This window comes from Yersinia alsatica (assembly GCF_025133195.1).
Classification (GTDB): Bacteria; Pseudomonadota; Gammaproteobacteria; order Enterobacterales; family Enterobacteriaceae; genus Yersinia; species Yersinia alsatica.
In genome coordinates this window covers 1-57,671 of the sequence record NZ_CP104006.1, presented here as the reverse complement: position 1 = coordinate 57,671, position 57,671 = coordinate 1, and the positions used below count along the sequence as shown (strand labels likewise).

Below are 57,671 nucleotides of genomic sequence, written 5' to 3'. Positions count from 1 at the left end.
TCATGCAGCGGCCTGGATTACTCCACAAGGGGAATTATTGGGAGGGTGTGAAGATGTCGGCCGCCATGTAGCACTGGATAAGCTGCTAGGAATTCGGGCCAAACAGCCCTGGCAGCAAGGTGCGGTATTGGTTTCCAGCCGTGCCAGCTATGAGATGGTGCAGAAAACCGCCATGTGCGGTGCCGAAATTTTATTTGCTGTTTCTGCTGCAACAACCTTAGCGGTTGAAGTGGCAAACCGCTGTAATTTAACCCTAGTCGGCTTCAGTAAACCCGGCAGAGCCACGGTATATACCCATCCGCAGCGCATCAGTTAAAAGCGCACTTAAGCACTGTGCAAGAGTGCATTTTTCCCGTATGATTATTCAACTGCCTAACGGATGAGGCTGAGAATGGATAAGCATAAAAAGAGAAGTATCGGCAGTTTTCGCGATACGTGGCTTGAGGGTTTCTTCGAGCACGGCGGCAGGCACCGAAAAATACCCGCAAGTATAGAAAATGTGCTTGCCAGAAAGCTGGATATTATAAACGCCGCAATAAGTTATAAAGATTTACGCTCACCCCCCGCCAATCGTTATGAGGAGCTGAATCCGCCATTAGAAGGCTACTCTTCTATTCGTATTAATGATCAGTACCGACTTATTTTTGTGTGGGCGAATGGCAAGGCCAACGATTTATACCTTGATGCGCATGGTTACAAGAAGCACAGATAGTCATCTCAGTGCCATTTAGGGCTGAAGAAAATAGTTTGAGGAAAATAATATGGTCCAAGCACAGCGCAAGCCAACCTCTGTTGGTGACGTCTTGTTGTATGAATATATTGAGCCGACAGGCATAAAAATTAATGATCTGGCGGAAATGCTTCAGGTGCATAGGAATACCATCAGCGCCTTGGTTAACAATAACCGCAAACTGACCACAGATATGGCATTTAGATTAGCTAAAGCATTTGATACTTCTGAAGAGTTTTGGATAAATCTTCAGGCCAATGTTGATATTTGGGAAGTACAAAATGACAACCGAATTCAAGAAGAGCTGAGTCGGGTAATCACATTAGATGATTTCCTTAAACGGAAAGAAAAATCTAAAAAATTAGCGTGATATTAATGTTCTAAGATCCCACGCATAAACGCTTGCTCGTTGATTCAACCTCAAAAACCATACAAACTGTACGGCATTGATAATCATTTTCAATATCATTTAATTAACTATAATGATCCGAATGCTTACGCGGTGCTTACTTTTTTTGCGCCGCCCTACACCTACGGAGACGATGATTATGAGTTACTCACTGCCATCCCTGCCTTATGCTTATGATGCCCTGGAACCACACTTCGATAAGCAGACGATGGAAATCCATCACACCAAACACCACCAAACCTATGTTAACAATGCGAACACGGTGTTGGAGAGCTTCCCTGAGCTGGCTAAACTGAGTGTTGAAGATCTGATCAAAGATCTGGACAAAGTTCCTGCTGAAAAACGCACTTTCATGCGTAACAATGCCGGTGGCCATGCTAACCACAGCCTGTTCTGGAAAGGCCTGAAATTAGGCACGACCCTGACTGGTGACCTGAAAGCAGCTATCGAACGCGACTTCGGCAGCGTTGACAGCTTCAAAGAGAAATTTGAACAAGCTGCGGCCACTCGCTTCGGTTCAGGCTGGGCCTGGCTGGTGCTGAAAGACGACGGCAAACTGGCGGTTGTTTCTACTGCTAACCAAGACAGCCCGCTGATGGGTGAAGCTGTTTCTGGTGCATCTGGCTTCCCAATTGTGGGCCTGGATGTGTGGGAACATGCTTACTACCTGAAATTCCAAAACCGTCGCCCAGACTACATCAAAGCATTCTGGAACGTGGTTAACTGGGACGAAGCAGCAGCGCGTTTCGCTCAAGCCAAGTAATTAGCGAAAACTCGCAAACGTATCTTTAATCGTGCCAGCAAGGCCTCCTTGCTGGCATTTTTTATTGTTAAAGTTTAGCCAATTCCTGCCGATAGATTGTACAAGAAGGTTGCTGGCATTTATGGCATGAGTCTATGAATGTTGTCACAAAAACGTTTGGGAAAAGTACTCTTGCCAAGGCTGTTCCACGTTCATCCAGTCCCCTTCATTCCTCTAATAATTAGACTCCCCAAAACTCACCTACGCTGATTGATTTGCAGCACAAACACCGCATAACGGAGAAGAACATGGCAGCATTTAGCAAAGTTTTTGGTAACTTTGAAAACATGAAGGTTGGTAAAAAGCTGGGATTAAGCTTTTTTCTGATGTTGTTGTTAGTTGGGATCATCGCTGGTACCACCGCTTATCATTTCTCCGTCATTGAAGAACATGCTTATAAAGTCGATCTAAGTTACAAAATAAATGATGAAGCCAATCAGGCAAAATATAACCGTGCGCTCTATGAACGGACCTATGACCTGCAATACATCAAAGAAAATTCGCAACATATCAATAATATAAAAAATCTTTTAACCCAAAGCGAAGAGCTGAGTTGGTCGGCAGAGAATCGTAAAATTATTGGCGGTATTGCCGATGTGGTTGAGGAATATCTGCAACAACAAAGCAATTTCGTGAATGCCGTGACCCATAAAGATGATGTGCGAAAAAGTTGGAATATCTCTGAAACCCAGAAGAACCTCAACGAGTTACAACAAAGCTTGCTCAATGAAGGGGCGGATACCAACACCCAGATTTTACTGGCAGAGATGAATCAGAAATTAATGACCGTGCGCTATAACGCGCGCGGTTTATTGCTGGATCGCAACCAGGAGGCAGAATCATCGCTGATTACCTCAATCAATATTGCCAACAGTGCGGCGAATGCTTTTATGCCGGTATTATCAGCCGACCAACAAAAGCTATTGCTCCCTGTCATCTCTAGCCTCAGTGCCTATAAAGACAATGTGCTGGCCTATCTACCGGCTTATCAGCAAGAGCTGGAAGTGGGAAAAGTGATGGAAGCCAATGCCAATGAGCTGAATAAACTCGCGACTCATCTATTCACCCAAGAGTTGCAAGGCACTCACGACGAAATTAATAATGCACAATTGCAATTAGCCATCGCGGCCATTGCCGCCCTGCTGTTCGGCTTGTTGATCTCGTGGCGTATGACCCGCCAAATTACGGTGCCACTGCGCACCACTCTGGCAATGGCTGAACGTATCGCCACCGGGGATTTAACTGCGGCGACCACATCAAATCGTACTGATGAACTGGGCCTGCTGATGAATGCCGTTGCCCGAATGAATGAAAATCTGCGCGCCATGATTGATGAAATCCGCATTGGCGTCAGCCAAGTCTCTCATGCTTCCGGCGAGATTGCGGCCGGTAACACTGATTTATCATCCCGTACCGAGCAACAAGCCGCTGCTGTAGAGGAAACTGCCGCCAGCATGGAACAGTTGAATGCCACGGTTAAACAGAATGCCGACAATGCCCACCACGCCAATCAACTGGCAACCGAGGCATCACAAACCGCCCAACAAGGTGGCAAGCTGGTCAATGATGTGGTGCGCACCATGAACGATATCTCTGGCAGCTCTAAACGTATTTCTGAAATCACCTCGGTGATTAACAGCATTGCATTCCAGACCAATATTTTGGCACTGAACGCCGCGGTCGAAGCTGCTCGCGCCGGTGAGCAAGGCCGTGGTTTTGCTGTGGTCGCGAGCGAAGTTCGCAATCTGGCACAACGCAGTGCGCAGGCGGCAAAAGAAATTGAAGGGCTGATTGGCGAGTCGGTATCACAAGTGAATGCGGGTACATCATTGGTACAAAATGCGGGTCAAACCATGGAAGATATCGTCCGCTCCGTGACCCATGTGCGCGATATTATGGCCGAAATTGCCTCAGCGTCTGATGAGCAAAGCCGCGGCATCACGCAAGTGAGCCAAGCTATTTCTGAAATGGACAGCACCACACAACAGAATGCCGCGTTAGTGGAAGAGTCTGCCGCCGCCGCTGATTCACTGGCCGAGCAAGCTATCTTACTGGCACAAGCGGTCGCGGTGTTCCGGCTGTCTGAATCAGAGGCTGAAACCAGCCAAAGTCATAGCGCGCCATCTGCACCTAAAAATACCTCAACACCTCGCCCAGCCCCCGAGACGCGTAATAGTGCTGCGCAAGATAACTGGGAAACGTTCTGATTGTTGGCTAAACCTTGGAACCCTGCCGTCGGGCAGGGTATTCTGACACTCCCTTTCAGACGCAGACAAGGAGAGCAGATGAAATATCCACAGGTTTATATCGGTAAAATCGAACCTTATAGCGGCAGTTCCCCAAGTGCTATTGGCAAACGCCAGGTACAGGGCGGCATTATGCTCACCTCTCTAGGGTTAGAAGGGGATGAACAAGCTGAAACCCGCTTCCACGGCGGCCCGGATCGCGCTTTATGCCATTACCCACGTGAACATTACCAGCACTGGGTGCAGCAATTTCCGACACAGGCCGATATTTTCTCGCCTCCCGCTTACGGTGAGAATCTATCCACCCTCGGTATGACCGAAAAAAATGTGTATATGGGAGATATCTATCGCTGGGGCGGTGCCATTATTCAGGTAACCCAACCGCGCTCACCTTGCTACAAACTCAACTTCCATTTTGCTATCGAAGATATGTCGGTATTGATGCAACAAACCGGCTACTGCGGCTGGCTGTATCGCGTGATTTCGCCCGGTAAAGTCAGCGACAGCCATCCATTAACGTTACTCGCACGAACCAGCGATATTTCAGTGTCTGAGGCCATCGCCATCGCCTGGCATATGCCATTCGATGAAGAACAGTACCGCCGCCTATTGGGCGTCTCAGGGTTATCCGCCAGTTGGAGCAAAACCATGCTGACGCGCATTGCTGAAGGAAAAATCGAGGATTTTAATCGGCGCTTGCGGGGAAATAGCGAGATATCAAGAGGTGGTTAACAGTTAAACATCACCAAGTCCTTCGATAAATTTGACTGCATCTCAATTGAGATACAAAATAGATTTATTGATGAGGAGGCTAAAATGGCTACACACACCACAATGTTGCATGTCCGTATTGATGATGACATTAAGAAACAAGCAACCACGGCACTCAATGCGATGGGCCTTTCTGTTTCCGACGCTGTCCGTTTATTTTTAAATCGCGTCGTCGCTGATCAGGCATTTCCATTTGAATTGAAAGTACCTAACACACAAACACGTGCGGCTATGCAGGAAGCAGAAGAGATTGTTCGCACTCGCGACGCACGCTTTACCACTTCTGATGAGTTATTTATTGAACTTGAAAAAGGCAACAGTAAGTAAGCGAACGACAATGCCAAGGACGGCAGACTATACGAAAGACTTCCTTAAAGACTGGGAAAAGCTGTCCCGCAGTGGCCGTTATGATATGCACCGACTGAAACAGGCAATGTTGCTACTGATTTCAAATGATATGCCTCTAGGTGCTGAATGGTTAGATCACTCTCTTAAAGGAGATTGGCAAGACTTCCGAGAATGTCATGTTGGCGGGGATTTCTTACTCATCTACAAATTAAGCAATCACAGCAAGACCAGCCAGATTGTTTTTGTCCGAACAGGGACACACGCTGAACTCTTTGAGTGATGAGCCGACAAAAACAAACCGGGTGGCGGCTGATACCGCGCACCCAGGTTTATCAGAAGTGGTAATTAGAAGGCTTTTTTGGCGTAACCGGTCACTTCTTTCAGGCCCATTTCACGGCCTAATGCAGTCATTGGATGCACTACCACAATACCGCGTGCCGCTTTTTTCAAAGAGCCCATATCAGCCTGCTCTTTCTTAGTAATTGGGCGACTGAATGGCAGTTGAGCCAATTTCTGAGCTTCAGCACTGAGGTTTTTGACCCGCACTTCCTTCAAACGCTGAATTTCAGCTGCCAGCTTCTCTTTTTCTTTCATATGTTGCGCAATTAAATCCACATTCCCCTGCTGAATAACAGTAGGATCTTTATGGTTCAGCGCATCCAGCATATCGCTTAGACGTTTGATTTCTGCATGTTCTTTCATAGTATTTGCCCGTACATGCCGCTGATGGGCACGATATTTCGCTAAAGTTGGAGATAGGATAGCACTGATTGTGCATCAAGATGGATAGTGTATCAGGATGCACGCCTTTCGGCAGCAGCCTCCTGTAACGGCTGCCACTGCATTCCGGCCGGTTCACCACTCATTTCACATGCAGCCGCCCCCAACCGCTCTAATGCTTCGGTATAGCGGCTGTTGAATGGATAACAGCACGATAGACGGAAGGCATGACGATAACGACCACTGGGTGAATAAAGCGTGCCGGGGGTCAGGCAAATTTGTTCCTGCAATAATTGATGGAACAGCGCGACAGTATCGACACTGTCAGGGAACTCGACCCAGAACACAAAGCCACCCGCGGGTTGGGTTACTTTGGTGCCACGTGGAAAGCTGCGAGTAATCAATTGTTGGGCAAGCTGGACCTGTTGCGCATAGCGGCGGCGCAAACTGCGCAAGTGGTGGTCATAGCCACCCGACTCAAGAAACAGTGCCAGCGTTTCTGAGAGCAACATGGGTTCCGCCATCGAAGAAACCGCTTTTAGCTTATGGAGTGCTTCTGCAAAGCGCCCACCATCAATCCAACCGATACGGAAATCCGGCGCCAGTGTTTTGGTAAAACTGGAGCAAAACAGTACCCAACCATCACGATCAAATGCTTTGACCGCTGGCGATAACGTCGAACCAAATTGAATTTCGGCGTATAAACCATCTTCAATCAATGGCACCTGATGATCGTTCATCAACTGTGCCAGCCGTTTTTTCGCCGCCAGTGGCATGGTGTAACCCAATGGATTCTGTACCGTTGGCATAGCAATCAGTGCATTTAATCGCCCTTCTTCAAGCAGTAATTCCAACACATCCAATGATAAACCCTGCTGCGGATCCGTGGGAATCTCCACCGCTTTCAGGCCCAGGCTGGCCAGCAATGGCATCAGATAGAAATAGGTTGGCGACTCCAGCCCGACGCAATCCCCCGGTTTGGTCGTCACGCGCAGAGCCAATTGCAGCGCCTCCATACAACCGTGGGTAATGGTGATATCAGCAGGACTGGCCAGCATCCCCAGCGTCATGGCACGGCGAGCGATTTGTTGCCGCAACCGCTGGCTGCCAGGTGGCAAGGAATATTGGCTGATTAGCTGGGGCTCACGGCGCAGCAGTGATGCCATAATGCGCCCCAGTTTAGCACTGGGATAAAAATCCCCGGTTTGCGGGCAGGCGAGCGAAATATTGGTAAATCGCGGGTTTTGCTGCGCGGCAAATACGGTATCAATCAAATCCAGCACTTCATCCACTGGCTTGCCCACCGTGGCAGTTGGCACCACGGCTGTCGATGGGCTACAGACGTAAAAACCTGACTGTGGGCGAGCCTCAATCAAGCCGCGGTCTTCCAGTGTACGATAAGCCGCCACCACGGTATTGATACTCACTTGATGGCTTTGCGCACAGCTGCGTACCGATGGCAGGCGACTGCCCGCCAGCAAACTGCCATTTTTAATGGCCTGCGCCAAATTGTCAGCCACTTGCAAGTAGCGGATTTCATTCATAACCAGGGACATGGTGACAGTTCTCCGCAGGATCAATGGGTACAGTTTCGGCTGATGCAAACTGTACCCATAACAATAGATAACTTCTGCTTCTGACGCTATAGCCGATTGCTGTTTATGCTGAATCTCTTCGTAATATAATTATTTACCCAAAGTCATTGGAATTGCAGGTAGGCAGCAAACGAACAAATCCCGATGAGCTTATTCAAGTAAGTGATGCGGGTAAGTGAGTGTAGCTAACACCCCTGCGGTTTCAAGAACGAAGGGTACAGAGGAATTCCCCATGCTGGACAGTGCTTTTATCAGTTACGTCACCGTTATGTCGATCACTCCCGGCCCGAATAACCTGCTGTTAGCCGCCTCCGGCGTCAATTTTGGTTTGCGCCGAACCTTGCCGATGATGTTGGGGATTACCTTTGGTTGTGCATTACAGTGCGCACTAACCACCACACTGCTGGCATTGATTCTTAGTTGGGTGGGTATTATTCGCCTCCCTCTGGTGACGCTGGGGGGGGGCTATTTATTGTGGTTATCTTGGAAGATTTTTAATTCTGGCACCCCCAATGCGCGAGATAGCGAGCGACCAATGGGATTTATTCAGGGGGCATTATTTCAAGCGGTTAACCCAAAAGCCTGGCTGATGGCAATGAATGTCGCCATTTTATTCACACCACGTGAAGGGGCAACACTGAGCCATACCTTGCTGATTATGACTGGCTTTGCCTTATTGAATTTGCCTTGTGTCGCGGTTTGGGCGGTGATGGGCGACCAATTGCGTCATGCACTGCGCGTTAATTGGAAGTTGCGGTTATTCAATGGCGTGATGGGCGGCTTGATGGCAATCACCGCATTGTGGCTGCTAGTGGACGAATGGCTAAGTGTCTTACTTGCTTAAATCAGGCGTGACCAAGGGGTGAGAGCTTAGAAACTTGTTTTTGACTGATGCGGGAGAGCAATTCAGTAATCGAGAGCACCATAGTTGAGCGCACCATTTGCTGATAACGCTGGCGTTGCATGGCAATCAGCGAAGCATCGGCTTCATCTGGACGCAAGAATGTCGGCACTGGTGGCAGCTCAGCAACACAATGTAATTCGCCAAATGGCCCGAGGATTTCGTCATCAGTAAAGCGATACTCGGTGCCATCATGGTTCAGCTCTTCGCGCAGCGCCATCAGTAGCTCCGCATCTTCATATTCATGCCGGGTAATAACGCCGAGGGCATAAACCAGCTTCAACCTGACGGATAATTCCCCTAGCGGCCCATCCCCGACCAGCAATGGCTCCACAGCATATTTCACCGCGTAGTCATCTTTACGAAAAACCTGCACTACGAGAATATTGAGCGCTTCTGCCAATAATTCGACAGCAGCCATCAAGAAACTCCGAACGGTCTTACCCGCGTTCAGATGTTCTAGTACCCGATTCTCAAAGGCCTGTGTTTTTTCAATCATCGTTTGTCACTGGATATGAGGCTACTAAAGGATAAATACCGTGCAATGTGGCACGGTATTTATCACCTAACGCAACCGGCTTGGTTCTTAACGGAATCAGTGCGTCAGCTTGTCCTGCATGGCGTTATACACACTCACCGCCTGTTCGACAACCTCACTATCAGCAGGCAGACCTGAAATTTGCGCTAACGCAGCTTTCGGCCCTAACTTTGCCAACAATTCAACCAGTTCCTGTGCTTGTGGGTCCTGTTCACTACGATAACTCATCGCGGCGGCAATACCTGTGACCAAATTATCGTGTGGTAACTGATATTCCAGTGTCCCTAACAGCGGTTTGATCAAACGGTCACCGGCACTCAGTTTACGCAGTGGCTGACGGCCAACGCGCTCCACATCATCGTGTAGGTAAGGGTTTTCAAAGCGGGAGAGGATTTTATTGATATAAGCGGCATGTTTTTGTGGTTCAAAAGCATAACGTTTAATCAGCACCGCACCACTTTCTTCCATTGCGCCTTTCACAACCTGGCGTATAGCAGGATCCAGAATAGCGTCACGAATGGTCTGATGACCGGCAAGCTGACCCAAATAGGCTGTAATGGCATGGCCAGTGTTCAATGTGAAGAGTTTGCGCTCCACGAAGGCCATCAAGTTGTCCGTGAGTTCCATACCGGCGATTTCTGGTGGCAGCCCTTTAAACTGGGTGCCATCGACAATCCACTCGCTGAAGGTTTCTACCGTTACGGCCAGAATATCGGTGCTGCCTGCTTCTGACGGCGGCACAATGCGGTCTACTGCAGAATCAACAAAACCAACATGTTGCTCAACCCACGCCTGTTCGCTTTCGGGTAAAGCGGCAAAAACATGCTGTTTCAACTGGCTGGTGCCACGCACCATATTCTCACAAGCAATAATATTCAGTGGGCGGGTGTTGCCTTGTTGATGGCGGGCAATCAGACCTTGTGCCACAGTACCGGCGATGCGGGCCAGAATTTGTGGGCCAACGGCGGTGGTGACAATATCCGCTTGCGCAATCAGCTCGATCACTTCCGGGCTACCACTGTTGACGGCGCTAACATTCTTCACTTCTTCAACACGCGCTTGTTCGCCAACAATATTAACCGGATAACTCTTACGCTTGTTTAGCTCATCCAACAGGGGTTGGTTAACATCGGCGAAAGTCAGTTGCGCACCGGCATCAGCAAGAAGTTTACCAATGAATCCCCGGCCAATATTACCTGCGCCAAAATGCAATGCTTTCATATTCGTTACCTTTTGCTGTAAAAGGGCCGTTTACTCCCAACGGCCCTATTCAGGTTGCGGTGGTTATCCGGCAGCACCGGATAACACATTTCGCTATTCAGTTATGACTTTTTACCGCCCAGTAAATCCAGAACTTCTTGTACGCTGGTTGTTTTACTTAAACGTTCAATGACAGAGTCATCATCCAGCGCATTTGTCAGGCTAGTAATGACCTGAATGTGCTCATTATTACGGGCGGCAATACCAATAACCAAACGCGCCACTTCGTCTTCTTCTTCGCCAAAGCGCACGCCGTCTGGGTATTGGCAGAACACAACACCGGTTTTCAGCACGCGGTCTTTCGCTTCAATCGTACCATGGGGTACAGCAATAGATTCGCCCAAATAAGTGGAGGTCAGTTTTTCACGTTCTAACATCGCTTCAACATATTCTGGCTCGACATAGCCCCCTTTCACCAACTGCTCACCCGCAAAGCGAATAGCTTGCTCTTTGGCTGTAGCATGTTGATTGAGGAAGATATTCTCGGCGCCCAGTCGGAATAGATTGGCTTCTGAGGGTTCAAAGCTATCATCCAATTTTTCAATCACTTTCTGAGCTTTCGTCGCAGCATCGCTAGCTTCAACCAGACGTGCCGTCAGGTTGCTATACAGCTGACTGTCGAGGAAGTTAGTCAGTGAGATATGCTGTGCCTGCGGTGCATGGCGCATCGCTCGCTCAGTTAAATCACGGTGCGTGATAACTAAGTCGACATCTTCCGGCAAGTTGTTAATGGCACAGTTAGTGACCGAGATATACTTCAGACCCGCATCTTGTACTTTCTTGCGCAACACACCGGCACCCATTGCGCTGGAACCCATGCCCGCATCACAAGCAACGATAATTTTACGCACCGTGCTCAAGTCGCCAGCAGCAGCTGCGGCATTGGCGGCTTGTGCGCCTTTAGATTGCGCTTTCATATCCTGCATACGACGAGTTGCGTCTTCCAGGTTATCTTCATCTTCGTCTTTGACTTTAGAGGTTTTCAGCAAGATAGCTGACACCACGAAGGACACGGCAAAGGCTGCGGCAACAGCAGCAATGTTAGCGAAATAGGCACCTTTAGGTGTCATCGCCAATACTGCCAAGATAGAACCAGGAGAAGCTGGAGATACCAGACCGCCATTCAGCACAGTCAGTGTGAACACGCCAGTCATACCGCCCAGAATGACCGCCAGCAATAAGCGTGGGTTCATCAGAACGTATGGGAAATAGATTTCGTGGATACCACCGAAGAAGTGGATGATAGCCGCGCCGCCAGCAGACTGCTTGGCGTTGCCTCGGCCGAAGAACATATAAGCCATCAACACGCCCAAACCTGGACCTGGGTTAGCTTCGATCAGGAAGAAGATAGACTTACCGGTTTCTGTCGCCTGCTGGATACCCAGAGGTGAGAAGATACCGTGGTTAATGGCGTTATTCAGGAACAGGATTTTAGCCGGTTCAACAAAGATAGACGTCAATGGCAGCAGGTTATTCCGCACCATGACATGCACGCCAGCGGCCAACACTTTAGACAGCACTTCTACCAATGGGCCAATCGCCATAAAGGCCAAAATCGCCAACAGCATACCGATAATGCCGGCTGAGAAGTTGTTAACCAGCATCTCAAAGCCGCTTTTGATTTTACCGTCAACCCAACGGTCAAAGCGCTTGATTGCCCAGCCACCTAATGGGCCTGCAATCATCGCACCGAGGAACATTGGCATATCCGCACCAACGATAACCCCCATGGTGGTGATAGCACCCACCACACCACCACGATCGCCACCGACTAAACGACCACCGGTAAAACCGATCAGTAGTGGAAGCAGGTAAGTGATCATCGGGCCAACCAGCTTGGCTAGCGTTTCATTTGGCAGCCAACCCGTTGGAATAAACAGTGCGGTAATAATACCCCAGGCGATAAACGCGCCGATATTGGGCATAACCATGTTACTGAGGAATCGGCCAAAATTTTGAATTCTGACCTTTGCGTCTGGTGAAAACATAAAACACCCCTATTGGTACGCGCTAGCAATAAGAGCGCGATATAATTGTTTTGTTGAGGCAGTTCTGCAAAACCCGCCGGTGTTATCGAATACAAACACGCTGTATGCAAAACAAACTTTAGCATGCTCTTTTACTCACGCGTAGCTCACCCCTTCAATGTGATACATATCACATTAAAACCCCCACCATAGGGGTGGATTTGTTGACGAAGATCACACTATTGAAGTGTAAGAAAGCCACAGAGGATAATTTTTAAGCTAAAAACCGCATTTAACGTGATTGATATCACATTTTTAGGTGGTAAGTTTGTTTTTAAAATGTGACATAAGTCACAAGTTATTTTTGCTCGCAGAGGGGATATGAGACATTCATCGACCTAATGTCTACGACTGGGCAAGTCACTTGGCAAATGTGTAATAAAACAACAATGGTAAATGAAACACTCGATTTCTTGGTTTTAAGGCAGAGTTTTGCTAATAAAAGCACATTTAAGTAGCCGAGGGGCATCATATAAGTAGCCGAGGGGCATCATAGCGGTAGGTCATAGGGCGGGTAAGTGATACCAGCACAAACGCCAGATAGCAAAAGGGGCCCAATAGGCCCCCATCATCAAAACATCGTACTCAGAGTGTAAACAAATTACTGCATAACACTCATGACACTTTTCTGTGCTGCCATCATCGCCGGATACTTGGCGACTAGGTTTGCCATCATCGCGTTATATTGTGCAGCTTGCTGTGCGGTCTGGAATTGAACGCCACCATTATTGAAGGTGACCTGAGTGCCCTGCTGTTGCAGGAAATCTCCAACCTGCGCCAAGTCCTGCACAAAGGCAGAAACCACCGGAACTGCCGGGATCAATACATTGGTCGGCTGAGTCACCACATTATCGAAGACTTTATTAAACACGACTTTCAAGTCATCGGGTTGCTTCAACGCGGCCACTGCGGTATCGGCCTGTGTTTTAGCGGTACGAATCTGCTGCACTAATAGGTTCAATGCACCTGCTGACTGCTGTAAAGCATCGCGCTTATTAAGATAATCTTGCGCCACACGAATCTCATTGATTTGTGCAATTGCTGGCGTCAGGCTGGCATCCACAGATTTACCGAGTTGCTGTGAAAAAGTCACTAAAATCGCGTAATCGCTAACATAAGGGCCAAACTTCTGCTTTTGATCTTCACTCAGTGTTGGCAGTTTCATCCCACTGCGCATCACTGTGTTTTGCAGATAATCAATAAAAGCCTTACGTTGTTCTGGCTCTTTATCCCCGCAGGCGGTCAATTGGAACACCACCAGTAACGCCAGTAATGGCGCCAACCAACGTGAATATCGGGTCGTATTCAGTGCAAAAGTCATGTGAAGCTACTCCTGTAATAAGTACTTATTTTCACAAAATCCCATTCTTATCACTGGGTGTGAGTGATAAGAATAGCTAAGGGGAGCGATATACGCTCCCCTGTGACTAGCCGAATACAGGATTACTGCAACAGCGAAATATCAGCAACCTGCAAGAACAGCTCGCGTAACTTGCTCAACAATGTGAGGCGGTTTATCCGCACAGCATCGTCTTCAGCCATTACCATTACGCTTTCAAAGAACTCATCGATTGTTTCACGCAACGCCGCCAGTTCCACCAGAGCTTCCTGATATTGACCCGCAGCAAATACCGGTTCCAGCTTATCGCGCAGTACCACCAAATGTGTGGCCAATTTCAGTTCTGCCGGCTCTTTTAACACCGAAGCATGAACATGATCATTCAGCGTATCAGTGGATTTAGCCAGAATATTCGACACACGTTTGTTTGCCGCAGCCAATGCCGCGGCAGCATCCAGGGTGCGGAAATACGTCACCGCTTTCACCCGGGCATCAAAATCAGCCGGTTTAGTGGGACGACGAGCCAGTACCGCCTGAATAGTATCGACACTATGACCTTCATCCTGATACCAGGCGCGGAAGCGGCCGAGCATGAACTCAATCACTTCATCGACGACTTTGGCGTTAGTCAGCTTAGCCCCGTACAGGCGCACAGCTTCTTCGGTCAACGTTTGCAGATCAAGCGGCAAGTTCTTCTCGACGATAATACGCAGCACACCCAACGCCGCACGGCGCAGAGCAAATGGGTCTTTATCGCCTTTCGGATGTTGGCCGATACCAAAAATGCCTGCCAGCGTGTCCATTTTATCGGCAATCGCCAATGCACAGGCCACCGGATTAGATGGCAAGTCATCGCCAGCAAAACGTGGCTGATATTGCTCATTCAGCGCCACCGCAACGTCTTCAGCTTCACCATCGTGACGGGCATAGTGCATCCCCATCACACCTTGGGTGTCGGTGAATTCGAACACCATATTGGTCATCAGGTCGCACTTGGAGAGTAAACCTGCACGAGTGGCATGGTTAACATCAGCACCAATTTGTGCAGCAACCCAACCGGCCAGCGCTTGGATACGATCAGTTTTATCACGCAGGGTGCCCAGTTGCTGTTGGAACAGCACGGTTTCCAAACGCGGTAAATTATCTTCCAGACGTTTTTTGCGGTCAGTGTTAAAGAAGAACTCGGCATCCGCCAGACGTGGGCGCACAACCTTCTCATTGCCCGAAATAATCTGCTGAGGATCTTTCGACTCGATATTGGTAACGAAAATAAAGTTGGGCAGCAAATTACCCGCCGCGTCGTAAACCGGGAAATACTTCTGGTCACCCTTCATGGTGTACACCAGCGCTTCCGCAGGAACGGCCAGGAATTTCTCTTCAAACTTAGCCGTCAACACTACCGGCCACTCAACCAGTGAAGCCACTTCTTCCAGTAAGCTTTCACTCAGATCAGCAATACCGCCAATCTTCTGTGCCGCCAGTTCCGCATCACGTTTTATGATGGATTTACGCAATTCATAATCAGCGATAACTTTGCCGCGCTCCAGCAACACCTGCGGGTACTGATCGGCATTATCGAGAGTGAATTCGGCTTCGCCCATAAAGCGGTGACCACGAATAACGCGGTCTGAATCGATACCCAGCACCGTGCCAGGAATCAATTCGCTCCCCAGCAACAGGGTCACGGTATGAACCGGACGAACAAATTGGGTTTCTTTATCACCCCAACGCATCAGTTTTGGAATTGGCAGCTTGCTGAGTGCAGCATTGACCATCCCTGCCAGTAGAAGTTGTGCTGATTGCCCTTTTACATGGGCGCGATACAGCAGCCATTCACCTTTATCAGTGACCAGACGCTCGGCCTGCTCCACCGTAATACCACAACCCCGCGCCCAACCTTCGGCCGCTTTGCTTGGTTTGCCTTCAGCATCAAATGCTTGTGCAATCGCCGGGCCGCGTTTTTCAACTTCACGGTCAGCCTGAGCGGCGCTTAAATTCATCACTTTTAATGCTAAACGACGTGGTGCGGCATACCAAATCACCTCACCATGGGGCAGATTGGCGTTATCCAATTCAGCGGTGAAGTTGGCAGCAAAAGATTCGGCCAGAGAACGAAGAGCCTTCGGCGGCAACTCTTCTGTGCCGATTTCCACCAGGAAAGTCTGTTGAGTCATGACAGCCTCTTAGTTCTGATTCTTTTTGCACATAGGGAAGCCCAGCGCCTCGCGAGAGGCATAATAGGCCTCGGCGACAGCTTTGGTCAGCGTACGAATGCGCAGAATATAGCGCTGACGCTCGGTCACCGAGATGGCTTTACGGGCGTCCAGCAGGTTAAACGTATGGCCCGCTTTCAGAATGCGTTCATAAGCTGGCAGCGGCAGTGGGACTTCCAGTGCCAGTAGCGACTGAGCTTCTTTCTCATACTGCTCAAAGCAGGAGAACAGGAAGTCCACATCGGCATATTCGAAGTTATAGGTGGATTGCTCCACTTCATTCTGATGATAAATATCGCCGTAGGTGGTTTTACCCAGTGGGCCGTCGCACCAGATCAGGTCATAAACACTGTCTACGCCCTGAATGTACATCGCCAAACGTTCCAGACCATAAGTGATCTCGCCGGTGACCGGTTTACATTCCAAACCGCCCACTTGCTGGAAGTAAGTGAACTGAGTCACTTCCATCCCATTGAGCCACACTTCCCAACCCAGACCCCAGGCACCCAATGTTGGGTTTTCCCAGTTATCTTCGACAAAACGAATGTCGTGAATCGTTGGGTCCAGACCCAGCTCTTTCAATGAACCTAAATACAGTTCCTGAATGTTGTCTGGCGAAGGCTTGATGATCACTTGGAACTGATAATAGTGTTGCAAGCGGTTCGGATTCTCACCGTAGCGACCATCGGTCGGACGACGTGAAGGTTGTACATAAGCGGCAGCGATTGGCTCTGGGCCAAGTGCGCGCAGGCAGGTCATTGGGTGGGAGGTACCCGCGCCGACTTCCATGTCCAGTGGTTGAACAATGGTGCAGCCTTGGCGCGCCCAATAGTCCTGTAACGTCAGGATCAGGCCCTGAAAGGTCTTGGTATCAAACTTTTGCATGTTGGATTCGCACGCGATACAAGTGGATTAAAATGGAATGGGTCAGTATACCCGTTGACCGTAAGATATACAGCCAGAATCCGGCAAGATGTATGAATCAGAGTGAATTTGTTGATTAATCGGGTTGATAAAGGGCGAAAATGGGAGAACCAGAACCGCACTCATCAAAGGAGAATAAGCATATTTTCAGCAAAACCTGATGAAATGCGCCCTGATTCTGCTAACGACAATATGCCCTTTCACGGTTATTCCCCGATATTATTCAAGGACTCGGACAACCAATCCAACAGCCCCAGATGATGGGGGGAGCTGCCATGGCAATGTGAGCACAGCCAAGGTAGATGCCCAGACCGAATACACAGATTAAGGGATATCGCAGAATTTTTTGCTTAGTTTGCATAATATACACTCCCATATAAACAGATAACTCGATAAATTCAGATAACCGTGCTAATTCGATCAATTATTGACCAGTTATTATCTGCGTCAAGTTTCTGTCCAAATATAGAATGAGTCGGTTGCTTATCACCGTCCGAACAGCGATTATCCCATGCCATGCATCGCATAAAGGAATGAGTCAGATGGCTATAGAACGTTGTGGCTGGGTCACATCAGATCCACTCTATATTGCTTATCACGATAAAGAATGGGGCATCCCGCAGAGAGATAATCAGGCGCTGTTTGAGATGCTTTGCCTGGAGGGGCAACAAGCCGGGCTTTCATGGATAACCGTGTTGAAAAAACGCGAAAACTACCGCAAGTGTTTCCATAATTTTGATCCGGTACGTGTGGCAAAAATGGGACCTAAAGAGGTAGAAACTCTGGTGTTGGACAGCGGGATTATCCGGCATCGCGGTAAAATTCAGGCCATCATCACGAATGCCCAAGCCTATCTGGCTATGGAGGCTAATGGTGAAGATTTTTCCGAGTTTATCTGGAGCTTTGTTGAGGGCACGCCAAAGGTAAATCATTGGTGGAGTCTGGCCGAAGCCCCTGCGACAACACCGATATCAGACGCTATGTCTAAGGCATTGAAGAAAAAAGGGTTTAAATTTATCGGCTCCACTATTTGCTACGCCTTTATGCAAGCGACCGGGCTGGTGAATGACCATATGTGCAATTGCTTCTGTCATCCGGATAACGCCGATAAATGATTCGCCCAGCCCAGCCGGAAGATTTGGAAGCACTAATGCCATTATGGCTGGCTAGCACGATTGCGGCACATCCTTTTATTACTGAACAATACTGGCGCGAAAGCGCCCCATTGGTGCGGAATACCTATCTTCCGGCGGCGCGCACTTGGGTTTATTTACAACAGAATGAACCACCGGCAACCACCCCTGCGGATAATGCTATCGTTGGGTTTATCAGTATTCTTGAAGAACAACTGGTGGGAGCCTTGTTTGTTGAACCCTCTTTCCACGGCAAAGAAGTGGGCAAACTCTTGATGAATCATGCTCAACAGCATTATAAGGCGCTGACACTGGAGGTTTATCAACGAAACCTCCGTGCTTATCACTTCTATCGTAAGCAAGGTTTTGTCGTTGTCGAGCGAAGCTATAATGCAGAAACTAACAATTTTATTTTAACTATGCAGTGGCTACGTCCGATTTAATTCCTCCTCTGGTTTATTAGCTATGCTGTAAATATTTTAATATCCCTTTCATAAAATATATCTCATCAATCCTACAAAAGAATAAAAAACAAATAAAAGGCTGATTAAAGAACTTATCTCCTTTCTATTCTCTATAGTAGGAATCAAATGACTGATGCTCAAATTCACCTTAACTGAGGGTCGCCTATATAACGCGAGGTTATCATGCATAATAAACTCATTCTACTATTGTCTATTTTACATTTATTACCATCATCATTGGCCTTTTCTGAAACAGAAGGAAGTTTTAATTACATCACGCCACCAATAAATAATAATTATTCTCATTCATATAATTATTCAGAATTTTTTGATGAAGAATTTTTCCCATACCAAGTCAATAATATAGATCCTAATATTAATCACGACAAAATGGATGTTATCGCAAAAAATAATAATTCGCTTAATTGTGAAGGATCGTGCGTAATATTAAGTAAAATGGTTATTCCTTTAGATGACATTTTTCACACGTCGGATATTGATGTTGAGCGACAGAATAAAGTAGCCTTGTTTAGCTTTGAAATAGACAGTAACTCCACGTTTAATTTAAATTTAGAGAACAATGCAGATATTACTATTGATGATAATGAAATACATATTCTTAGTAGTGGCATCGATAGTCAACAAATTAGTCACCCGCTCCATCCAGATACCACATCTATTTCATTTATTTTTGAGATGTCAAATTCTGAATTAAAAATCAATTATATGGAAAGCAACCAACACCAAAAAGGCACACCATCAGCTACCATTACTCTCCACTCAGAACGAACCAGAAATCTAAATACACTTCCCAATCTGGTTATTTATAATAATATTCTCAATGGGCCTTTAATAATGAGCCATCATCTAATGGTCAGGATGAGCGCTGACCATAGAACAAAACGGGGTACTGCGGGTATCATCGGTTGCCTATTGTCCGGCCCTTTAGCTCTTTATAATGTTGTGGTACATGGGCGGTGTAATCAGGTGGAATCAGCCTGGGCCAGTATTAAGTCATTTTTCAGTGGTGAAGATAAAGCAAAAATGCAGTTGGTTGCAGGTTCAGCAACTGCCTTAAAACCCAAGCCGCTCACAGAAAAACCGGCTAATACATGGGTATTAACCCAGTTAGATTTGCCGTCCTTGCACCAACAAAGCTTAACCCTCCCCGCGGTTGCCAATACTTGTCATATCCCATTGGATAATTTAATTAGCAGCCGCTTTCCTCGTCAGGTAGATGGGCCGGCCTGCGGTTCTTGGCTATCACGTTTATTAGCTGACTTCACTTTATTGTTTGGCGGCAGTTTGCGTGACTGGTCCATGGAACACTTACGTCGAGTGCTGGATAGCGCTATTGATTCAGATAACACAGGGTATGCAGTTATTGATACGGCAACCGAGCGCCGTTTGCTTCAAGGTATTAGAAGAGGTGTGCGAGAACTTGGGCGAACAGAGGCCATCAATCAAATAACGGGTTCATTCCATTATGCAGAGAGTGCACTCGCCCACTATTATCTACGCACCCATGGCGAAAATACTCCCCCCTCGGCGGCTCAAAACTTGCCTTTAGGGCACTATGTGCTGTCCCTTGATAGCTATATTCCCAGCACCGAACCTGTGCGTATTCGTAGAAATGGCGAATGGGAAACATCTAACACATTAGCCTTTCAGGTTGAGATTATTTTCGGGGAAGATCAACAAAGGGAACTGCACGCAGCATCCCTTGACGTTATTAATGAATGGTACGAAAAATATTACTCTCTATCCTATGGTGCAATGTTAATTCAGGATGAACAAACTCATAAAGAAACCAGAATACCGATTACCGCCAGTGACAGAATAATTTATGCTGCGCGCATTGCTAGCGACTCACTGAAAACACATCTTGAAAATAAAACGCCTAGTTTTTTATTTGTCATTGTTAAAGTTGATGGCGAGATTATCCATATGTTAGAGGCGGTAAAATATACAGTTAATGATGAAGAGCAAGAAGGTCATTATTATCTGGCAAATTTTCTTACCAAACCTCAATTTATTATAGATACTGAGGCGGAAGGGAGTATTCGTGGTGCTGGCACTGCGGCAGTTCATGGGTTAGCCAGTTATCTTAAAAGTAAAGGAGTTAAATACATACATTCTGATGTCATCTCTCACCCTTCTGCCAGAGTGAAAGCAAAACTGGGCTTTGAACATGATGAGCTTTAAATAGTTATATTTAAATACATTATGGAGTTAATATGAATAAATTATTATTATCTTTATTCACTATAATATACTCAGCAAACATCAATGCTATTGTAGACTTATCTAATAGATCAATAGAGGAACTAATCCATTTATCAGGAAAAAAGCACCTTCCGGCATGTTTCTACTCTGAAGATAATTTTCAAGGTGAATATTTTTGTTTACTTGCGCCGGAAAAAATAGATCTCTACAATATAGAGGATAAACACTTTAATGATACAATCGCTTCAATCAGTATCCCCAATAGAGTACAAGTCACCATTTATAAAAACGACAACTTTAATTCACCTCATTATAATTTAACAGAATCAATCAATTTAGCAGGACTAGAAAAAATAAACATGCTCGGAAGTATTAGCTCAATCGAGGCTCTTGATTCCCCTAGTTTTTGTGAGCAACACTGTGTTGTCATGAAAGAAAACAAAATTGTGCTAACGGATTTTTTTAGTCAATACCCTGCTATATTTGGCAATGTAAATAACATTGTATTAATGAATTTTGATATCAATAATGAAAGTAATTTTAGTGTAGGGTTTATTACTTCACCACAGGTTGTTGTGATTGGGAAAGATCTATTTATTTATATCACAAAGAATGATAACCCTATTAACATGAGATTAAATGACAATACGGATAATTTATCTTTAGTATTTAAAGTAGATAATAATAAAGTACAACTTCAATATCTTGAAGCTAAGGGTACTAGACCACTCAATACCCCATTTTGGATTAATACTAAGTATTCATCTGAAGATTCCGCAGAGTTATATATTACCAATGGAATTTCCGATAATGAGCAAGGCCTACCACCAGAAGACATCTCCCCTTTAATATTGAATAAAACGATAATGGCTATCAATAAACACTCTCATCGCGACAAGCGAGGAGCATTGGGGATCGCTGGCTGCATCGGTATCCCTCTGCTGGCAATCTATAATTATGTGGTTCATGGACGCTGTAATCAGCTCGATAAACTGGTGGGAATAAACGAATTTTCCCACCACGATGGTGTAGGGAAAACACTGGTTATCGCAGGGACAGCAACCCCATTATCCATTCCTGAACACAATCCCAGACCCCCATTAGAGAGTCGCCCTCCACCGAGCTTGGTATTAACCCATCTTGATACAAACCTGCATAATCAGGCACTCACCTTACCGGCGGCGGCAAAAGCCTGTAAAACCTCAATAGAAAATATCCTTGCCGCTCGCTATCCACGCCAAACACAGCCATCAAAATTACATTGTGGCCGTTGGGTTTCCGAGGTTATGGCCGATTTTGTACTGTTATTTGGTTCACAACTCCGCGTCTGGACAACCGATTATTTCCGTCAGATGGTCACCGGTATTCTCAATAGCGGAAATATTGAACTTCCTGCATTTGATGCCCATTATCAGCAAATAGCCACTACCGCCATAGAGCAGTACCCTGATGTAGTCGAACGTTTAATAACCAATATTCAATCACAGAATATTACCCAAGAGGATACCTCCCATATTATCCGACCACTCATCCAAGCTTTTAATCGCACCCAAATGAATGCTGCCAATTATCTGTTGCAGAGCAGCAGCACTCGCCCGGTAGCCTCACCCACTCAAGCTCAATCATTACCACTGGGTCACTATGAATTGTTATTAACTCATTTTGTCTATCAAGAAGTTTTTCCTCGCGTATTACATAACGGGGAATGGATAACATCCGATAGCGAGTTTGAAATACAAATCATTGACGATATTAGTACTATAACAGCCGAGGCCCATGCTTATTTACACACAACATTAGAGGAGTGGAATCATATCTATAGAACACATCGTATAGAAAGCAATAGAGAGCGAGATAGCGCTTCTCAGGCGGGATGTAGTACTGCATCACTGTGCCTTACGCCGAGAGATGAAATTATCCATGCAGGGATTTCACTGAGTTATAGCATGCTGGCTGACCTTGAAAATCTGCCCATTGAGCCAAACAATCACTGGGTCATTGTGCGTTACAACCACCAGATTATTAGCTTATTAATGGCTGATAGTGATTATGACGAAAGTAGCGACTATGGCGCAGGCTCTGTTGAAATTGCAGCGTCATTAACCACACCCAATTATGTACTTAACCCGGAAAGAGAAGGAACAATAAGGGGAGCCAGCACCGCTGCTTTTATGGCTTTAGCACGACATTTGAAAGAAAAAGGAAAAACAAAGCTATTTTCTGAAGTTATCACTCAACCATCAGCCAGGGTAAAGCTCAAGCTTGGTTTTTTATATAAAGATGAACCTTAAACTCACAATCCAGCCATGTATCTAGATGAATTCTTATACATGGCTTTCTTTATTCTACTGACACCCGATATACACAACGCCGGGAGCCAGAAAGTATATGCTCAGTTCGCTCAACCGGTGCCTGTAATACCTGACGAAAGACATCCAATTCTGCTCGACAAAAACCTTGGCAGGTTGTGGCGGCGGCACAAATGGGGCAATGATTCTCTATCAGTAATATCGACCCATCGGTCTGAGTGTGGCTCTCTGCCATATAGCCCTCTTGCGACCGAATAGCCACCAGCCTCTTCACCCGTTCATCAATACTCTTAGCGCCTTCCATTGCTAAACAATATTGCTCGCGAGTTTCATGCTCACGGGTGTCGATCAGCATATTCAGTGCTGCTTCACCTAATTTGCTACGGACCATACGCAATAACTGAACCGTTAACTCGCCATGAGCATCAGGAAAACGGCTATATGCGCTATCGGTTAGCTGCCAAAGTTGGATCGGTCGCCCCACACCTTTCGCCTGTGCAACCGCAATAACTAACCCTTCTTTGGCTAATTTTACAAATTGTTGGCGTGCAGCCTCCCCTGTTGTCCCCAGAATCTTACCCGCATCTGTGGCCTGCAATGGGCCGCGAGTTTTCAGTAACAGAAGCAGCCGTTCAGCAACAGATTGCGGCTGACTGGTTGAATGATCGATATTCATACCTTCCCCAGTGTCGTTAGTGCGTTTTTATATTTCCGATGAATTATTGCTAGCATAACATTTAACAAGCATATACTTGACTTATTGTTGGTAACTGGCCTAACTTATTCCAAGAATTTACTTGTTTAACTTTACCGTAACAACAATCTCAACTCAATAACCAGATTTCTGGCAGGATGGAAACGTGATAATGAATGATGCAAGCCGATGGAGTGATTTGTTCTCCGGTAAAAATGCGGCTTTTGCTATAGCCCTATCGGGTGGTGTGGTGTTACATGCCATCAATATCTATATCGCCACCACCATTTTGCCCTCCGTGGTGCTAGAGATTAATGGCCTGAATCTGTACGCCTGGAATACCACCCTGTTCGTTACCGCTTCAATCCTTGGTTCAGCACTTTCAGCTCGATTACTCAGTGGTTACGGTGCTCGCAGCGCATATTTATTTGCCTCACTGACCTTTATGCTGGGCAGTGCTCTCTGCGCCATGGCACCGAATATGCCATTGATGTTAGTTGGCCGCACGGTGCAAGGTTTGGGGGGCGGTTTTCTGTTCGCCCTCTCTTATGCCATGATTAATCTGGTATTTCCGCAATCACTATGGCCCAGGGCGATGGCGCTTATTTCGGGGATGTGGGGTGTGGCAACCCTCATTGGCCCGGCAATTGGCGGTATCTTCGCTGAAATGAACGCCTGGCGTTTTGCTTTTTGGACATTACTGCCAGTCACCCTGATTTATGCCATTTTTACTTGGCGTATCCTGCCAGCAGGCAGATCCAGCACCGCCGTCACCTCAGCCTTGCCGGTGACCCAACTCGTGCTATTAACCGCGATTGTACTGACCATTTCCGCCAGCAGCATTGCCAGTAGCGGCCTGACGAATTTGGTAGGAATGGTGTTAGCCATCTTGCTGCTGGTGCTGTTATTACGCATTGAATCTCGGGCCACGTCGCGGTTACTGCCCAGAGGAGCATTACGGCTTAACTCGCCCTTGGCGGCACTCTATATCACCGTTTCTTTACTGGCGATCGGCATTACTTGCGAGATTTTCGTCCCCTATTTCCTGCAAACGCTGCATGGTCAGTCGCCACTGATTTCAGGGTATATTGCGGCCACTATGGCGGCAGGCTGGACGATTTCAGAAGTCATGAGTGCGGGTTGGAAAAAGTCAGGTATTCGCTGGGCGATTATCAGCGGCCCAATTATTGTGCTGGCGGGGATCGTGGCGCTGTCTATTCTGATGCCAATCAGCTCACTGGGTAGCTGGCAGCAGATGGCACCGATTGCCATTGCACTTACCATGGTTGGCTTTGGTATTGGTTTTGGCTGGCCACACCTGCTAACCCGTATTCTGCAAGTTGCCGCCGAAGAAGATAAAGATATTGCCGGGGCTTCCATTACCACAGTGCAGATGTTTGCTACCGCAGTGGGTGCGGCGATCGCCGGTATGGTGGCGAACCTCTCCGGCCTCAATGAACCCGGGGGTGTCGCCGGCGCAGAAAATACGGCGCACTGGCTCTTCACTCTGTATGCCATTGCACCAGCACTGGCGATTATCACGGCGCTACGTTGCGCGGCGATTCGGTCTCAGGCTCTGTCGGTTAATACTGCGAATTAGAGCAATAAAACTCAGTAAAACTAAAGCACCAACCTGTGAGAGCAAGTTGGTGCTTTCATTAGCTGTAACATTATGAGGGTGATTAGCGCTTGATCACACCGTGGTGATCACTGTTATGCTGGCTTCAGATCTCACCTATCTGGAGATGTAACTTGTGATGAAACCTTCCATTGTACTGTACAAAAGTATTCCCACCGATCTGCACCAACGTTTAGCGCAACATTTTACCGTAAACAGTTTTGATGGTTTAACGCCGGACAATCAGCCCGAACTCTTATCTGCTCTGCAACAGGCTGAGGGTCTTATCGGTTCTGGCGGCAAGATTGACTCGGATTTTTTGCAATTAGCGCCACACTTACGCGCGGCCTCAACCATTTCTGTTGGCTATGATAATTTTGATGTGGATGCCCTGAATCAACGAGGGATTGCATTGATGCACACCCCTACAGTGCTCACCGAAACCGTCGCTGACACCATGATGGCGTTGGTGTTGTCTAGCGCACGTCGCGTGGTTGAGCTGGCAGAGCGAGTGAAAGCCGGTGAGTGGCAAGACAGTGTGGGTGATGACTGGTATGGCGTTGATGTTCATCACAAAACGATTGGTATCCTTGGTATGGGCCGTATTGGCATGGCTCTGGCCCAGCGCGCACACTTTGGTTTTAGTATGCCGGTGTTGTACACCAGCCGCCGCCCACATGAAGAAGCTGAAAAGCGCTTTGGTGCTCGCCGCTGTTCGCTGGATGAGTTACTGGCGGAGGTTGATTTCCTCTGCATTACCTTGCCGATGACCGAGCAGACTTATCATATGATTAGCCGCGAGCAACTGGCTAAAATGAAGTCCAGCGCCATCCTGATCAATGCAGGCCGTGGGCCGGTAGTGGATGAGCAAGCGCTGATTGCCGCCCTGCAAGATGGCACCATTCATGCTGCTGGGCTCGATGTATTTGAGCAAGAACCACTGCCGGTGGATTCGCCATTACTCAAGTTACGCAATGTGGTTGCCGTGCCACATATTGGTTCCGCCACCACCGAAACTCGCTACAACATGGCCGCTTGCGCCGTGGATAACTTGATTGCGGCACTGACCGGCACGGTGACAGAAAACTGTGTCAATCCGCAGGTGTTAAAGAAACAATAAGTTAAAGAAGCAATAAGCTAAAGAAATCCGCCTACTGGCCTGCAAACAGGCCAAATTCTCCTCCTCCACCCACCTCCTCCCTGCAAAAATTGCTCAGGGAGGAGGCTATTTATTCGCCAATCGGCACACTGCTACTGATAAAACTTTATCTGTTCTCAGACCCAAGGAAGATGCGCCATGAAATATTTTGGGCTCCCTTTGCTACTCCTGATACCACCAGCAGCCATGGCGAGCTGGTCACTACAGCATTTCCCGGCATTTACCGAGCAAGACAGCGGGGTTTTTGTTAGCAGCAGCGCCCTCACTAAAGGTGAATATCCCCTCAAGTTTTATCAAGGTAAACAGTGCTGGCAGCCCACCGGCCCCGTGAAACTGAATCAGACATTTTCACTACAACCTTGTCAGAATCAGGCCGACATTCAATGGCGACTGTTTCGTGATGGGCAATATCAGGCGCGGATTGATACTCGCAGCGGCACCCCAACACTCACCTTAAATATCAAAGAGCCGGTCGCCGAAGCCGTCAGTGTCGTGACACACAGTTGTCAGCGCTGGGATGGCAAACCCGTGACGATTGATGTGAGCAAAACCTTCGCTGAAGGTGAAATGGTGCGGGATTTCTATTCCGGCCAAATAACCAAAGTTTCCCTCGGTAAAATCACGCTCCAACCCAACCCGGAGAGTGGTGGCTTACTGATGCTGGAATCAGCGCAAACCCAGCAAGCGGCCCCATTCAGTTGGCAGAATGCCACGGTCTATTTCGCACTGACTGATCGCTTCAAAAATGGTAACCCGGCGAATGACCACAGCTATGGCCGCCATGGTGATGGAATGCAAGAAATCGGCACTTTCCATGGTGGTGATCTCGCCGGTCTGACTGAAAAACTTGATTATCTGCAACAGCTTGGCGTCAATGCGCTGTGGATAAGCTCGCCGCTGGAGCAAATTCACGGCTGGGTGGGCGGCGGCACCAAAGGTGATTTCCCCCATTATGCTTACCACGGCTATTACGGGCTGGATTGGACGCGCCTGGATGCCAATATGGGCACCGAGCAAGATCTGCATAAGCTGGTTGAACAGGCCCATAAACGCGGTATCCGCATTCTATTTGATGTCGTAATGAATCATGTCGGATACGCCACTCTGGCTGATATGCAGAGTGATCAGTTTGGCGCACTTTATCTACAGGGCGATCAATTAGAAAAAACACTGGGTAAAAACTGGACCGACTGGACGCCGGGCAAAGGGCAGACTTGGCATAGTTTCAATGATTATATTAATTTTGGTGATAAAGCAGCATGGGACAACTGGTGGGGCAAGAAGTGGATCCGCACCGATATTGGCGATTATGACGCTCCCGGTTATGACGATCTGACCATGTCACTGGCTTTCCTGCCTGACATTAAAACAGAATCAACCCAACCCAGTGGATTGCCGGTGTTTTATCGCAATAAGCCGGATACTGCGGCACGGGAGATCCCCGGCGCGACACCGCGTGATTACCTCACACAGTGGTTAAGTCAATGGGTTCGCGATTATGGTATTGACGGTTTTCGGGTTGATACCGCCAAACATGTCGAGAAACCCGCCTGGCAACAACTTAAGCAGCAATCCACCGCCGCACTGGCCGCCTGGAAAGCCGCTCACCCTGATCAGGCACTGGATAACTTACCGTTCTGGATGACCGGAGAGGCTTGGGGCCATGGGGTAATGAAGAGTGATTACTACCAAAATGGCTTCGATGCCATGATTAACTTTGATTTTCAGGATCAAGCAAAACAGGCGCTAAAATGCTTCTCATCCATTGACGGCACTTATCAGCAAATGGCAGATAAACTGCAAGGTTTCAATGTGTTGAGCTACATTTCATCTCATGACACTCGGCTGTTTTTTAAAGATGATGCACAAGAGTCTTTAGTGAAGCAGCAGCGAGCGGGTGATCTGCTGCTATTGGCTCCGGGAGCCGTGCAAATCTTCTATGGTGATGAAAGTGGGCGAGAATTTGGCCCGACCGGCTCAGACCCATTGCAAGGTACGCGTTCAGATATGAACTGGAATGAGCTGTCAGGCGCCAAAGGCGAGTTATTGGCACATTGGCAAAAAGTCAGCCAGTTCCGAGCTCGTCATCCCGCCATTGGGGCTGGAGTGCAACAATCTCAACAAACTGCTGATTACTATGCCTTTAGTCGTCAACATCAGGGCGATAAAGTGTTGGTCGTTTGGGTCGGAGACAAAAAAGAGTAATCTAGTGTATTATTCCGTAATAACTCTTCCTGCCGATATTTTTACGCGGCGGGAAGAAATCTTTCCGCATTGCACCCGCTTTTATCTGCGAGTATGGTACTTGTTCACTTACGGATAACAATAAATTTTCATCTATGAAGTTTTCACTTTTCGGCGACAAATTTACCCGCTACGCGGGCATTACCAGACTGATGGACGACCTCAATGACGGCCTGAGAACCCCCGGTTCTATCATGCTCGGCGGCGGTAATCCGGCACATATCCCAGAGATGGATGCTTACTTCCAACAACTGTGTCAGGAGATGCTGGAGCGCGGGCAGTTGACCGAGGCGTTGTGCAATTATGACGGGCCGCAGGGCAAAGATTTGCTGCTAAAAGCGCTGGCAAAAATGCTGCGTGATGAGCTGGGTTGGCAAATTGAGCCACAGAACATTGCACTGACAAATGGCAGTCAAAGTGCATTTTTCTACTTATTTAATTTATTCGCTGGTCGCTATGCAGATGGTAGCCGCCGTCGGGTATTGTTCCCACTGGCTCCAGAGTATCTCGGTTACGCCGATGCAGGTCTGGATGAGGATTTATTTGTCTCTGCCAAACCTAATATTGAGTTGCTGCCGGAAGGCCAATTCAAATATCACGTCGATTTTGAGCACCTCAATATTACCGACGATATTGGTCTGATCTGCGTTTCCCGGCCGACCAACCCGACCGGTAATGTCATTACTGACGAAGAGTTAATCCGCCTTGATGCTATTGCTCAACAGCGAGATATTCCGCTATTGATTGATAACGCTTATGGTGTGCCTTTCCCCGGTATCATCTTCACCGATGCAACTCCGCTGTGGAACCCGAATATTATCCTGTGCATGAGTTTGTCGAAACTTGGCCTACCGGGCTCGCGCTGCGGGATTGTGATAGCCGATGAAAAAGTGATTTCAGCCATCACCAATATGAACGGTATTATTAGTTTGTCGCCGGGCAGTATGGGGCCAGCTATCGCCGCCGAAATGATTGAGCGTGGTGATTTATTACGTCTATCTAACGAGGTTATCCGGCCGTTCTATTTTGAACGAGTACAGCAGACTATCGCCATTTTACGCAAATATCTGCCGCCGGAGCGTTGCCTGATCCACAAGCCAGAGGGGGCCATCTTCCTGTGGTTATGGTTTAAAGATTTGCCCATTAGCACTGAACTGCTCTATCAGCGCCTGAAAAAACGCGGCGTGTTGATGGTGCCAGGCCACTACTTCTTCCCCGGTCTGGGATATGACTGGCCACATACCCATCAATGTATGCGGATGAACTATGTGCCGGAACCCGAGCAAATAGAAAAAGGCGTGGCGATTCTGGCTGAAGAGATTGAGCTGGCGTTTCAGGAAGCGAAGTAATTTCTGGGAAATGATCAGAACATACTCAAAGTAATTGGAGTTGCAGGTAGGCAGCCAGCTAACGCATCCCGATGAGCTTACTCAAGTAAGTGATTCGGGTAAGTGAGCGCAGCTAACCCCCTGCAACTTCAAGTACGAAGAGCATGAGTTACATAGTGGTCCAAAACAGCACCGCCAAAATCTGCGGCGACATTATGCGTAAGAACATCGCCAGCGGGTACACCGTGGCATAAGACAACGCTGCCGCACCGCTGGTCGGGTGCAGACCATTAGCAAAGGCCAGCGCCGGTGGATCAGTCATTGAACCGGCGAGCATGCCACACAAGGTCAGGTAGTTCATCTTGACCAACATGCGCGCCAGAATCCCCACCGTCAGCAACGGAATCCCGGTTATCATCGCACCGTAGCCAATCCATGCCAGCCCATCGCCATTAACCAGTGTATTGATAAAGTCACCGCCAGACTTCAGCCCGACCACCGACAAGAACAGCACAATCCCCAGTTCACGCAAAGCCAGGTTGGCGCTCGGTGGCATAAACCAATACAGCTTCCCGATGCTGCCGATACGGCCAAGGATGAGAGCCACCACTAGCGGGCCACCAGCCAAGCCTAAACGCAATGCCGCAGGGAACCCCGGAATAAACAGAGGTATTGACCCTAACAACACCCCCAATCCGACACCGATGAAAACCGGTAACATTTGCACTTGTTGCAGTTTCTGTTGTGCGTTACCCACAACCGCAGAGACCGCCTCGATAGCCTCTGGGCGTCCCACCAAATTAAGGATGTCACCGAATTGCAGACTGGCGCTGTTACTGGCAACCAGCTCAATACCGGCACGGTTTAAGCGGGTGATAGCCACGTCATATTTCTGTTTCAGATTAAGGTCACGGATTTTCTTACCCAACACCGCCTCGTTGGTCACGACCACGCGAGCTGTTTGCAATGCCGTGCCAGCGGTAGACAATGTGACATCCACCTCTTCCCCCACCACCAGCCGTACTTTTTCCAAGGCTTCGCGCTGGCCCACTAAATGCAGATAATCCCCCAGCTCAATCACCGTGGCGGACAGCGGCACCATCAGCAAATCACCTCGTTTCAAGCGAGAGCAGACGACTTCATCACTGTTAAGCAATGGCACATCCTGTACTGATAAGCCGTGTAGGTTGGGGTTACGCACTGCCACGTTCATGGTCTGGAGCAACTCACGATTTTGCCCGTGGCTGCTATCAAAATCTTTCGCTTCACGATCGACGTTGATTTTAAAGAATAAACGGATCAGCCACATCACCAGCAAAATACCGCAAATACCGAATGGGTAAGCCATGGCATAGCCCATACCCATTTGGCTGACCAGCTGTGGTGGCGAGCCTAAATCAGTGAGGATTTGCTGTGCCGCCCCGAGTGCCGGGGTGTTGGTGACCGCCCCTGAGAATACTCCCAGAATGATGGGCAGCGGTACGGCAAACAGTTTATGGATAATCGCTGTCACTAACCCGCCAACAATCACCATCAAAATAGCAAAGCAGTTAAGTCGCAGCCCCGATACCCGCAGTGAGGAGAAGAACCCCGGCCCCACCTGAATACCGATAGTGTAAACAAACAGAATCAGACCAAATTCCTGAATGAAATGCAGCATGTCCCCGTTGAGAACCAACTGATAGGTTTGTGCAAAATGGCCAACAATAATGCCGCCAAAGAGCACCCCGCCGATACCTAACCCCACGCCATAAACTTTCCAATTACCGATCCATAACCCCAATACGGCGACTAGCGCCAACATACTGACGGTAAGGGCGATAGCACTCATAAATCACTTCCTTGCCTAAGTTTAAAAACCGGTCGGCCATGTGGAATATCACCCATGTCACACACAGCCTTAAATTCTTACAATTAGTAAGGATTCTGTCAGAAGGGGGGGCAATTGAATGTGGGATGCACCACAAAACGCACCGGAGAGCGGGGAATCTCTCCGGTGAAAAAAATAACAGATAAAAAGCATGATGCTAAAGGACACAACAAGGAGAGGGTAATACCGACCGACACCCCGGTGAGAGGTGCCGGTCATCATAATTACTGCTGTTCAGTTGCAGCCTGGTTTTCTAATACCTGGTGCTCTTGAGGTGCAGCACTGCCGATACTAATGCGCTGTGGTTGCAGCGCTTCTGGCACCTGGCGCAACAGATCAATGTGCAGCAGGCCATTTTCAAATTGAGCATTATCGACATTCAGATGCTCAGCCAGAGTAAAGGTCAATGAGAACTCTTTGCGAACCAGACCTTGATGCAGGTATTCAACCTGTTTTTCCACTGGTGTTGGCTTGCCGCGAACAGTCAAACGCGGGCCTTCAACTTCAATATCCAGTTCGCTCTGTTTAAAACCAGCCAATGCCAATGAGATGCGATAGTGGTTATCGTCAGTTTTCTCAATATTGTATGGAGGGAACCCCTGAGAATCCTGACCGCCTTGCATTGAGCTAGCTAATTTATCAAAACCAATCCACTGACGAAGCAAAGGTGACAAATCATAATTACGCATATATAACTCCTTCTTTGAAGCGAGATATTGCCGTTATCTTTCAAGTTGCGGAGTGTTGACTGTCTTCCCACATCTTGAAATCTATTAGGCATAACATAATAAACAGTCACGAATTTTCGATATAAATAACCCTAACGCAAAATACTGACGTTATATTATTTCTCACTATCGATTCGCGACCGGTCGGCCCCCGACTACGGCAGGCCGAACTCTGTGTTAATAATGCAAATAACTCACACTATTAAGTAAATTACTTAATTTCAATACGACGTGGTTTTAAACTTTCAGGTACTAACCGCTCAAGATCGATATACAGTAAACCATTCACTAAGTTGGCACCTTTGATTTTAATGTGCTCCGCCAACTGGAATTTCCGCTCGAAATTGCGTTCAGCGATACCTTGATATAAATAGGTTTTCTGTGCCGGCTCACTGGTATGAGAACCACGAACAATCAACAGGTTATCTTGTGTTACGATTTCCAGTTCCTGCTCTGCAAAGCCTGCCACCGCGATAGCAATGCGGTAGTTGTTTTCGTCGACTAATTCGACGTTATAGGGAGGATAACCGCCATTGCTTTGGTTCTGGCCGGATTCTAATAGATTGAACAACCGGTCGAAACCGATAGCTGAACGATATAGTGGTGCAAGCTCGGAATTACGCATAAAACTGCCTCCTAAATATATTAGCAAGGGTGTTATCATATTTTCTATTAAGCCTTCCACCATGGACAGGCTCGTGGTCTGAATACCCTGTCGGCGTATTCTCTCTGACCTACTAATAAAATGGGACCGGTCTTCTTCTTTTCAAGAGCAAAATCAAAAAAATTTTTGCGGGAAAAATCTCAATCAGACGTTTATTAATCTAATTATTCGATAAATGCTTTGCTATAACTTACACTTAAGACGATTTACGCCACAAGATTGAATCTTTAACCATAGGAACTGTCTGTAAGGTAGTGTAAAAAACCATGTCAAAACCTGATATTGGTGGCGTATTAACCTGTGTAACCTGTTTATCAATATTGGCCCAATCGCGTGAAAATCAACCGGTATGATGAGAGCTGAATAAAATAATGAAAAATACAGTTATCCCTTTTGTTACCGGCTGCTCGCTGCTTTTATCCAGCGGGTGCTCCAGTATTATGACGCACACCAGCAGCAGCCAGGGTTATTACTCGGGTACTGAAGCTAATGTGGCTATGCTTAAAGATGACAATACCGGCTGGGCTCTGCGCCCTCTGCTGGCGGTAGACCTGCCTTTCTCTGCGGTGATGGATACCTTGCTGTTGCCGTATGATTATTTGCGGTCTGACAGTGACGACAAAATGGCCAATTCACCGCGTGAGCGCGTTCGCCAATCTGAAGCTGAAAATCAGACGGCAACGGCTCCACCACAATAACCCATGCCCTTCTCAGTTAAATTCGCAGCGCTCTTACCGGTGTAAAAGCGCTAGCTGCTCACTCAGGCACATTTACGGTAAAGATTTGAGTAAATCCGTCTATTTCCCGCATGAATGCAATTTGAGTTCCATCCGGTGAAAATACCACTGCATCCGCCAATGGTGCCACAGCACTTCGCGCAGTTAACCGCTGTAATTGCCCGGTTGTGCTATCACACAGCATCACCGTGTTATCACTAACAAATGCCAAACAATGACCTTGTGGATGCCAACTAAAAGCCGATTGAATCCCCTGCTCAGTAAATGTTAGCTGCCGTGGTTCCCCCCCATTGGGTGAAACCAACCACATCTGCACTATGCCGCTATCATCTTTCATCAGACAAGCAATGGCACTGCCGTCGGGTGATGCGCGCAGCCAGTGACGTGGGCTAGTGGCAAGGCCGGGGAAGCGCCGCTCGGCAGTAAAGGTTATTCGCCGCTGACTGACCCCGATAGGTGGGCCTGGTAAAGTGGTTTTCGTCCCCTCCAGAGGTTGCGCGCCAGCTCGGGCATAATCCCTATCATGCTCAGGTAAATCAACAAGATAGATTTCCGGGATTTTCTCGCCCTGAGCCGAAAGTGTATCGCCAATAAATGCCAACGCCCAACGCTGGCGGCTGCCATCTGCTTTCACATAACCCTGGGTTCCCACCCATCCCTCTTCATAAGCACGGTTTATCTGGTCACTGCCCGCCTGTGGCGTAGGTGTAGTGCGAGTGACTAACACACAGAAATGACTGCCATCATATTCACGAGGATGTTGTTTGGGAGGATTAACACCATGCAAAGGCACGGCCACGCCAACATTGCGGCAATCCAGAGCTGGATCTCGCTCATGTAATACATGGTCGTTATAGGTGAAGCTTAAGCGGCTGCCATCGGGGCTGAAAACATGTACATGGCTGCCGCCGCGTAATGCTCCGGCAGTATAAGGTGCGCTGATATCCATAGCATCCAGTGTTACCGCCAGTTCCCTGTCCGGTTCAGTGACAATCACACCACGGCGGTGATGAAAATCATAATGCCAGTGGCTATCCGGATGTTCGGGGCCGTGGATAAATACATAGCGCGCAGGCTCGTCAGGGCTCACCGTCACCACACCAACATGGGCACCATGCTGAGCACGATAGATAACTTCAATCTCACGGGTTATACAATTAACCCGCTCAATGGTTAACCCACTAAATGTACTGCCATTGGGCCGCACATCATATGCCAGCCATTGACTGTCCGGCGTCCAGACATTGATGTTAGTGAGCTGATGACCTCTGGGAGCAAAGGTGAGCTGCTGTTGGTGAAAGAAAATCTCTTTCTGATTGGTCATCCGGTCTCCGGTGATGCAACAAGCCAAATAATTTAGCTAAATTATATCACCAACCCATCCGCTGCATGCCGCTGTCATCTACGGCATGCAGACTCGAGATTATCCTACCCGCTCAACATCCCCGACCAAGAAGATATAAGAGAGCGCGCCAATCAATGCCACCGCAGCAATGTAAGTTAACGACGGTGCAAAACCATAGTCCTGCGCCAGATAACCTACGACCAATGGTACCGTGATGCCGCCCAATCCACCGACAAAGTTAAATACGCCGCCGGTTAAACCAATCAATCTTACTGGAGCCAATGAAGACACCAGTGACCAGGTAATGGAAGCAAAACCATTGCCAAAGAATGCCAGCCCCATCAAGACCATAATCCAGAAGGGATCGTTGGTGTAATTAGCACCCATGATGCAAGTAGAGAGTAATAAACCACAAATAATTGGCGTCTTGCGGGCAAAGCCAATGGACTTCCCTTTGCGCACCATACGGTCAGCCACTAAGCCGGATAGTAACACCCCGAAGAACGCAGCTAAAAAGGGGACTGTCGTCATGAAACCAGCAGTTAAGGCGCTGATGTGCTTTTCCTGGGTGAGATAGTTTGGGAACCAGGTCAGGAAGAACCACAGGGTTGAGGTAATGGCAAATTGCCCGATATACACCCCAACCAATTTACGATTAAATACCAGTTTCCACTCAGCAGCAGTGATAGGAGTACGTGCTTTTTTCTCGGTCGCAGCATCACCATCAACAATTCCACCACCGGACTGGATATAATCGAGTTCTGCTTGATTAATACCTTTGGATTTACGCGGCGGCTGATAAACAAAATGCCAAATCAGTGCCCATATAATGCCGATACCACCCGTGATAATAAATACCCAATGCCAGCTTAATACTTCCTGTACCCAAATAAGTAATGGCGTTAAGAAAGCCAAACCAACAAACTGACCTGAGGTATAAAAACCCACAGCAGAGGCCCGCTCTCTTTCCGGGAACCAACTGGTTACAATACGGTTATTGGTCGGGAAAGCCGGAGCTTCAAATAAACCGGTAATGGCTCGCAGGCCAATAAGTGTCCCTAGCCCGTTAGCAAAACCTTGTAATAGTGTTGCCACTGACCAGCCCATAATGGCAATAAAATAGGTCATTTTAGAGCCGACACGATCAAGGAACCAGCCGCCGGGGATTTGGCATATCGTATAAGTCCAGGCGAAAGCCGAGAAAATGTAACCCATCTGAGTTTTAGTAATACCAAACTCTTCTTGAATATGGGCCGATGCGACAGCAAGGTTTGCTCTATCAACATAACAAATGACGACTGTCACAAATATCATAAACAGTGTCAGATAACGCCTTTTACTCGGGGCAGTAGATAAGGTCATTTCCATGGTAATGATCCCATTATTATTCGGATTAATATCCGCCGGAGCACCCTGCCTTTATATTGGTAATACTGTCGCATTACCGACTTTTAGGCGCAAGGGTGCCCCTGCGGGTAGGTTCGCAAAAAATCGTTATTTAATAATTTCACTATTCTTCGACCCGCGTTATTTAGCAGGAGTGGGATAGCATTTTTAAACTATTTATATAAATTATATTTATTAAGTAGGGGTATTCCTTCAATTATCTTGCTAGATAATAAAGTGGTAATTACCATTCAGCCACAGCACCGTCAGGATAACGCCATACCGGGTTACGCCAGTCAGGAGCATTTTTACTGCGTTCAATCACTAACTCTTCATTAATTTCCACCCCTAGGCCGGGTTTATTCAGCGGATAGAAATGGCCGTCAGTCATTTTGAAGTCGTCTTTATTAATGACGTAATCTAATAATTCAGCACCTTGGTTGTAATGAATCCCCATGCTTTGTTCCTGCAATACTGCATTGCGGGCGACAAAATCAAGATGTAAACAAGATGCCAATGCAATTGGCCCTAATGGACAATGAGGTGCCAACGCAACATCGTAAGACTCTGCCATTGCGGCTATTTTAAAGCATTCAGTCAGGCCACCAGCATGAGAAAGATCGGGCTGAATAATGGCTAATCCACCATCAGCTAATACTCGCTTAAACTCAAAGCGGGAGAACATACGCTCACCTGCGGCAATCGGGATATGGGTTTGCGCTGCCAGCCGTGGGTAATATTCTGCTTGTTCCGCCAAGACCGGTTCCTCAATAAACAGAGGTCGGTAAGGTTCCAATTCTTTAATTAGGATTTTTGCCATCGGTGCATTAACCCGACCATGAAAATCCAAACCGAATTCAATGCTATTACCAAACGCTTCCCGAATTTGTGCCACTACCTCGACGGCGGCATCAACTTTGCGCGCGTTATCAATAAGCCCCATTTCTTCGCAGCCGTTAAGCTTAAAGGTATCAAAACCAATTTCAGTTAGTTTATTAATACCACTAATCACATCAGACGGGCGATCACCGCCAACCCAGCTGTAAGCTTTGATTTTATCGCGAACTAAACCACCTAATAATTGATAAACCGGCACACCCAATGCTTTACCTTTAATATCCCACAGCGCCTGATCAATACCGGCAATGGCACTCATTAGGATCGGGCCACCACGATAGAAACTACCGCGATACAAAGTTTGCCAGATATCATTGATACGAGCCGGATCTTGCCCAATAACATATTCGGATAACTCATGTACGGCGGCCTCAACGCTACGAGCGCGTCCTTCAATCACTGGTTCACCCCAACCAACAATGCCTTCATCAGTTTCGATTTTCAAAAACATCCAACGCGGGGGTAATCGATAAGTGGTTAGCTTGGTAATTTTCATTTTGTGGCATCCTTATAGGCTTGAATAAATGCAGCCGCCTGTTGCGCCGTCTGGGATACCGATTGACCGGCGCGATAAAGATCACCGCCCAGACCGGCACCCGCACAACCCGCCGCTAAATAAATATGTAGATTCTCTGGCGTGATCCCGCCGACGGCAAATACCGGAACCTCTGGTGGCAATACGGCTTTCAATGCTTTGATGTAGTCGGGGCCAAAAGAGACCGAAGGGAAAATCTTCAATGCGTGTGCACCGGCATCTATGGCGGTGAAAGCTTCTGAAGCGGTGGCGCACCCTGCGCAGACCGTCATACCTAACTCAACAGCCCGGCGAATGACGGCGGGTTGGGTATTTGGCGTGACCACCAATTTACTCCCCATGCCAGCCAATACCTCTAATTGCTCTGGTTTTAATACCGTACCCGCACCAATTAATGCGCGATGTCCGAATTCCGCCACTGCCTGGGAAATACTGACTTCCCATTGTGGGGAATTCAGTGGGATTTCCACTGCATCAAACCCAGCATTCAGCAACGCCGCCACATGGTCGTGGACTTCGGTGGGCGTGATACCTCGCAATATGCCAATCAATGGCACATTAGTATTCCATTTCATTCACGATACTCCTGATTCCAGATTGAAAAGCATGGTCGCCATCCAGCACCTGATAAGGCATTGCCGCCATTTCTAATGCCTGGGTATAACGTGCGACCAGTTTGGGATTGCCAATCACCGTAATGCGTTCGCCGGCAGCCAGTGGATACTGCTGCTGCATTTGTGCCACTTCATTGCCAATCAGCAGACCCGATAGCCATTCGCTAACCGAGCTTCGTTTCAATCGACCCAATACATGAGCGGCTCGGGTTTCAAACAGACAACGCATGATATTGCTGTCGTTAAAGCCTTGTGCTAACCCTTGGGTGAACGTGGCACTATCAGGTAATTGCTCAGCTAAGCCAGCCCCCACCAAAGAATTATTTAACAGAAGATGGTGTAACTCGCCGGTCATCATGGTGCGAAAATCCATTACCTGATCACCCTGCATTTGCACCCATTTACTGTGGGTGCCGGGCATCAAATACACAGATGACGGCAATTCGGCATAGGCACCAATCAGCTGAGTTTCTTCACCGCGCATCACATTGCGGTTATCTGGTTTATCCACACATAAACCAGGAATGATCCATGCCCGAACTGGCTCAGCCTCTGCCACAGCCGTGAGTTGGTGGGAAACCTGAGTCAGGTGAGTCGGGCAAGAGAGATAGGGCACTGAGATCCAACCAGCATTGCTGCCAATCATGCCCGCCATTACTACCGGCAGATTATGCTGTTGTTGCTGGTCCCGCCAAGGTGCGATCACTTGCTGGAACACTTGCTGCGCACTTTGCCCGTTAAAGCGAGTGACCCCCGCTTCGGAACGCAATGTATCCACACATTGACCATGTAAATAGAGCCAGGCACGTAAGTTGGTGGAACCCCAATCAATGGCAATATAGCTTTTATCCATCACTCTGCTCACTCATGTAATGTCCTTTAACCGTTTAGCAGAGCTGGCAATCATTGTCAGCGCCGCCCTTTCTGCTGCATCAGCATCCTGATGACGGATGGCATCATAAAGATCTTGATGCTCTTTCAAGGTGCGCGGCATATTTTCCTCATCGGGCATATAAGTTCGTTCAAATACAGCCCGTTGCAGTGAACTAATTGCTACGCTAAGTTGTTGTAAAACTGGGTTATGTACCGAAGCCAACACCGCCTCGTGATAACGGATATCTGCTTCATTAAATGCATCTCTGTCCTGATGATTGGCAATCATTTCATTGAGCGCAGTTTCAATAACCGCGAGCTCCTTCGAGGTCGCTCGCTCTGCGGCCCAACGCGCAATAGTCGGCTCCACCAGATTACGCACTTCACTCATAGCGCCAATTAAACGCGGGTCATAATCACTGGCTAGTACCCATTGCAATACATCGGTATCCAGATAATTCCACTGGTTGCGGGGCCGCACAAAAGCACCACGAAAGCGCTTCACTTCAATCAAGCGTTTTGCCATCAACGCCCGGAAAACTTCACGAATCATGTTGCGAGACGTTTGAAATTCCTCACAAATCTCAGCTTCAGCAGGTAACGGTGACCCTGGTGGGTATTTACCTTCAACAATCTGCTGACCAATAACCAAAATGATGCGGTCTGTTTTACTGAGTTGTTCTTTTGTCATGTTCGCTCCGGCTGTTTCAGATAAACCAATAGTGGTTGGCTTACTTTACGCATCTCTTGGTTAACCGTCCCCACAGCGCCGCACAATTTTCAAATCACGTCACTCAACCTCAAACAGATTGTAGAGCCATTTAATTAATCTGTACTACAATCTAGATCGCAAAATAAGCAATGCGTCACAAAGCGAAGGAAAAATACTGCATTATCGCTATTTTTTTAGAATAAATAGTCTAATATAGATTTTTTATTCCAAACAAAAACCGCCTATGCTTAGCCGATACCAGCCAATTGCTGATGCGATTGCCACCCTTTTCTCTCCCTATGCGGAAGTTGCCATTCACGACTTAGCCAGTCAGAAGCTGGTTTATATCGCTAATAACTATTCACAGCGGGAATTAGGGGAAGACTCCAATCTCAGTGACCTGCAATTTGATCAACACTCGCAGGTCATTGGGCCATACCAAAAACGTAACTGGGATGGTCGGCAGTTGCGCTCTATCAGCAGCGTATTGCGGGGGGACGATAAACAGCCTATCGGCCTACTGTGTATCAATCTGGATATTAGCGTTTTTGAAAGCGCTAAAGCGGCGCTGGATTTATTCCTATCAGGCCATCAATTGCAGCCACAACCGGATGTTCTGTTCCAAGATGATTGGCAGGAGCGGATCAATACCTACACCCATCACTGGCTACAACAGCAGCAACTCACATTGGTCACGCTAGACAGTGCCAGCCGCCGTAAGCTCATTGAGGCGCTTTACCAGCAGGGAGCATTTAACGGCAAAAATGCCGCAGGCTACGTTGCAAAAATTCTTAACATTGGCCGGGCGACCGTTTACAACCAGCTGAAAAATATCAAAAACAGCTGAAAAAATTTAAAGGAACCGACATGAATACGCTATTCGATGCCATCAAAGAAGCCCACCAGGTATTACGTCCGCAAGTGAGAGTGACGCCATTGGAATATAGCCCGCTGCTGTCCCAGCACAGTGGCTGTGAAATTTATCTCAAATGTGAGCATCTACAACACACCGGTTCTTTTAAATTTCGTGGTGCCAGCAATAAACTGCGTTTACTCACTGACGAACAGCGCCAACTGGGCGTAATCACCGCCTCTACCGGCAACCATGGGCAAGCCATGGCGCTGGCTGGGAAGTTGGCCGGGGTGAAGTCCACTATTTATGCCCCCGAGCAGGCCGCCGCCATCAAGTTGGAAGCTATCCGTGCCTTGGGTGGCGACATTGAACTGGTGCCCGGTGATGCACTAAACGCGGAACTGGCTGCGGCTCAGGCCGCACAGCAGCAGGGTAAAATCTATATTTCCCCCTATAACGACAAGCAAGTCATTGCCGGGCAAGGCACCTGTGGCATGGAGATGGTTGAACAACAACCTGATCTTGATGCTGTTTTTGTTGCAGTAGGTGGCGGTGGTCTAATTTCCGGTATTGCGACGGTGCTGAAGAAACTCTCTGATAAAACACAGGTAATTGGTTGTTGGCCAGCCAATGCAACCAGCATGTATACCTGCCTGGAGAAGGGGCAGATTCAGGAAGTGGCTGAGCAAGAAACACTGTCTGATGGCACCGCTGGCGGAGTTGAGCCAGAGGCCATAACCTTCGCCCTTTGCCAGCAGTTAATCGACCAAAAAGTGTTGGTGAGTGAGCAGGAAATCAAAGATGCCATGCGCTTGATTGCCCGCACTGACCGCTGGATGATTGAGGGTGCCGCAGGTGTGGCCTTAGCCGCAGCGCTGAAATTAGCACCACAGTGGCAGGGCAAGAAAGTGGCGGTGGTGTTGTGTGGCAAGAATATCGTGTTGGAAAAATATTTGGGGGCAATCAGCGCATGATTATCCTCAATAAACAACAGATTCTCGACAAGTTCGATGCCGATGCCATCACGTTACTGCTAAAAGAAGGGTTTATTGCTTTTAGCCAAAAACAGGTACAAATGCCCCCAGTGCAGCATTTGCTGTTTGAGCAAGCTAATGGCGATTGCTGTATTAAAAGTGGTTATTTGCAGGGCGACAGCCTATTCGTGGTGAAAGTCTCAGGGGGGTTTTATCATAACCCCGCTCAGGGTCTTGCCAGTAATCAAGGGCTGATGATGGCGTTTTCTGCACAAACTGGCGAGCCACAAGCCCTACTCTTGGATGAAGGCTGGCTAACGGCGCTGCGTACAGCCCTGGCCGGGCGCATTGTGGCTGAACTTTGTGCGCCACAGCAGATTAGCGCCATCGGTATGGTCGGCACCGGCATGCAGGCACGATTGCAACTGATGTACTTGAAAAGTGTCATTTCATGTCGCCAGTTATGGGTCTGGGGGCGCTGCGAAACAGCATTAGAAGAATACCGACAATATGCTCAGACCGAAGGTTTTGAGGTCAAAACCACGTTAGATGCCACGGAGCTCGCCCGTCACAGCCAGTTTATTGTTACCACCACCCCCAGCCGGGAAGCTATTTTGAATGCTGTGGATATTCAACCCGGCACTCACATTACTGCCGTCGGTGCCGATGGAGTGGGTAAGCACGAGCTGACTGCTGAATTAGTGGCAAAAGCCGATAAGATTTTAGTGGACTCATGGGCGCAATGCACTGAATTTGGTGAAGTTTCACAGTCATTCCAACAAGGGCTTTTGGCGCAGCATACCTTGACCGAAATCGGGGAAGCATTAACTCAACAGGTGCCTTTCAGAGAAAATGAGCAGCAGATAACCTTAGCGGATTTAACTGGCTTAGGCATTCAAGATGTACAAATAGTGAAAGGCATTCTGAAATAGCTCGCGACTATTATTCTAGCTAATTGCTTTATTTTAGGCCGATAAATTCTATTATCGGCCTCGTTTTATATCCATCATATTTCAATATAATAATCCATCGCGACAAAATTAGTGCTGAGGATGATCAGGCCGTTGACGTGGCCAGAAATACTTCACTCTAAACTCATGGACATTAGATGTTAATAATGAATAATCAAGATGAACACCATTAATATCAATGGCTTGAGTTGTTAACTGTAAAGCAGGTTCCCGAAGACTGATTTTGAGTAAATTGGCAATTTCTTTATCTGGAATAACCGGCATAAAAGTTTCGTAGCATCCGGCAATCGTCATCCCACAATTTAGCTCTATATAAGCAAACTTGGAATTAACCATATCCCGTAAAGATAAATCAGGGAACAGTGCGACAGACATCCAAGTGTCTTCTAATTGTACCGGTTTATCATCAATAAAACGTAGCCTACGAATATAATAGACTTGATCACCAGGCTTTATTCTCAATTGAGAAGCAATATCTGCATTTGACTTTATCACCATAAATTTAAGCACTTTACTGGTACAATTTTTACCCGCTTGTTGCGCATTTTCTGAAAAACTTTTTAATGCACTAATATTAGGTTGAATATTTTTATTTCTTATATAAGTGCCAGAGCCATGCCGCTTTTCAAGTAGCCCTTCATCAACCAGAACAGTCATCGCTTTACGCAATGTATTTCGCGAAATATTCAATGTAAGTGCTAATTTCTGCTCAGATGGGAAAATATCACCAACCTTATAATCCAGCGAATTAACACGGTCCCTAAGGCACTTAACTACTTCAGCATAAACCACTTATGCACCTCTTTATTTATCGTTGATGTGGGTTTTTTTCATTTTATAACAGAGACTTAATTATTTACTTAAAAATGAGACTAGCAAGGTTGTTCTTTTTTAAGCGAATAAGTGAACACAGTAATAGATAAAATAAAGTGATCAAGTTAACGGTTTTGGAAATAACATCCAAGTAATTTAACCTTCATTCTGTAGTACCCAAATGACTAACCAAAAGGTATTAAATAATGGAGCATAAGAAATTAAAGTCTTTTCCCAATAATTTCCTGTGGGGCTCAGCATCTGCAGCTTATCAGGTTGAAGGGGCATGGGATCTGGACGGTAAAGGTGCTTCAGTTTGGGATAAATTTGTCCGTATTCCGGGTAAAACATTTGAAAATACCACTGGTGATACTGCCGTTGATCATTACCATCGTTACAAAGAAGATGTTGCTCTAATGGCGGAACAGGGCCTAACGGCTTATCGTTTCTCCATTGCCTGGAGCCGTATTTTCCCTAATGGTAGTGGGGCTATTAACCAAGCCGGTCTGCAATTCTATGACAATTTAATCAATGAGCTCATTAAGCACAATATCAAACCCGTCGTCACGCTTTATCACTGGGATATTCCTCAAGCGCTACAAGATGCATATGGTGGCTGGGAATCTAGAAAAGTTGTGGCAGATTTCACCCATTATGCTGAAACCGTCTTTAAGCATTACGGTGATCGCGTGCAATATTGGGTTACCCTGAATGAGCAAAATGTCTTTATTGGGCATGGTTATAAAACAGCACTGCACCCACCAGGTGTGGCTGATGAAAAACGGATGTACCAAGCTAACCACCACGCTAACTTAGCCAATGCCGCCGCTATCAGCGCGTTTAGAGCACTTGGTATTCCGGGGAAAATCGGACCAAGTTTTGCTTATGGCCCTAACTATGCCATTAATGCCGATCCAAAAAATGTGTTAGCGGCTGAAAATGCTGAAGAATTCGGTGCCCACTTCTGGATGGATGTCTATGTACGCGGCGAATATCCTCCATTGGTGTGGAACTGGTTAGAAGAACGAGGCCTGGCCCCGGAAACTCATCCAGAAGATACTGAACTGCTAAAACAAGGCAGACCGGATTTTATGGGCGTTAATTATTATCGCAGCATGACAAATGCCTTTAATCCGCTAGATGGTGTTGGTATACAAGCAATGAATACCAACGGGAAAAAGGACAGTGCGAAATATTCTGGCGAACCGGGTGTTTATAGGCACGTATGTAATGAATTCCTTGAAAAAACCAACTGGGACTGGGATATCGACCCGACAGGCTTACGTATTGGCTTGCGCCGTATCGCCAGCCGTTACCAACTCCCGGTGATGATCACCGAAAATGGTTTGGGTGAATATGATACTTTGACCGATAGCGGTGAAGTGAATGACGATCACCGCATTGCCTATTTGCACGACCATGCACTAGCGATACAACAGGCTATTACTGATGGCGTTGATGTCATTGGGTATTGCACCTGGAGCTTTACTGATCTTCTGAGTTGGTTAAATGGTTATCAAAAACGCTATGGCTTTGTTTATATTGATCGCGATGAGCAAAATGAAAAATCATTAACGCGCTATAAGAAGAAAAGTTTCTATTGGTATAAAGAAGTCATTGCCAGCAACGGTGAGATTTTATCGAAAGGTTAATTCGTCCAATTACTTAATCGCTGTTTCATCAGCTCATCATTATTTTAGAGAATAATTATGAAAAAGATATTACTCGTTTGCGCAGCTGGAATGTCAACCAGCATGCTCGTTAAAAGAATGCAAGATCATGCCAAATCAATTGGTTTAGAAGTTGATATCGAGGCGTTATCAATTTCCGATGCCAAAGATAAAGTTGATAGTATTGATATTGTTATGCTTGGGCCACAGGTACGTTATCAAAAAGCTGAGGTCGAAGAGGTTGTTAATGGCAGAGTTCCAGTGTTAGTTATCGACATGAAAGACTATGGTTCGATGAATGGCAAAGCCGTATTAGAAACTGCGCTTAATGCCATTCAGCAATAAATTATTTTCCTAAATTCAGTCTAATAATTGTGCGCGGATAATACTATCTGCGCCTCTACTCTATACTAATAAGGCATAATAATGAGTTTTATGACATCCTTCGAAAGAGGAATGGAGAAAATTCTCGTTCCTGTTGCGATAAAATTAAATTCACAACGGCATATTGCTGCTATTCGTGATGCATTTATTTTATCTTTCCCATTAGTCATGGCAAGTTCATTTATTATATTGATTAACTTCGCTATTCTTTCACCTGATGGCTTTATTGCCAAAATGCTTTTCCTGGGGAAAATATTCCCTAACATTGCCAGTGCCCAAGCTGTATTCTCACCGGTAATGCAAGGATCGGTGAATATAATGGCAATACTGATTGTCTTTTTAGTAGCAAGGAATATTGCTATTAGTTTTAAACAAGACGATCTGTTATGTGGCCTAACGGCGATTGGGGCTTTCTTTATTGTATATACGCCTTACGAAGTCATTAATGGCCAAGCTTATATCACAATGAAGTTTATGGGCGCACAAGGACTATTTGTCGCTATTATTGTGGCGCTAATTACCGGAGAGATCTTCTGCCGATTAGCAAGGTCACCCCGTGCAACCATTACGATGCCAGCACAGGTGCCACCGGCCGTTGCTCGATCGTTTAAAGTTTTAATTCCTGTTTTCTTTGTTATGATTTTCTTCTCAGTATTGAGCTATCTGATTGCTCTGATATCGCCTCTTGGGATCAACGACCTGATATACACCTTGATTCAAGCGCCTCTCAAGCATATGGGCACCAATATCTTTGCTGTTGTAATTATTGGTTTAGTCTCTAACTTCTTGTGGGTTCTCGGTATTCACGGCCCTAATACCGTGGCCGCAATCCGCGAAGCTATCTTCTCGGAAGCCAATCTGGAAAACCTGTCTTACGCCGCATCGCACGGCACAACGTGGGGCGCACCTTACCCAACGACTTGGGGAAGTATTTACGATACCTTTGCCAACTATGGTGGCTCAGGTATGACGCTTGGCTTAATTTTTGCCATCTTCATTGCCTCGCGCCGTCCAGAATATCGTGACATTGCTAAGTTATCTATTGTCCCTGGGTTATTTAATATTAATGAGCCTATTATTTTCGGCTTACCTATCGTCCTTAACCCAGTATTAATTATTCCGTTTATTTTAGTCCCTGCGATTAACTCATTAATTGGTTATTTCTTTGTATCAATGAATATCATTCCTCCGGTGGCTTATGCCCTTCCGTGGACAACCCCCGGACCGCTGATTCCTTTCTTGGGTACAGGAGGGAATTGGCTAGCGCTCGGTGTCGGTATATTCTGTCTGATAGTCTCGACGTTAATTTATCTGCCATTCGTTATTGCTTCTAATAAAGTCCAGATGAAAAACGTAGAGAATACATAATCTCGACAGATATCAGGAGAGAGCACAATGAAAATAGCTGCATTCGATATTGGCGGAACCTCGCTAAAAATGGGGATTGTCTCATCGGAAGGCAAAATCTTAGCGCAGGGTAAGGCCGCGATACAGGAGAGCAATGGCGATCAAATTCTGCATGAAATTCAGCGCTGGCTCGACCTTCAGCATGGTTATGAAGGTATTGCTATCAGCGCCCCTGGGCACGTCAATCCGTTCAGTGGATTGATATCCATGGGCGGAGCTATTCGTAGATTCGATGACTTCAACCTTAAGATTTGGTTGGAGCAGCGCTGTGGCTTGCCTGTAAGTATCGAGAATGATGCAAATTGCGTATTACTGGCAGAAAAATGGCTGGGAAAAGCACGTCAACTAGACGATTTTCTCTGTCTGACCATTGGAACCGGCATTGGCGGCGGCATCTTTGCTAATGGCAATCTGGTTCGTGGTGGACATTACCGGGCTGGTGAATTTGGCTATATGTTCAGCTCACAACCTGGAGCAGAGCGCCCTGGCAGCTATACGATGAATGAAGTTTCTACTTTGTTGGTCTTGCGCCGGCGCTTTGCCACCAAGGTCAATCGGCCAATTGAATCAGTAACAGGCGAAGAGATTTTTACTGGCTACGACAATGGCGATCTTATCTGCCGACGTCTTGTTGATACTTTTTATAATGATATTTGTGCTGGCATTTATAACTTGGTTCATCTTTTCGATCCAACGCATATTTTTATTGGTGGCGGAATTACGGAAAGAGAAACATTCTTAGATGAACTGAATGCGCAGCTTAATTGGTTTGATATCAAAGATACTGTTATTGATATTGCAACATATAAGAACCATTCAGGTTTATTAGGCGCAGTGTATCATTTTCATCAAATACACCAAGCCCAATAATTTTATTAATTAACGCTGCATATTATTGAAGGATGGCAACTAAATACAAAAAATAAAATAACAATAACTAATAGAACCCTAATTTAAATTACTTTTTAAGGTTGTGTTAATACAACCTTAAAACACTGTGTCTGGAGAATGACATGCCCTGCTATTATTCAAAAAATAAGATTGCCATTGGTATTATTGCCGCCTGTTTATCTTATTCTACTGTGGCTGCACCATTATCTGTTGAACAACGCCTCGCGTTATTAGAAAAAAAGCTCAGTGATAATGAACAAGAATTACAAAAAACACGGTCTGAATTACAGCAATATAAAGCCAATAATGCTGCTGAAGTTTCTGCAAAACCGGTCACCAAGAATGACCGAGTGCTGGTTCAGCAACAAGTCCCCGCGACAGCAGGGTCAGCTAATGGACAACCTGTTGTCCAGAATTCGGCATTAACATTAGATGAAATCAGCAAATATATTAAAGATGACTTTGGTTTCAACTACTCAGGTTATTTCCGCTCTGGTTGGGCAACAACCCCGCGCGGTGGGCCAAAATCCTGGGCCATTGGCTCTTTAGGGCGCTTTGGTAACGAACACAGCGGATGGTTCGACTTAACACTCAGCCAAAGGGTATACAACAACAATGGCAAAACAGCGAAAGCCGTTGTGACGTTGGATGGTAATGTTGGGCAGCGTAACAATGATAGTTGGTTTAATGACGGCGGCGATGATTTATTAAAATTCTCTGACATGTATCTAACGACCACCGGATTTGTTCCGGGTTTACCGGATACAAACTTATGGGTCGGTCGCCATGCATTGCAGCAGTACGAGTTGCAAATGCTCGATTGGAAAGCACATAAAGAAAATACCGCCAGCGGCGTCGGTCTGGAGAATATCCCTCTCGGCACCGGGAAATTGGATGTCTCGCTTAATCGTCAGGATCTGAGAAACTGCGCGCGTAATACTGACGGCTCAGCAAATTGTAATCTGACCGATGATGTGAATACCAACTCGGTTGATTTTAACTATCATGATATTCCGCTGTGGGATAAAGCCAATCTGACCTTCCGTGGTCGTTATAATCTGGCTAATAAGACCAGTGATAACAAGCGTAACGAAAGAGATAATGATTTCTTCGACGTAAAAGATGCATGGCTGGCAACTGCGGTACTGCGCCAGAACTTTGATCGTGGTGCATTTAATGATTTTGCTTTCCAGATTGCGAATAACTCTATCGCATCAGGCTTTATGAATATCTCCGATGCCAATCCAGACTTTGGTCGTGGGAAATATTACTACGGTGATTATGATGGCGGCACAGCCTTCCGTCTTATCTCACAGGGTGAAGCCTATCTATTGCCTAATGTGATCATGGCAAATACTGTGGTGTATAGCCAAGGTAATAATCTGTATGACTACAACACTCTGGCAGATACTGATTTCCACAGTATTCGCGCGGTAGTGCGCCCATCCTACATTTGGAGCGAATATAACCAAACGGGTGTTGAACTGGCTTATTTTGATCAAGTCAATAAAGCACAAAATAACCGTTATCATGAGTCCGGTTATAAAACCACCTTGTTCCATACCTTTAAAGTGGGCACCAGTTTGCTAAATTCTCGCCCAGAAATTCGTTTTTACAGCACTTATTTAAAAGTGTTGGATAGCGAAATCGATCATTGGACATTCAATGATGAGAAGAAAGACCAATTATCCTTTGGTGTACAAGCTGAAGTTTGGTGGTAAACCGCACTTGGCCAAGTAAATATTAAAACATCAGGGGTCTGCGGGTGGCCCCTGATTTCATACTTTATCAAAAATATCTTAGAGGCAAATATGGATCTGGAACTAACAGTAATGGAACTGATTATTCATGCTGGAGAATCACGTTCAAATTCAATGGAAGCATTACGTCATGCTCGCCAGGGGGAATGGGACAAAGCAGATGAGTTACTCGTGGCGGCAACCAATGCAGCGCGAGAAGCCCATCATATACAGACTCAGCTTATTGGGGCTGATGAAGGCTGCGGTAAAATCCCAGTCAATTTGATTATGGTTCATGCTCAGGACCATTTAATGAATGCCATGCTTTGTCAGGAACTGGCCGTAGAAATCATTAAATTACGTCGTGAAGTCGCTGCATTGAAAAATACGCATTAAGATTATTAGCCCCAACGCAAAATGCACTGGGGTTTTATCTTCTTAGCTACAGAACATATTTTTCAATTGCCATGGCTACGCCATCTTCAGTATTGGTGCCTGTAACAAACTGCGCTATCTCTTTCAGCTCAGGAATTGCATTGCCCATCGCCACCCCCATACCGGCGTAATTAACCATTGCGATATCATTGCCCTGATCACCCAACGCCATAATATTCGCCTGTTCGATACCTAAATGCTCCGCCAGCATTTTCACGCCTGTCCCCTTATCAACCCGCTTACTCAAGATCTCCAAGTAAAAAGGCGCACTCTTCATGATGGTGAAACGCTCAAAAGCCTCGGCTGGCATCATCTCTAAAGCACGGTCCAGTTTTTCTGGCTCATCAATCATCATCACTTTCGGGAAACGCAATGTTGGGTCCATCTCTTCTATCGCCCGATATTTTAACGGAATGCCCGTTAACAGCACTTCGTGCAGAGTATATTTGCTGATGTCTTTGTTCGCGGTATATAAAGTATCAAAATCAAAAGCCTGAAAACTCACGCCCATTTTGCGCGATAAAGCTTCAAAATAGCGATAATCTTCAAAGCTGATCGTTTCCTGCAAAATACACTCGCCGGTCGCGGCTTTTTGTACCAATGCACCATTGTTAGTAATGCAATAATCGCTATTGCCTTCCATATTGAGTTCGCGCAAATAACGTTGGACACCGATATAAGGACGACCAGTTGCCAAAACCACACAAACCCCTTTCTCACGGGCAGCGGCAACCGCCTGTTTTACCCGAGGAGTAACTTCATGCTGTGGATTCAGCAACGTGCCATCCATATCAATAGCGATCAATTCAATAGCCATAGGTCCTCACATTTATTTAGCCAATACTCCATGCTAACGCGATTCAGCGATCAGATTCTAGTGAGTCTGTGCGCCGTATCAGTATCACAGAGAGCGAAATCTTGAATAGCACCCCATTCAAGCAAAAAAAAGCCCAGATGCAGTTTTCTGCTCTGGGCTTTTTGTCAGACAATAATCAGCCTGATCAATTAGATATCGATGTTCGCTGCACGCAGCGCATTCTCTTCGATAAAGGCACGACGAGGTTCAACCGCATCACCCATCAGGGTAGTGAATAGTTGGTCAGCGGCAATGGCATCTTTAACCATCACACGCAACATACGGCGACCTTCTGGATCCATCGTGGTTTCCCACAATTGTTCTGGGTTCATTTCACCCAAACCTTTATAGCGCTGGATTGCCAGGCCACGACGAGACTCTTTCACTAACCAATCTAGCGCACCTTCAAAGCTGGAAACCGGCACACGGCGATCGCCACGTTCAACAAAGGCACCCTCTTCAATCAGGCCACGCAGTTTGTCACCAAGCAGGCAGATTTTGCGGTATTCGCCACCGTGGATGAAATCAAAGTCCAGCTCATAATCAGTATCTACACCATGGGTACGGATACGTAATATTGGCTCGAACAATTGACGCTCACGGTTTTCACGCACTACTGCGCTGTAACTGCTGCCGTGTTGCTCTTTTTCATTCAGCAAGGCCACCAGCGACTCAATCCACTGCGTCACAACTTCTTTATTGCTTAGCTCTTCTTCTTGCAGCGTCGGCTGATAAATCAGGTTATTCAGCAAAGCACGCGGGTAACGGCGTTCCATACGCGCGATGGTTTTCTGTACGCTGTAATGTTCAGCAACCAGTCGCTCTAATGGCTCACCGGACAGTGCAGGCGCATGTTCATTGATGTGCAGTGCTGCCCCATCCAATGCCAATGTCATCTGGTACTGTTCCATAGCATCATCATCTTTGATGTATTGCTCTTGCTTGCCTTTCTTCACTTTATACAATGGCGGCTGAGCGATATAAACATGGCCACGCTCAATAATTTCCGGCATCTGGCGGTAGAAGAAGGTCAGCAGCAAGGTGCGGATGTGAGAACCATCCACGTCGGCATCGGTCATGATAATGATACTGTGATAGCGCAGTTTGTCCGGGTTATATTCATCCCGACCAATACCGCAGCCCAGCGCAGTAATCAGAGTGGCGACTTCTTGTGAAGAAAGCATTTTGTCAAAACGCGCTTTCTCGACGTTCAGAATTTTACCTTTCAGCGGCAAAATCGCCTGGTTCTTACGGTTACGACCTTGCTTAGCAGAGCCGCCCGCGGAGTCCCCTTCCACTAAGTAGAGTTCAGACAGTGCAGGGTCACGTTCTTGGCAGTCAGCCAGCTTGCCTGGCAAGCCGCCTAAGTCCAGCGCCCCTTTACGGCGTGTCATTTCACGGGCTTTACGCGCCGCTTCACGGGCACGGGCCGCATCGATAATTTTACCGACCACGATTTTGGCGTCAGTTGGGTTTTCCAGCAAATACTCAACCAGCTTCTCGTTCATCAGCGTTTCAACCGCAGTTTTCACCTCAGAAGAAACCAATTTATCTTTAGTCTGTGAGGAGAATTTAGGGTCTGGCACTTTCACGGAAACCACGGCAATCAGGCCTTCACGAGCATCGTCACCCGTCGCACTGATTTTCGCTTTTTTACTGTAGCCTTCTTTATCCATGTAGCTGTTCAGGGTACGGGTCATTGCCGTACGGAAGCCCACTAAGTGAGTCCCCCCATCACGCTGCGGAATGTTGTTGGTGAAACAGTAAATATTTTCCTGGAAACCGTCGTTCCACTGCAAGGCCACTTCTACACCGATATCATCTTTCATGGTGGAGAAATAGAACACTTTGGGGTGGATCGGGTTTTTGTTTTTGTTCAGATACTCAACAAACGCCTTGATACCGCCTTCATAATGGAAGTGGTCTTCTTTGTCGTTACGTTTGTCTTTCAGTTTGATTGAAACCCCGGAGTTCAGGAACGACAGCTCGCGCAGACGCTTAGCCAGGATTTCATATTGGAATTCGGTGTTATTGGTGAAAGTCTGGAAACTTGGCCAGAAGCGCACGGTAGTCCCGGTTTGATCGGTTTCACCCACCACTTTCAGTGGTGCCTGCGGCACACCCATTCTGTAAGTCTGCTCGTGAACTTTACCTTCACGGCGGATCACCAGCTCCAGTTTTTCAGACAGAGCGTTAACAACTGACACACCCACGCCGTGCAAACCGCCAGAAACTTTGTACGAGTTATCGTCAAATTTACCGCCAGCATGCAACACGGTCATGATGACCTCAGCGGCCGATACCCCTTCCTCGTCATGCATACCGGTAGGGATACCACGACCATCATCCTGTACGGAAACGGAGTTATCCGAATGGATGGTCACCACAATTTCTTTACAGTGGCCAGCGAGGGCTTCGTCGATAGCGTTGTCCACAACCTCGAATACCATGTGGTGCAGACCGGTACCGTCATCAGTATCACCGATATACATGCCCGGACGCTTACGAACCGCATCCAGCCCTTTTAATACCTTGATACTTGAGGAGTCATAAGTATTCGACATCAACGTTTCTCGCTCATTTTTAATCCTGTGGTTGAACCTCTATTTTGCCATGTTCCACGCGGAACATCTTGCCCTTTTCGCCTACCATGTCAGTCACTTGTTCAGCACTCACTGCGCTGACAAAAACCTGTGCCTGGGTAGCTTTCAAACGCTCGGCCAATAATCGACGACGGCCGGTGTCTAATTCGGAAGCAAAATCGTCAAGCAGATACAGGCAACGCCGCCCGCTCTGTCGGGTGAGAAACTCACCCTGCGCTAACCGCAGTGCGCACATCAGCAACTTCAACTGACCACGCGATAGCAAATCTTCTACCGGCGTACCATCGGCCCGAATGCGGAAGTCCGCTTTATGTGGCCCGACAGCGGTATAGGTTAGCGCTCTGTCACGCTCAAACTGGCGTTCCAGCAACTCACCATAGTCACTCTCTTTATCCCAGCCGCGCTGGAAAGAGAAACTCAAGGCGAACTCTGGCAGGAACAGGGCGCATGTGGCTGAAATATCTGCCGCAATTGCGTCACTGTATGCCGCCCGCCACTCACTAATACGCTCAGCCAGCGGGATAATTTCCTGATCCCAGGCCCGGATTTGCGTATAGTGACTAACCTGGCGCAGCGCGGCGTTGCGCTGCTTAAGTAATCTTTTCAGATTGCTCCAGGCCGTAAAAAAACCGGGTTCGTTATGAAAGCAACCCCAGTCTAAAAAAGCACGCCGAAACTTCGGCCCACCATTCAATAAGGTAAATCCTTCAGGAGTAATCAGTTGCATCGGCAGCATTTGCGCCAATTCAGCTACTTTATGACCATCAGTGCCATCAATGCGCACTTTGGTATCACCCTGCCGACTTTTGCTCAACCCCACGGACGATTCGCGCTCATTAGCATCGACCCGGCCATGTAACACAAACTCAGCACATTCGTGACGTATCACGCGGCCAGCCTGCAAACTGCGAAAAGCGCGGCCATGACCCAGGGTATAAATCGCCTCCAGCACACTGGTTTTACCACTGCCGTTGGGGCCGACTAAAAAATTAAAACCCGACGCCAGCGCTAAGTCTGCCGATTCAATATTGCGGAAATCTTTTATCAGTAAACGCGTCAAAGCCATGAAACTGCTTCTTATTCTTGTATCCCTGACCTCGGGCGTAATTGTCGCAGACAGATTGGGTGCGGACAGCGCACAGCCACCGGAGCGTACTTCAGTACGTGAGGATAGCGAGTACTGCCCAATCCCAAGCTGGCAAGTAAAATAGCCCGCTATAGATCACAGACGCATTGGCATGACAACATAGGCCGCTGCCTGACTATTACCATCCTCAATCTGCACACTAGAGACCGAGTCAGTCAGTAACAGGCTAACATCTTCACACTTGAGCGCATTGAGCACATCAAGCACGTAGCTGACGTTGAAACCGATCTCCATTTCCGCCCCATCGTAGCTAACATCGAGAATCTCTTCCGCTTCTTCCTGTTCCGGGTTATTAGCGGTGATCTTAAGCTGGTTTTGGCTAACATACAGCCGAACACCACGAAACTTCTCGTTAGACAAAATGGCTGCTCGAGCAAAGGCTTGTTTCAGCAAATCGCAACTTGCTTTCAGTGTTTTGTCGGGGTTCTTCGGCAATACACGGCGATAATCCGGGAAGCGACCATCAACCAGCTTAGAGGTGAAAATGAAATCACCGACGTGTGCGCGGATATTGTTACTGCCAATTTGCAGACGCAGTGGCGTATCACCACCATCCAGCAACCGAACCAACTCCATCACACCTTTACGCGGCACGATCACCGAATGTGAAGGTAACGTCTGGCCCACTGGCATCGAACAAACCGCCAAACGGTGACCATCAGTTGCGACAGTACGCAGCTCTTCGCCTTCAGTCTCAAACAGCATGCCGTTCAAGTAATAGCGCACATCCTGATGGGCCATTGAGAACTGGGTAGACTCAATCAGACGTTTCAATGTTGCTTGCGGTAAAGTGAATTCAACTTCACTCTGCCAGTCATCCAGATTCGGGAAATCTGCCGCAGGTAGGGTGGATAGTGAGAAACGGCTACGGCCTGAACGCACCAGTAGGCGATCACCATCCAACGCAACGGTAATTTCTGCACCTTCCGGCAAACCACGCCAGATATCAAAAAACTTCCGTGCAGGCACGGTAGTTGCGCCCTGAGTATGGGGCTGAGACAGCGCCACGCGCGCAACCATCTCCATTTCCAGATCGGTACCGGTCAGCAGCAAAGAGCCTTCCGTGACTTGCAGCAACAAGTTGCCCAAAATTGGCAACGTAGGACGTCCACCCAGCGGGCTACTGACCTGTTGCAGCGGTTTTAGCAGATGCTCACGTTCAATGATAAATTTCATAGCGCTAGGAGGATAATGTTCTGATTAAGTTAGAGAAATCTTCTTTGATGTCGTGACTTTCTTCACGCAATTGCTCAATCTTGCGGCAAGCATGCAACACCGTAGTATGGTCGCGGCCACCAAACGCATCGCCGATTTCAGGCAGGCTGTGGTTGGTTAACTCTTTCGCCAGTGCCATCGCCATTTGGCGTGGACGGGCTACCGAACGGGAACGCCGTTTGGAGAGCAGGTCAGCGACCTTAATTTTATAATATTCAGCAACCGTCTTTTGAATATTATCGATAGTAACCAGCTTTTCCTGCAATGCCAGTAAGTCACGCAGAGCTTCACGAACAAAATCAATGGTGATTGCCCGCCCTGTAAAATTGGCATTGGCGATCACACGATTCAATGCCCCTTCCAGCTCACGAACGTTGGAACGCAGACGCTTGGCAATAAAGAACGCAACCTCACCCGGCAAGCGAATATCATTTTCATCCGCTTTTTTCATCAGTATCGCGACGCGGGTTTCCAGCTCTGGAGGCTCAATTGCCACCGTCAGGCCCCAGCCAAAACGCGATTTCAGACGATCTTCTACCCCATTGATCTCTTTTGGATAGCGATCTGAGGTCAAAATGATCTGCTGATTGCCTTCCAGCAAGGCATTAAAGGTGTGGAAAAACTCTTCCTGAGAACGCTCTTTATTGGCAAAGAACTGAATATCATCGATTAATAATGCATCAACCGAACGATAATAGCGCTTAAATTCTTCTATTGCGTTGTTTTGCAAGGCTTTAACCATGTCTTGCACAAAACGCTCCGAATGCATGTAAACCACTTTGGCATTGGCCTTACGGGCCATGATGCCATTCCCCACAGCATGTAACAGGTGAGTTTTACCCAAGCCTGTTCCGCCATAAAGGAATAGAGGGTTATATGCACCACCCGGATTATCAGCAACCTGACGCGCTGCAGCACGGGCCAGTTGGTTAGATTTACCTTCCACAAAGTTATCAAATGTGTGCTTAGGGTTTACATTCGAACGATAAGAAAGTTCAGGCTGAGCAGGCGAACTGTCCCAACTCGGACGCACGGGTGCGCTGCGGGTAACCGGAGCAACAGGCGCGCTAACACTGGCTGTAACTGGATGACTGTGTGCTCTTACCGCAGGTTTACTCCCAACTTCAAAACGGAGTAAAGGAACCTCGGTGCCACAAAAATCATTAAGCAAGCCATTGATATTGTTTAAGTACTTATCACGGACCCAGTCCAGTACAAAACGATTAGGTGCGTAAAGCGCCAGAGTATTGTCACTCAGTTCCGCCTGTAGGGGGCGTATCCACATACTAAATTCTGTGGCAGGTAACTCATCCTGCAATCGGGCAAGACACTGCTGCCAAAGCGAAAGTGACAC

General features: G+C 47.2%; 51 protein-coding genes (1 of these 51 running past the window's edge). 27 read left to right on the top strand and 24 right to left on the bottom strand.

Annotated elements, in window-relative coordinates; genetic code table 11:
- From fdhD to N0H69_RS00220, 8 genes are all read left to right on the top strand, one after another.
- A protein-coding gene (gene fdhD / locus N0H69_RS00255) for a formate dehydrogenase accessory sulfurtransferase FdhD (RefSeq protein ID WP_172665459.1) crosses the window boundary here: on the top strand, positions 1-316 show its 3' end. It extends 536 nt beyond the left edge of the window; 316 of the gene's 852 nt are visible here — the last part of the coding sequence; the start codon falls outside the window, past its left edge; its stop codon occupies positions 314-316.
- Positions 317-391: 75 nt separating this feature from the next.
- Positions 392-712: a type II toxin-antitoxin system RelE/ParE family toxin gene (locus N0H69_RS00250; RefSeq protein ID WP_050109236.1), complete on the top strand. Its 321-nt coding sequence runs from the start codon at positions 392-394 to the stop codon at positions 710-712.
- Positions 713-761: 49 nt separating this feature from the next.
- Entirely contained in the window at positions 762-1,100 is a 339-nt protein-coding gene (locus N0H69_RS00245; RefSeq protein ID WP_050109237.1) for a HigA family addiction module antitoxin, read from the top strand.
- A 178-nt stretch (positions 1,101-1,278) separates the two neighbouring features.
- Positions 1,279-1,902, top strand: coding sequence for a superoxide dismutase [Mn] (gene sodA, locus N0H69_RS00240; RefSeq protein ID WP_050099416.1), 624 nt, complete (start codon positions 1,279-1,281; stop codon positions 1,900-1,902).
- A gap of 287 nt (positions 1,903-2,189) precedes the next feature.
- Positions 2,190-4,148 (top strand): methyl-accepting chemotaxis protein, encoded by a 1,959-nt coding sequence (locus tag N0H69_RS00235; RefSeq protein WP_050151870.1) that lies wholly within the window; start codon positions 2,190-2,192, stop codon positions 4,146-4,148.
- 78 nt (positions 4,149-4,226) lie between these two features.
- Positions 4,227-4,919 (top strand): 6-hydroxyaminopurine reductase, encoded by a 693-nt coding sequence (gene yiiM / locus N0H69_RS00230; RefSeq protein WP_050151868.1) that lies wholly within the window; start codon positions 4,227-4,229, stop codon positions 4,917-4,919.
- 84 nt (positions 4,920-5,003) lie between these two features.
- Positions 5,004-5,285 carry a type II toxin-antitoxin system RelB/DinJ family antitoxin gene (locus N0H69_RS00225; protein ID WP_050123827.1) on the top strand — a complete coding sequence of 94 codons (282 nt, stop codon included), beginning with the start codon at positions 5,004-5,006 and terminating at the stop codon, positions 5,283-5,285.
- The gene (locus N0H69_RS00220) at positions 5,263-5,586 is read left to right on the top strand and encodes a type II toxin-antitoxin system YafQ family toxin (protein WP_253272122.1); all 324 of its coding nucleotides are present in this window, start codon (positions 5,263-5,265) and stop codon (positions 5,584-5,586) included. Before N0H69_RS00225 ends, N0H69_RS00220 begins: the two co-directional genes overlap by 23 nt.
- Before the next feature lie 65 nt (positions 5,587-5,651).
- Here the strand turns inward: N0H69_RS00220 and N0H69_RS00215 are convergent, their stop codons facing one another.
- Together N0H69_RS00215 and N0H69_RS00210 are read right to left on the bottom strand one after the other, a co-directional pair.
- On the bottom strand, positions 5,652-6,008 hold the full coding sequence (locus N0H69_RS00215) for a YibL family ribosome-associated protein (protein ID WP_050109241.1): 357 nt from the start codon (positions 6,006-6,008) through the stop codon (positions 5,652-5,654).
- A gap of 92 nt (positions 6,009-6,100) precedes the next feature.
- On the bottom strand, positions 6,101-7,582 hold the full coding sequence (locus N0H69_RS00210; protein ID WP_050109242.1) for an aminotransferase-like domain-containing protein: 1,482 nt from the start codon (positions 7,580-7,582) through the stop codon (positions 6,101-6,103).
- 271 nt (positions 7,583-7,853) lie between these two features.
- Between N0H69_RS00210 and N0H69_RS00205 the strand changes: the two genes are divergently transcribed.
- A complete protein-coding gene (locus N0H69_RS00205) occupies positions 7,854-8,465 on the top strand; it encodes a LysE family translocator (RefSeq protein ID WP_050151867.1) in 612 nt (203 codons plus the stop codon).
- A 1-nt stretch (position 8,466) separates the two neighbouring features.
- On the opposite strand, the gene N0H69_RS00200 is transcribed toward N0H69_RS00205, so the two are convergent.
- The 6 genes from N0H69_RS00200 to glyQ form a co-directional block, all read right to left on the bottom strand.
- Entirely contained in the window at positions 8,467-9,021 is a 555-nt protein-coding gene (locus tag N0H69_RS00200; protein ID WP_019212698.1) for an MltR family transcriptional regulator, read from the bottom strand.
- Between the two features lie 96 nt (positions 9,022-9,117).
- Positions 9,118-10,281, bottom strand: a complete 1,164-nt coding sequence (locus N0H69_RS00195; RefSeq protein WP_050151865.1) for a mannitol-1-phosphate 5-dehydrogenase — start codon at positions 10,279-10,281, stop codon at positions 9,118-9,120.
- A 101-nt stretch (positions 10,282-10,382) separates the two neighbouring features.
- Positions 10,383-12,308 carry a PTS mannitol transporter subunit IICBA gene (locus N0H69_RS00190; protein WP_050109245.1) on the bottom strand — a complete coding sequence of 642 codons (1,926 nt, stop codon included), beginning with the start codon at positions 12,306-12,308 and terminating at the stop codon, positions 10,383-10,385.
- Between the two features lie 640 nt (positions 12,309-12,948).
- On the bottom strand, positions 12,949-13,668 hold the full coding sequence (locus N0H69_RS00185) for a DUF3053 domain-containing protein (RefSeq protein ID WP_050109246.1): 720 nt from the start codon (positions 13,666-13,668) through the stop codon (positions 12,949-12,951).
- 122 nt (positions 13,669-13,790) lie between these two features.
- Positions 13,791-15,860, bottom strand: a complete 2,070-nt coding sequence (glyS, locus tag N0H69_RS00180) for a glycine--tRNA ligase subunit beta (protein ID WP_050109247.1) — start codon at positions 15,858-15,860, stop codon at positions 13,791-13,793.
- A gap of 9 nt (positions 15,861-15,869) precedes the next feature.
- Positions 15,870-16,784, bottom strand: coding sequence for a glycine--tRNA ligase subunit alpha (gene glyQ, locus N0H69_RS00175; protein ID WP_050099397.1), 915 nt, complete (start codon positions 16,782-16,784; stop codon positions 15,870-15,872).
- Between the two features lie 581 nt (positions 16,785-17,365).
- Here glyQ and N0H69_RS00170 point away from each other — a divergent pair.
- From N0H69_RS00170 to N0H69_RS00155, 4 genes are all read left to right on the top strand, one after another.
- Positions 17,366-17,938 carry a DNA-3-methyladenine glycosylase I gene (locus N0H69_RS00170; protein ID WP_050123830.1) on the top strand — a complete coding sequence of 191 codons (573 nt, stop codon included), beginning with the start codon at positions 17,366-17,368 and terminating at the stop codon, positions 17,936-17,938.
- Positions 17,935-18,399, top strand: a complete 465-nt coding sequence (locus N0H69_RS00165; RefSeq protein WP_050123831.1) for an N-acetyltransferase — start codon at positions 17,935-17,937, stop codon at positions 18,397-18,399. The genes N0H69_RS00170 and N0H69_RS00165 overlap by 4 nt, the downstream gene beginning before the upstream one ends.
- A 204-nt stretch (positions 18,400-18,603) precedes the next feature.
- Positions 18,604-20,625 (top strand): GNAT family N-acetyltransferase, encoded by a 2,022-nt coding sequence (locus N0H69_RS00160; protein ID WP_050151863.1) that lies wholly within the window; start codon positions 18,604-18,606, stop codon positions 20,623-20,625.
- Between the two features lie 32 nt (positions 20,626-20,657).
- Positions 20,658-22,937 (top strand): peptidase inhibitor family I36 protein, encoded by a 2,280-nt coding sequence (locus N0H69_RS00155; protein ID WP_072077636.1) that lies wholly within the window; start codon positions 20,658-20,660, stop codon positions 22,935-22,937.
- A 49-nt stretch (positions 22,938-22,986) separates the two neighbouring features.
- Here N0H69_RS00155 and N0H69_RS00150 read toward each other — a convergent pair whose 3' ends face one another.
- Positions 22,987-23,631 (bottom strand): helix-turn-helix transcriptional regulator, encoded by a 645-nt coding sequence (locus tag N0H69_RS00150; protein WP_050109251.1) that lies wholly within the window; start codon positions 23,629-23,631, stop codon positions 22,987-22,989.
- 190 nt (positions 23,632-23,821) lie between these two features.
- On the opposite strand from N0H69_RS00150, the gene N0H69_RS00145 reads away from it, so the two are divergent.
- The 4 genes from N0H69_RS00145 to N0H69_RS00130 all read left to right on the top strand — a co-directional run bounded on the left by N0H69_RS00145 (position 23,822) and on the right by N0H69_RS00130 (position 30,019).
- Entirely contained in the window at positions 23,822-25,249 is a 1,428-nt protein-coding gene (locus N0H69_RS00145; RefSeq protein WP_050109252.1) for an MFS transporter, read from the top strand.
- Between the two features lie 157 nt (positions 25,250-25,406).
- Positions 25,407-26,387 (top strand): glyoxylate/hydroxypyruvate reductase GhrB, encoded by a 981-nt coding sequence (gene ghrB, locus N0H69_RS00140; RefSeq protein WP_050135196.1) that lies wholly within the window; start codon positions 25,407-25,409, stop codon positions 26,385-26,387.
- 177 nt (positions 26,388-26,564) lie between these two features.
- Positions 26,565-28,631, top strand: coding sequence for an alpha-amylase (locus N0H69_RS00135; RefSeq protein WP_050151861.1), 2,067 nt, complete (start codon positions 26,565-26,567; stop codon positions 28,629-28,631).
- A gap of 134 nt (positions 28,632-28,765) precedes the next feature.
- Positions 28,766-30,019: a valine--pyruvate transaminase gene (locus N0H69_RS00130; protein ID WP_050109257.1), complete on the top strand. Its 1,254-nt coding sequence runs from the start codon at positions 28,766-28,768 to the stop codon at positions 30,017-30,019.
- A 148-nt stretch (positions 30,020-30,167) separates the two neighbouring features.
- Here N0H69_RS00130 and N0H69_RS00125 read toward each other — a convergent pair whose 3' ends face one another.
- The 3 genes from N0H69_RS00125 to ibpA all read right to left on the bottom strand — a co-directional run bounded on the left by N0H69_RS00125 (position 30,168) and on the right by ibpA (position 33,221).
- Positions 30,168-31,829 carry a putative transporter gene (locus N0H69_RS00125; protein ID WP_050109258.1) on the bottom strand — a complete coding sequence of 554 codons (1,662 nt, stop codon included), beginning with the start codon at positions 31,827-31,829 and terminating at the stop codon, positions 30,168-30,170.
- Between the two features lie 263 nt (positions 31,830-32,092).
- Positions 32,093-32,557: a small heat shock chaperone IbpB gene (ibpB, locus tag N0H69_RS00120; protein ID WP_050109259.1), complete on the bottom strand. Its 465-nt coding sequence runs from the start codon at positions 32,555-32,557 to the stop codon at positions 32,093-32,095.
- Between the two features lie 250 nt (positions 32,558-32,807).
- The gene (ibpA, locus tag N0H69_RS00115) at positions 32,808-33,221 is read right to left on the bottom strand and encodes a small heat shock chaperone IbpA (RefSeq protein WP_050109260.1); all 414 of its coding nucleotides are present in this window, start codon (positions 33,219-33,221) and stop codon (positions 32,808-32,810) included.
- A gap of 410 nt (positions 33,222-33,631) precedes the next feature.
- Between ibpA and N0H69_RS00110 the strand changes: the two genes are divergently transcribed.
- Complete coding sequence (locus N0H69_RS00110; protein WP_050109261.1) at positions 33,632-33,958, top strand: YceK/YidQ family lipoprotein; 327 nt, start codon at positions 33,632-33,634, stop codon at positions 33,956-33,958.
- Between the two features lie 58 nt (positions 33,959-34,016).
- Here N0H69_RS00110 and N0H69_RS00105 read toward each other — a convergent pair whose 3' ends face one another.
- The 6 genes from N0H69_RS00105 to dgoR all read right to left on the bottom strand — a co-directional run bounded on the left by N0H69_RS00105 (position 34,017) and on the right by dgoR (position 40,338).
- Complete coding sequence (locus N0H69_RS00105; protein WP_050151859.1) at positions 34,017-35,321, bottom strand: YidR family protein; 1,305 nt, start codon at positions 35,319-35,321, stop codon at positions 34,017-34,019.
- Between the two features lie 99 nt (positions 35,322-35,420).
- On the bottom strand, positions 35,421-36,710 hold the full coding sequence (locus N0H69_RS00100; RefSeq protein WP_050109263.1) for an MFS transporter: 1,290 nt from the start codon (positions 36,708-36,710) through the stop codon (positions 35,421-35,423).
- Between the two features lie 262 nt (positions 36,711-36,972).
- A complete protein-coding gene (gene dgoD, locus N0H69_RS00095; protein ID WP_050109264.1) occupies positions 36,973-38,121 on the bottom strand; it encodes a galactonate dehydratase in 1,149 nt (382 codons plus the stop codon).
- The gene (locus N0H69_RS00090) at positions 38,118-38,735 is read right to left on the bottom strand and encodes a 2-dehydro-3-deoxy-6-phosphogalactonate aldolase (RefSeq protein WP_050151857.1); all 618 of its coding nucleotides are present in this window, start codon (positions 38,733-38,735) and stop codon (positions 38,118-38,120) included. Before N0H69_RS00090 ends, dgoD begins: the two co-directional genes overlap by 4 nt.
- Positions 38,719-39,627 (bottom strand): 2-dehydro-3-deoxygalactonokinase, encoded by a 909-nt coding sequence (locus N0H69_RS00085; RefSeq protein ID WP_050151855.1) that lies wholly within the window; start codon positions 39,625-39,627, stop codon positions 38,719-38,721. Before N0H69_RS00085 ends, N0H69_RS00090 begins: the two co-directional genes overlap by 17 nt.
- 12 nt (positions 39,628-39,639) lie before the next feature.
- On the bottom strand, positions 39,640-40,338 hold the full coding sequence (dgoR, locus tag N0H69_RS00080; RefSeq protein ID WP_050109266.1) for a D-galactonate utilization transcriptional regulator DgoR: 699 nt from the start codon (positions 40,336-40,338) through the stop codon (positions 39,640-39,642).
- A gap of 265 nt (positions 40,339-40,603) precedes the next feature.
- On the opposite strand from dgoR, the gene N0H69_RS00075 reads away from it, so the two are divergent.
- The 3 genes from N0H69_RS00075 to N0H69_RS00065 are packed head-to-tail and all read left to right on the top strand — an operon-like array spanning position 40,604 to position 43,118.
- Positions 40,604-41,206 (top strand): helix-turn-helix transcriptional regulator, encoded by a 603-nt coding sequence (locus tag N0H69_RS00075; protein WP_050151853.1) that lies wholly within the window; start codon positions 40,604-40,606, stop codon positions 41,204-41,206.
- Positions 41,207-41,226: 20 nt separating this feature from the next.
- On the top strand, positions 41,227-42,186 hold the full coding sequence (locus N0H69_RS00070) for a threonine/serine dehydratase (protein WP_050151851.1): 960 nt from the start codon (positions 41,227-41,229) through the stop codon (positions 42,184-42,186).
- Positions 42,183-43,118 (top strand): ornithine cyclodeaminase family protein, encoded by a 936-nt coding sequence (locus N0H69_RS00065; protein WP_050123843.1) that lies wholly within the window; start codon positions 42,183-42,185, stop codon positions 43,116-43,118. The genes N0H69_RS00070 and N0H69_RS00065 overlap by 4 nt, the downstream gene beginning before the upstream one ends.
- A 108-nt stretch (positions 43,119-43,226) precedes the next feature.
- On the opposite strand, the gene N0H69_RS00060 is transcribed toward N0H69_RS00065, so the two are convergent.
- Positions 43,227-43,949 (bottom strand): GntR family transcriptional regulator, encoded by a 723-nt coding sequence (locus tag N0H69_RS00060; protein WP_050109270.1) that lies wholly within the window; start codon positions 43,947-43,949, stop codon positions 43,227-43,229.
- A 227-nt stretch (positions 43,950-44,176) separates the two neighbouring features.
- Here N0H69_RS00060 and N0H69_RS00055 point away from each other — a divergent pair, with 227 nt between their 5' ends.
- The 6 genes from N0H69_RS00055 to N0H69_RS00030 all read left to right on the top strand — a co-directional run bounded on the left by N0H69_RS00055 (position 44,177) and on the right by N0H69_RS00030 (position 50,457).
- Positions 44,177-45,622: a glycoside hydrolase family 1 protein gene (locus N0H69_RS00055; RefSeq protein WP_050135175.1), complete on the top strand. Its 1,446-nt coding sequence runs from the start codon at positions 44,177-44,179 to the stop codon at positions 45,620-45,622.
- A 57-nt stretch (positions 45,623-45,679) separates the two neighbouring features.
- Positions 45,680-45,985 (top strand): PTS sugar transporter subunit IIB, encoded by a 306-nt coding sequence (locus tag N0H69_RS00050; protein ID WP_050123845.1) that lies wholly within the window; start codon positions 45,680-45,682, stop codon positions 45,983-45,985.
- An 81-nt stretch (positions 45,986-46,066) separates the two neighbouring features.
- Positions 46,067-47,392 carry a PTS sugar transporter subunit IIC gene (locus tag N0H69_RS00045; protein WP_050151849.1) on the top strand — a complete coding sequence of 442 codons (1,326 nt, stop codon included), beginning with the start codon at positions 46,067-46,069 and terminating at the stop codon, positions 47,390-47,392.
- 27 nt (positions 47,393-47,419) lie between these two features.
- Positions 47,420-48,301 (top strand): ROK family protein, encoded by an 882-nt coding sequence (locus N0H69_RS00040; RefSeq protein ID WP_050151847.1) that lies wholly within the window; start codon positions 47,420-47,422, stop codon positions 48,299-48,301.
- A gap of 143 nt (positions 48,302-48,444) precedes the next feature.
- Complete coding sequence (locus tag N0H69_RS00035) at positions 48,445-50,043, top strand: carbohydrate porin (protein ID WP_050123846.1); 1,599 nt, start codon at positions 48,445-48,447, stop codon at positions 50,041-50,043.
- Positions 50,044-50,133: 90 nt separating this feature from the next.
- Entirely contained in the window at positions 50,134-50,457 is a 324-nt protein-coding gene (locus N0H69_RS00030) for a PTS lactose/cellobiose transporter subunit IIA (RefSeq protein WP_050109276.1), read from the top strand.
- Positions 50,458-50,503: 46 nt separating this feature from the next.
- On the opposite strand, the gene yidA is transcribed toward N0H69_RS00030, so the two are convergent.
- From yidA to dnaA, 5 genes are all read right to left on the bottom strand, one after another.
- Positions 50,504-51,313 (bottom strand): sugar-phosphatase, encoded by an 810-nt coding sequence (gene yidA / locus N0H69_RS00025; RefSeq protein ID WP_050123847.1) that lies wholly within the window; start codon positions 51,311-51,313, stop codon positions 50,504-50,506.
- Positions 51,314-51,501: 188 nt separating this feature from the next.
- Entirely contained in the window at positions 51,502-53,916 is a 2,415-nt protein-coding gene (gene gyrB / locus N0H69_RS00020) for a DNA topoisomerase (ATP-hydrolyzing) subunit B (protein ID WP_050109278.1), read from the bottom strand.
- A gap of 19 nt (positions 53,917-53,935) precedes the next feature.
- A complete protein-coding gene (recF, locus tag N0H69_RS00015) occupies positions 53,936-55,021 on the bottom strand; it encodes a DNA replication/repair protein RecF (RefSeq protein WP_050151845.1) in 1,086 nt (361 codons plus the stop codon).
- 156 nt (positions 55,022-55,177) lie between these two features.
- Positions 55,178-56,278, bottom strand: a complete 1,101-nt coding sequence (gene dnaN / locus N0H69_RS00010; RefSeq protein WP_004707290.1) for a DNA polymerase III subunit beta — start codon at positions 56,276-56,278, stop codon at positions 55,178-55,180.
- Positions 56,279-56,282: 4 nt separating this feature from the next.
- Entirely contained in the window at positions 56,283-57,671 is a 1,389-nt protein-coding gene (gene dnaA, locus N0H69_RS00005; RefSeq protein WP_050099354.1) for a chromosomal replication initiator protein DnaA, read from the bottom strand.

Coding starts and splice junctions, on each gene's coding strand:
- recF (WP_050151845.1), bottom strand. CDS start 55,021: ATGGCTTTGACGCGTTTACTGATAAAAGATTTCCGCAATATTGAATCG.
- N0H69_RS00050 (WP_050123845.1), top strand. CDS start 45,680: ATGAAAAAGATATTACTCGTTTGCGCAGCTGGAATGTCAACCAGCATG.
- sodA (WP_050099416.1), top strand. CDS start 1,279: ATGAGTTACTCACTGCCATCCCTGCCTTATGCTTATGATGCCCTGGAA.
- glyS (WP_050109247.1), bottom strand. CDS start 15,860: ATGACTCAACAGACTTTCCTGGTGGAAATCGGCACAGAAGAGTTGCCG.
- dnaN (WP_004707290.1), bottom strand. CDS start 56,278: ATGAAATTTATCATTGAACGTGAGCATCTGCTAAAACCGCTGCAACAG.
- N0H69_RS00125 (WP_050109258.1), bottom strand. CDS start 31,829: ATGAGTGCTATCGCCCTTACCGTCAGTATGTTGGCGCTAGTCGCCGTA.
- N0H69_RS00070 (WP_050151851.1), top strand. CDS start 41,227: ATGAATACGCTATTCGATGCCATCAAAGAAGCCCACCAGGTATTACGT.
- N0H69_RS00210 (WP_050109242.1), bottom strand. CDS start 7,582: ATGTCCCTGGTTATGAATGAAATCCGCTACTTGCAAGTGGCTGACAAT.
- ibpA (WP_050109260.1), bottom strand. CDS start 33,221: ATGCGTAATTCCGAGCTTGCACCACTATATCGTTCAGCTATCGGTTTC.
- dgoR (WP_050109266.1), bottom strand. CDS start 40,338: ATGACAAAAGAACAACTCAGTAAAACAGACCGCATCATTTTGGTTATT.
- N0H69_RS00030 (WP_050109276.1), top strand. CDS start 50,134: ATGGATCTGGAACTAACAGTAATGGAACTGATTATTCATGCTGGAGAA.
- N0H69_RS00100 (WP_050109263.1), bottom strand. CDS start 36,710: ATGGAAATGACCTTATCTACTGCCCCGAGTAAAAGGCGTTATCTGACA.
- yidA (WP_050123847.1), bottom strand. CDS start 51,313: ATGGCTATTGAATTGATCGCTATTGATATGGATGGCACGTTGCTGAAT.
- N0H69_RS00130 (WP_050109257.1), top strand. CDS start 28,766: ATGAAGTTTTCACTTTTCGGCGACAAATTTACCCGCTACGCGGGCATT.
- ibpB (WP_050109259.1), bottom strand. CDS start 32,557: ATGCGTAATTATGATTTGTCACCTTTGCTTCGTCAGTGGATTGGTTTT.
- N0H69_RS00145 (WP_050109252.1), top strand. CDS start 23,822: ATGAATGATGCAAGCCGATGGAGTGATTTGTTCTCCGGTAAAAATGCG.
- N0H69_RS00245 (WP_050109237.1), top strand. CDS start 762: ATGGTCCAAGCACAGCGCAAGCCAACCTCTGTTGGTGACGTCTTGTTG.
- N0H69_RS00135 (WP_050151861.1), top strand. CDS start 26,565: ATGAAATATTTTGGGCTCCCTTTGCTACTCCTGATACCACCAGCAGCC.
- N0H69_RS00110 (WP_050109261.1), top strand. CDS start 33,632: ATGAAAAATACAGTTATCCCTTTTGTTACCGGCTGCTCGCTGCTTTTA.
- N0H69_RS00035 (WP_050123846.1), top strand. CDS start 48,445: ATGCCCTGCTATTATTCAAAAAATAAGATTGCCATTGGTATTATTGCC.
- N0H69_RS00155 (WP_072077636.1), top strand. CDS start 20,658: ATGAATAAATTATTATTATCTTTATTCACTATAATATACTCAGCAAAC.
- N0H69_RS00075 (WP_050151853.1), top strand. CDS start 40,604: ATGCTTAGCCGATACCAGCCAATTGCTGATGCGATTGCCACCCTTTTC.
- N0H69_RS00160 (WP_050151863.1), top strand. CDS start 18,604: ATGCATAATAAACTCATTCTACTATTGTCTATTTTACATTTATTACCA.
- N0H69_RS00105 (WP_050151859.1), bottom strand. CDS start 35,321: ATGACCAATCAGAAAGAGATTTTCTTTCACCAACAGCAGCTCACCTTT.
- N0H69_RS00225 (WP_050123827.1), top strand. CDS start 5,004: ATGGCTACACACACCACAATGTTGCATGTCCGTATTGATGATGACATT.
- N0H69_RS00150 (WP_050109251.1), bottom strand. CDS start 23,631: ATGAATATCGATCATTCAACCAGTCAGCCGCAATCTGTTGCTGAACGG.
- N0H69_RS00065 (WP_050123843.1), top strand. CDS start 42,183: ATGATTATCCTCAATAAACAACAGATTCTCGACAAGTTCGATGCCGAT.
- N0H69_RS00205 (WP_050151867.1), top strand. CDS start 7,854: ATGCTGGACAGTGCTTTTATCAGTTACGTCACCGTTATGTCGATCACT.
- N0H69_RS00215 (WP_050109241.1), bottom strand. CDS start 6,008: ATGAAAGAACATGCAGAAATCAAACGTCTAAGCGATATGCTGGATGCG.
- N0H69_RS00085 (WP_050151855.1), bottom strand. CDS start 39,627: ATGGATAAAAGCTATATTGCCATTGATTGGGGTTCCACCAACTTACGT.
- gyrB (WP_050109278.1), bottom strand. CDS start 53,916: ATGTCGAATACTTATGACTCCTCAAGTATCAAGGTATTAAAAGGGCTG.
- N0H69_RS00045 (WP_050151849.1), top strand. CDS start 46,067: ATGAGTTTTATGACATCCTTCGAAAGAGGAATGGAGAAAATTCTCGTT.
- glyQ (WP_050099397.1), bottom strand. CDS start 16,784: ATGCAAAAGTTTGATACCAAGACCTTTCAGGGCCTGATCCTGACGTTA.
- N0H69_RS00090 (WP_050151857.1), bottom strand. CDS start 38,735: ATGAAATGGAATACTAATGTGCCATTGATTGGCATATTGCGAGGTATC.
- N0H69_RS00170 (WP_050123830.1), top strand. CDS start 17,366: ATGGCTATAGAACGTTGTGGCTGGGTCACATCAGATCCACTCTATATT.
- N0H69_RS00200 (WP_019212698.1), bottom strand. CDS start 9,021: ATGATTGAAAAAACACAGGCCTTTGAGAATCGGGTACTAGAACATCTG.
- N0H69_RS00040 (WP_050151847.1), top strand. CDS start 47,420: ATGAAAATAGCTGCATTCGATATTGGCGGAACCTCGCTAAAAATGGGG.
- N0H69_RS00195 (WP_050151865.1), bottom strand. CDS start 10,281: ATGAAAGCATTGCATTTTGGCGCAGGTAATATTGGCCGGGGATTCATT.
- ghrB (WP_050135196.1), top strand. CDS start 25,407: ATGAAACCTTCCATTGTACTGTACAAAAGTATTCCCACCGATCTGCAC.
- N0H69_RS00185 (WP_050109246.1), bottom strand. CDS start 13,668: ATGACTTTTGCACTGAATACGACCCGATATTCACGTTGGTTGGCGCCA.
- N0H69_RS00190 (WP_050109245.1), bottom strand. CDS start 12,308: ATGTTTTCACCAGACGCAAAGGTCAGAATTCAAAATTTTGGCCGATTC.
- dgoD (WP_050109264.1), bottom strand. CDS start 38,121: ATGAAAATTACCAAGCTAACCACTTATCGATTACCCCCGCGTTGGATG.
- yiiM (WP_050151868.1), top strand. CDS start 4,227: ATGAAATATCCACAGGTTTATATCGGTAAAATCGAACCTTATAGCGGC.
- N0H69_RS00235 (WP_050151870.1), top strand. CDS start 2,190: ATGGCAGCATTTAGCAAAGTTTTTGGTAACTTTGAAAACATGAAGGTT.
- N0H69_RS00165 (WP_050123831.1), top strand. CDS start 17,935: ATGATTCGCCCAGCCCAGCCGGAAGATTTGGAAGCACTAATGCCATTA.
- N0H69_RS00250 (WP_050109236.1), top strand. CDS start 392: ATGGATAAGCATAAAAAGAGAAGTATCGGCAGTTTTCGCGATACGTGG.
- N0H69_RS00055 (WP_050135175.1), top strand. CDS start 44,177: ATGGAGCATAAGAAATTAAAGTCTTTTCCCAATAATTTCCTGTGGGGC.